General features: G+C 71.7%; 50 protein-coding genes and 1 tRNA gene (2 of these 51 running past the window's edge). 30 read left to right on the forward strand and 21 right to left on the reverse strand.

Annotated elements, in window-relative coordinates:
* Window positions 1-1,868, forward strand: partial view of a penicillin acylase family protein gene (locus OOJ98_RS08750; protein WP_267054056.1) — the 3' portion only. It extends 982 nt beyond the left edge of the window; the window shows 1,868 of its 2,850 coding nt (coding positions 983-2,850); its start codon lies off the left edge, out of view; its stop codon occupies window positions 1,866-1,868.
* A gap of 18 nt (window positions 1,869-1,886) precedes the next feature.
* Here the strand turns inward: OOJ98_RS08750 and OOJ98_RS08755 are convergent, their stop codons facing one another.
* Window positions 1,887-3,200, reverse strand: a complete 1,314-nt coding sequence (locus OOJ98_RS08755; RefSeq protein WP_267054057.1) for a serine-threonine protein kinase — start codon at window positions 3,198-3,200, stop codon at window positions 1,887-1,889.
* 90 nt (window positions 3,201-3,290) lie between these two features.
* Complete coding sequence (locus tag OOJ98_RS08760; protein ID WP_267055567.1) at window positions 3,291-4,367, reverse strand: DUF1343 domain-containing protein; 1,077 nt, start codon at window positions 4,365-4,367, stop codon at window positions 3,291-3,293.
* 637 nt (window positions 4,368-5,004) lie between these two features.
* Between OOJ98_RS08760 and OOJ98_RS08765 the strand changes: the two genes are divergently transcribed.
* The 3 genes from OOJ98_RS08765 (at window position 5,005) to OOJ98_RS08775 (ending at window position 8,114) form a co-directional block, all read left to right on the forward strand.
* Window positions 5,005-5,778 carry an SDR family oxidoreductase gene (locus tag OOJ98_RS08765; protein WP_267054058.1) on the forward strand — a complete coding sequence of 258 codons (774 nt, stop codon included), beginning with the start codon at window positions 5,005-5,007 and terminating at the stop codon, window positions 5,776-5,778.
* On the forward strand, window positions 5,775-7,427 hold the full coding sequence (locus OOJ98_RS08770; RefSeq protein ID WP_267054059.1) for a class I adenylate-forming enzyme family protein: 1,653 nt from the start codon (window positions 5,775-5,777) through the stop codon (window positions 7,425-7,427). Before OOJ98_RS08765 ends, OOJ98_RS08770 begins: the two co-directional genes overlap by 4 nt.
* A gap of 90 nt (window positions 7,428-7,517) precedes the next feature.
* Complete coding sequence (locus OOJ98_RS08775; RefSeq protein WP_100577030.1) at window positions 7,518-8,114, forward strand: TetR/AcrR family transcriptional regulator; 597 nt, start codon at window positions 7,518-7,520, stop codon at window positions 8,112-8,114.
* A gap of 12 nt (window positions 8,115-8,126) precedes the next feature.
* Here the strand turns inward: OOJ98_RS08775 and OOJ98_RS08780 are convergent, their stop codons facing one another.
* The 6 genes from OOJ98_RS08780 to OOJ98_RS08805 form a co-directional block, all read right to left on the reverse strand.
* The gene (locus OOJ98_RS08780; protein WP_267054060.1) at window positions 8,127-9,341 is read right to left on the reverse strand and encodes an acyl-CoA dehydrogenase family protein; all 1,215 of its coding nucleotides are present in this window, start codon (window positions 9,339-9,341) and stop codon (window positions 8,127-8,129) included.
* Window positions 9,342-9,350: 9 nt separating this feature from the next.
* Window positions 9,351-10,373 (reverse strand): phosphotransferase family protein, encoded by a 1,023-nt coding sequence (locus tag OOJ98_RS08785; RefSeq protein ID WP_267054061.1) that lies wholly within the window; start codon window positions 10,371-10,373, stop codon window positions 9,351-9,353.
* A gap of 151 nt (window positions 10,374-10,524) precedes the next feature.
* On the reverse strand, window positions 10,525-10,848 hold the full coding sequence (locus OOJ98_RS08790; protein ID WP_267054062.1) for a DUF202 domain-containing protein: 324 nt from the start codon (window positions 10,846-10,848) through the stop codon (window positions 10,525-10,527).
* On the reverse strand, window positions 10,848-11,240 hold the full coding sequence (locus OOJ98_RS08795) for a YidH family protein (RefSeq protein WP_267054063.1): 393 nt from the start codon (window positions 11,238-11,240) through the stop codon (window positions 10,848-10,850). Before OOJ98_RS08795 ends, OOJ98_RS08790 begins: the two co-directional genes overlap by 1 nt.
* A gap of 25 nt (window positions 11,241-11,265) precedes the next feature.
* Window positions 11,266-11,781: an NUDIX hydrolase gene (locus tag OOJ98_RS08800; protein WP_267054064.1), complete on the reverse strand. Its 516-nt coding sequence runs from the start codon at window positions 11,779-11,781 to the stop codon at window positions 11,266-11,268.
* A 66-nt stretch (window positions 11,782-11,847) separates the two neighbouring features.
* The gene (locus tag OOJ98_RS08805; protein ID WP_267054065.1) at window positions 11,848-12,744 is read right to left on the reverse strand and encodes a DMT family transporter; all 897 of its coding nucleotides are present in this window, start codon (window positions 12,742-12,744) and stop codon (window positions 11,848-11,850) included.
* Between the two features lie 166 nt (window positions 12,745-12,910).
* Between OOJ98_RS08805 and OOJ98_RS08810 the strand changes: the two genes are divergently transcribed.
* The 4 genes from OOJ98_RS08810 (at window position 12,911) to OOJ98_RS08825 (ending at window position 17,730) form a co-directional block, all read left to right on the forward strand.
* Entirely contained in the window at window positions 12,911-14,566 is a 1,656-nt protein-coding gene (locus OOJ98_RS08810; protein ID WP_267055568.1) for an FAD-binding dehydrogenase, read from the forward strand.
* A gap of 128 nt (window positions 14,567-14,694) precedes the next feature.
* Window positions 14,695-16,257 (forward strand): APC family permease, encoded by a 1,563-nt coding sequence (locus tag OOJ98_RS08815; protein ID WP_267054066.1) that lies wholly within the window; start codon window positions 14,695-14,697, stop codon window positions 16,255-16,257.
* Between the two features lie 83 nt (window positions 16,258-16,340).
* Window positions 16,341-17,075 (forward strand): molybdopterin-dependent oxidoreductase, encoded by a 735-nt coding sequence (locus OOJ98_RS08820; protein WP_267054067.1) that lies wholly within the window; start codon window positions 16,341-16,343, stop codon window positions 17,073-17,075.
* The gene (locus tag OOJ98_RS08825; RefSeq protein WP_267054068.1) at window positions 17,014-17,730 is read left to right on the forward strand and encodes a cytochrome b/b6 domain-containing protein; all 717 of its coding nucleotides are present in this window, start codon (window positions 17,014-17,016) and stop codon (window positions 17,728-17,730) included. Before OOJ98_RS08820 ends, OOJ98_RS08825 begins: the two co-directional genes overlap by 62 nt.
* Here OOJ98_RS08825 and OOJ98_RS08830 read toward each other — a convergent pair.
* Both OOJ98_RS08830 and OOJ98_RS08835 read right to left on the reverse strand, forming a co-directional pair.
* Window positions 17,716-19,122: a gluconate:H+ symporter gene (locus OOJ98_RS08830; protein ID WP_267054069.1), complete on the reverse strand. Its 1,407-nt coding sequence runs from the start codon at window positions 19,120-19,122 to the stop codon at window positions 17,716-17,718. The two genes, OOJ98_RS08825 and OOJ98_RS08830, sit on opposite strands and share 15 nt — an antisense overlap.
* A gap of 11 nt (window positions 19,123-19,133) precedes the next feature.
* Window positions 19,134-19,643 carry a gluconokinase gene (locus OOJ98_RS08835; protein WP_267054070.1) on the reverse strand — a complete coding sequence of 170 codons (510 nt, stop codon included), beginning with the start codon at window positions 19,641-19,643 and terminating at the stop codon, window positions 19,134-19,136.
* A 193-nt stretch (window positions 19,644-19,836) separates the two neighbouring features.
* Here OOJ98_RS08835 and OOJ98_RS08840 point away from each other — a divergent pair, with 193 nt between their 5' ends.
* Both OOJ98_RS08840 and OOJ98_RS08845 read left to right on the forward strand, forming a co-directional pair.
* Entirely contained in the window at window positions 19,837-20,538 is a 702-nt protein-coding gene (locus OOJ98_RS08840; protein ID WP_267054071.1) for a FadR/GntR family transcriptional regulator, read from the forward strand.
* 207 nt (window positions 20,539-20,745) lie between these two features.
* Entirely contained in the window at window positions 20,746-22,203 is a 1,458-nt protein-coding gene (locus tag OOJ98_RS08845) for an amino acid permease (protein WP_267054072.1), read from the forward strand.
* A gap of 104 nt (window positions 22,204-22,307) precedes the next feature.
* On the opposite strand, the gene OOJ98_RS08850 is transcribed toward OOJ98_RS08845, so the two are convergent.
* Complete coding sequence (locus OOJ98_RS08850) at window positions 22,308-23,015, reverse strand: TetR/AcrR family transcriptional regulator (protein WP_267054073.1); 708 nt, start codon at window positions 23,013-23,015, stop codon at window positions 22,308-22,310.
* Window positions 23,016-23,133: 118 nt separating this feature from the next.
* On the opposite strand from OOJ98_RS08850, the gene OOJ98_RS08855 reads away from it, so the two are divergent.
* The 4 genes from OOJ98_RS08855 (at window position 23,134) to OOJ98_RS08870 (ending at window position 28,146) form a co-directional block, all read left to right on the forward strand.
* Window positions 23,134-24,636: an APC family permease gene (locus OOJ98_RS08855; RefSeq protein WP_267054074.1), complete on the forward strand. Its 1,503-nt coding sequence runs from the start codon at window positions 23,134-23,136 to the stop codon at window positions 24,634-24,636.
* A 99-nt stretch (window positions 24,637-24,735) separates the two neighbouring features.
* Complete coding sequence (locus OOJ98_RS08860; protein WP_267054075.1) at window positions 24,736-26,379, forward strand: amidohydrolase; 1,644 nt, start codon at window positions 24,736-24,738, stop codon at window positions 26,377-26,379.
* A 46-nt stretch (window positions 26,380-26,425) separates the two neighbouring features.
* Window positions 26,426-27,511 (forward strand): S-(hydroxymethyl)mycothiol dehydrogenase, encoded by a 1,086-nt coding sequence (locus OOJ98_RS08865; RefSeq protein ID WP_267054076.1) that lies wholly within the window; start codon window positions 26,426-26,428, stop codon window positions 27,509-27,511.
* Window positions 27,512-27,516: 5 nt separating this feature from the next.
* The gene (locus tag OOJ98_RS08870) at window positions 27,517-28,146 is read left to right on the forward strand and encodes an MBL fold metallo-hydrolase (protein WP_267055569.1); all 630 of its coding nucleotides are present in this window, start codon (window positions 27,517-27,519) and stop codon (window positions 28,144-28,146) included.
* Here the strand turns inward: OOJ98_RS08870 and OOJ98_RS08875 are convergent.
* Window positions 28,140-29,105: a pseudouridine synthase gene (locus tag OOJ98_RS08875; protein ID WP_267054077.1), complete on the reverse strand. Its 966-nt coding sequence runs from the start codon at window positions 29,103-29,105 to the stop codon at window positions 28,140-28,142. The genes OOJ98_RS08870 and OOJ98_RS08875 overlap by 7 nt on opposite strands.
* A 196-nt stretch (window positions 29,106-29,301) precedes the next feature.
* Between OOJ98_RS08875 and OOJ98_RS08880 the strand changes: the two genes are divergently transcribed.
* Window positions 29,302-30,828, forward strand: coding sequence for a beta-ketoacyl synthase (locus OOJ98_RS08880; protein WP_267054078.1), 1,527 nt, complete (start codon window positions 29,302-29,304; stop codon window positions 30,826-30,828).
* Between the two features lie 103 nt (window positions 30,829-30,931).
* On the opposite strand, the gene OOJ98_RS08885 is transcribed toward OOJ98_RS08880, so the two are convergent.
* The gene (locus OOJ98_RS08885) at window positions 30,932-32,437 is read right to left on the reverse strand and encodes an HNH endonuclease (RefSeq protein ID WP_267054079.1); all 1,506 of its coding nucleotides are present in this window, start codon (window positions 32,435-32,437) and stop codon (window positions 30,932-30,934) included.
* Window positions 32,438-32,828: 391 nt separating this feature from the next.
* On the opposite strand from OOJ98_RS08885, the gene OOJ98_RS08890 reads away from it, so the two are divergent.
* The 4 genes from OOJ98_RS08890 to OOJ98_RS08905 all read left to right on the forward strand — a co-directional run bounded on the left by OOJ98_RS08890 (window position 32,829) and on the right by OOJ98_RS08905 (window position 34,873).
* Window positions 32,829-33,026, forward strand: coding sequence for a hypothetical protein (locus OOJ98_RS08890; RefSeq protein ID WP_267054080.1), 198 nt, complete (start codon window positions 32,829-32,831; stop codon window positions 33,024-33,026).
* Complete coding sequence (locus tag OOJ98_RS08895; RefSeq protein ID WP_267054081.1) at window positions 33,010-33,537, forward strand: DUF6879 family protein; 528 nt, start codon at window positions 33,010-33,012, stop codon at window positions 33,535-33,537. The genes OOJ98_RS08890 and OOJ98_RS08895 overlap by 17 nt, the downstream gene beginning before the upstream one ends.
* Entirely contained in the window at window positions 33,534-34,364 is an 831-nt protein-coding gene (locus OOJ98_RS08900) for a helix-turn-helix transcriptional regulator (protein ID WP_267055570.1), read from the forward strand. The genes OOJ98_RS08895 and OOJ98_RS08900 overlap by 4 nt, the downstream gene beginning before the upstream one ends.
* A 272-nt stretch (window positions 34,365-34,636) precedes the next feature.
* Complete coding sequence (locus tag OOJ98_RS08905) at window positions 34,637-34,873, forward strand: hypothetical protein (protein ID WP_267054082.1); 237 nt, start codon at window positions 34,637-34,639, stop codon at window positions 34,871-34,873.
* An 823-nt stretch (window positions 34,874-35,696) separates the two neighbouring features.
* On the opposite strand, the gene OOJ98_RS08910 is transcribed toward OOJ98_RS08905, so the two are convergent.
* Window positions 35,697-35,781 (reverse strand) — tRNA-Leu (locus OOJ98_RS08910).
* 187 nt (window positions 35,782-35,968) lie between these two features.
* Here OOJ98_RS08910 and OOJ98_RS08915 point away from each other — a divergent pair.
* The 3 genes from OOJ98_RS08915 to OOJ98_RS34820 all read left to right on the forward strand — a co-directional run bounded on the left by OOJ98_RS08915 (window position 35,969) and on the right by OOJ98_RS34820 (window position 38,766).
* Entirely contained in the window at window positions 35,969-37,300 is a 1,332-nt protein-coding gene (locus OOJ98_RS08915) for a M20/M25/M40 family metallo-hydrolase (protein ID WP_267054083.1), read from the forward strand.
* 177 nt (window positions 37,301-37,477) lie between these two features.
* On the forward strand, window positions 37,478-37,711 hold the full coding sequence (chpH, locus tag OOJ98_RS08920; protein WP_267054084.1) for a chaplin ChpH: 234 nt from the start codon (window positions 37,478-37,480) through the stop codon (window positions 37,709-37,711).
* A gap of 137 nt (window positions 37,712-37,848) precedes the next feature.
* Complete coding sequence (locus OOJ98_RS34820; protein ID WP_323177884.1) at window positions 37,849-38,766, forward strand: chaplin; 918 nt, start codon at window positions 37,849-37,851, stop codon at window positions 38,764-38,766.
* Window positions 38,767-38,852: 86 nt separating this feature from the next.
* Here OOJ98_RS34820 and OOJ98_RS08935 read toward each other — a convergent pair whose 3' ends face one another.
* Window positions 38,853-39,041 carry a DUF5703 family protein gene (locus OOJ98_RS08935; protein ID WP_005319466.1) on the reverse strand — a complete coding sequence of 63 codons (189 nt, stop codon included), beginning with the start codon at window positions 39,039-39,041 and terminating at the stop codon, window positions 38,853-38,855.
* A gap of 47 nt (window positions 39,042-39,088) precedes the next feature.
* Between OOJ98_RS08935 and OOJ98_RS08940 the strand changes: the two genes are divergently transcribed.
* Complete coding sequence (locus OOJ98_RS08940; protein WP_267054085.1) at window positions 39,089-39,766, forward strand: hypothetical protein; 678 nt, start codon at window positions 39,089-39,091, stop codon at window positions 39,764-39,766.
* Window positions 39,767-39,829: 63 nt separating this feature from the next.
* Here OOJ98_RS08940 and OOJ98_RS08945 read toward each other — a convergent pair whose 3' ends face one another.
* Both OOJ98_RS08945 and OOJ98_RS08950 read right to left on the reverse strand, forming a co-directional pair.
* Window positions 39,830-42,259, reverse strand: a complete 2,430-nt coding sequence (locus OOJ98_RS08945) for an ATP-dependent RecD-like DNA helicase (RefSeq protein ID WP_267054086.1) — start codon at window positions 42,257-42,259, stop codon at window positions 39,830-39,832.
* A complete protein-coding gene (locus tag OOJ98_RS08950; RefSeq protein ID WP_267054087.1) occupies window positions 42,256-43,239 on the reverse strand; it encodes an aldo/keto reductase in 984 nt (327 codons plus the stop codon). The genes OOJ98_RS08945 and OOJ98_RS08950 overlap by 4 nt, the downstream gene beginning before the upstream one ends.
* Before the next feature lie 168 nt (window positions 43,240-43,407).
* On the opposite strand from OOJ98_RS08950, the gene OOJ98_RS08955 reads away from it, so the two are divergent.
* Window positions 43,408-44,463 carry an LLM class F420-dependent oxidoreductase gene (locus OOJ98_RS08955; RefSeq protein WP_267054088.1) on the forward strand — a complete coding sequence of 352 codons (1,056 nt, stop codon included), beginning with the start codon at window positions 43,408-43,410 and terminating at the stop codon, window positions 44,461-44,463.
* 216 nt (window positions 44,464-44,679) lie between these two features.
* Window positions 44,680-45,468, forward strand: coding sequence for a ferritin-like domain-containing protein (locus OOJ98_RS08960; RefSeq protein ID WP_267054089.1), 789 nt, complete (start codon window positions 44,680-44,682; stop codon window positions 45,466-45,468).
* Between the two features lie 7 nt (window positions 45,469-45,475).
* On the opposite strand, the gene corA is transcribed toward OOJ98_RS08960, so the two are convergent.
* The gene (gene corA / locus OOJ98_RS08965) at window positions 45,476-46,471 is read right to left on the reverse strand and encodes a magnesium/cobalt transporter CorA (RefSeq protein WP_267054090.1); all 996 of its coding nucleotides are present in this window, start codon (window positions 46,469-46,471) and stop codon (window positions 45,476-45,478) included.
* 59 nt (window positions 46,472-46,530) lie between these two features.
* On the opposite strand from corA, the gene OOJ98_RS08970 reads away from it, so the two are divergent.
* The 5 genes from OOJ98_RS08970 (at window position 46,531) to OOJ98_RS08990 (ending at window position 53,186) form a co-directional block, all read left to right on the forward strand.
* On the forward strand, window positions 46,531-47,217 hold the full coding sequence (locus tag OOJ98_RS08970; protein WP_267054091.1) for a histidine phosphatase family protein: 687 nt from the start codon (window positions 46,531-46,533) through the stop codon (window positions 47,215-47,217).
* 68 nt (window positions 47,218-47,285) lie between these two features.
* On the forward strand, window positions 47,286-47,876 hold the full coding sequence (locus OOJ98_RS08975; RefSeq protein WP_053723476.1) for a DUF3090 domain-containing protein: 591 nt from the start codon (window positions 47,286-47,288) through the stop codon (window positions 47,874-47,876).
* Window positions 47,840-48,670, forward strand: a complete 831-nt coding sequence (locus OOJ98_RS08980; protein WP_267054092.1) for an SCO1664 family protein — start codon at window positions 47,840-47,842, stop codon at window positions 48,668-48,670. Before OOJ98_RS08975 ends, OOJ98_RS08980 begins: the two co-directional genes overlap by 37 nt.
* 90 nt (window positions 48,671-48,760) lie before the next feature.
* On the forward strand, window positions 48,761-49,990 hold the full coding sequence (mshC, locus tag OOJ98_RS08985) for a cysteine--1-D-myo-inosityl 2-amino-2-deoxy-alpha-D-glucopyranoside ligase (protein WP_267054093.1): 1,230 nt from the start codon (window positions 48,761-48,763) through the stop codon (window positions 49,988-49,990).
* Between the two features lie 148 nt (window positions 49,991-50,138).
* Window positions 50,139-53,186 carry an NPCBM/NEW2 domain-containing protein gene (locus OOJ98_RS08990; RefSeq protein ID WP_267054094.1) on the forward strand — a complete coding sequence of 1,016 codons (3,048 nt, stop codon included), beginning with the start codon at window positions 50,139-50,141 and terminating at the stop codon, window positions 53,184-53,186.
* 96 nt (window positions 53,187-53,282) lie between these two features.
* Here the strand turns inward: OOJ98_RS08990 and OOJ98_RS08995 are convergent, their stop codons facing one another.
* The 3 genes from OOJ98_RS08995 to OOJ98_RS09005 form a co-directional block, all read right to left on the reverse strand.
* Window positions 53,283-54,689, reverse strand: coding sequence for an NADP-dependent succinic semialdehyde dehydrogenase (locus OOJ98_RS08995; RefSeq protein WP_267054095.1), 1,407 nt, complete (start codon window positions 54,687-54,689; stop codon window positions 53,283-53,285).
* Window positions 54,690-54,793: 104 nt separating this feature from the next.
* Entirely contained in the window at window positions 54,794-55,780 is a 987-nt protein-coding gene (locus tag OOJ98_RS09000) for a PAC2 family protein (protein WP_267054096.1), read from the reverse strand.
* A gap of 168 nt (window positions 55,781-55,948) precedes the next feature.
* On the reverse strand, window positions 55,949-56,236 hold the final stretch of the coding sequence (locus OOJ98_RS09005) for a FadR/GntR family transcriptional regulator (protein ID WP_267054097.1). It continues 384 nt past the right edge of the window; 288 of the gene's 672 nt are visible here — the last part of the coding sequence; its start codon lies beyond the right edge, outside the window; its stop codon occupies window positions 55,949-55,951.

The raw sequence follows: 56,236 nt of genomic DNA on the forward strand, positions 1-56,236 counted from the left end.
ACGGCACCAAGGTCTGGGAGTCCTTCCGCGAGCGCAACGACCCCGAGGCCGCGCTCACCGTCCACGACGGCACCAGCTTCCCGTACGCGGGCAAGCCGGCCGACGCCAAGGGCGCCGCGATGCCCGACCCGGGCTCCGTCGTCCCCGAACAGCTCGTCTACGACCGCACCGGATCGGCGGTCACCGGCGCCAAGGCCGACGTGAAGGTGCCGCAGAAACTGAAGCCGCTCAAGGGCATGTACGACAGCGGGGCGCTGCCCGGCGTCGACCTCGGCAAGCCGCGCGGCATGTCCAACGCCCTGGTGGTCTCCGGCTCGCACACCGCGAGCGGCAACCCCGTCGCGGTGTTCGGACCCCAAACCGGCTATTTCGCGCCACAGTTGCTGATGCTCCAGGAGATCCAGGGGCCCGGCATCAGCGCCCGGGGCGCCTCCTTCGCCGGCGTCGGCATGTACGTCCAGCTCGGCCGCGGCCAGGACTACGCCTGGTCGGCCACGTCGGCGGGCCAGGACATCACCGACACCTACGCCGTGGAGCTCTGCCAGGACGCCACCCACTACCTCTACCGCGGCGTGTGCACGCCCATGGAGAAGATGGAGAAGACCAACTCCTGGAAGCCGACGGTCGCCGACACCACCGCGGCCGGCTCCTACCGGATGCAGGTCTGGCGCACCAACTACGGCATCGTCACCGACCGCGCCACCGTCGGCGGCAAACCCGTCGCCTACACCTCGCTGCGCTCCACCTACCGGCACGACGCCGACTCGATCATCGGGTTCCAGATGATGAACGACCCCACGTTCGTCAAGGACGCCAAGACCTTCCAGCAGGCGGCCCAGTCCGTCGACTACACCTTCAACTGGTTCTACGCGGACTCCCGCACCGCCGCCTACTACAACAGCGGCCTCAACCCGGTGCGCAACCCCTCGGTCGACGCCTCGCTGCCCGTCATGGCCGAGCAGGCCTACGAATGGCAGGGCTTCGACCCCGCGGCCAACACGGCGGCGTACACCCCGCCCGCCCAGCACCCCCAGTCCGTCGGCCAGGACTACTACGTCTCCTGGAACAACAAGCAGGCCAAGGAGTACTCCACGGCCGGCTTCGGCGACGGCTCCGTGCACCGCGTCAACCTGCTCGACGACCGGGTCAAGGCGCTGGTCGCACAGGGCGGTGTCACCCGCTCCTCGCTCACCCGGGCGATGGCCCAGGCCGCCGTCACCGACCTGCGCGGCGAGGACGTCCTGCCCGAGCTGCTCAAGGTGGTGCGCAGCGCGCCCGTCACCGACCCGCAACTCTCCACCGCCGTACAGCAGTTGGAGTCGTGGCAGGCCGACGGCACCCAGCGCCGCGAGACCGCGCAGGGCTCGCACACCTACACCCATCCCGACGCGGTGCGTCTGATGGACGCGTGGTGGCCGCTGCTGGTGGAGGCCGAGTTCCGTCCCGGGCTCGGTGACCCGCTCTACTCCGCCCTCACCGCCAACCTCGGCATCGACGAGGCTCCGTCCGCCGGTCACGGCCCGACCGGCTCGCACGCCGGTTCCGCCTTCCAGTACGGCTGGTGGAGCTATGTCGACAAGGATCTGCGCACCGTGCTCGGGGAGCCGGTGCAGGGGCCGCTGGCCCGCGCCTACTGCGGCAGCGGCCAGGTGGACGCCTGCCGCGAGAGCCTGCTCAGCACTCTGAAGCAGGCCGCCGCCAAGACCCCGGCCCAGGTCTATCCCGGGGACGCCGGCTGCAAGGCCGGTGACCAGTGGTGCGCCGACTCCATCGCGCAGCGCCCGCTCGGCGGCATCACGCAGTCCACGATCAACTGGCAGAACCGGCCGACCTATCAGCAGGTCGTCGAGTTCCCCAGCCACCGCTAGGAGGTGTCCGGCCGCGGGTCAGATCGTCACGATCCGGCCCGCGGCCAGCACCACCCTCGCCAGCTCCGGGTGGCAGATGTCGCTGTGCGCGCCCGTGGGCGGCCCGCCGCTCTTCACCACCGCGGCGGCGTCGACGCTCACGCACCCCGAATCGGGCACGCCGTCGCGCAGCGCCTCGGCCAGGGTCAGCGTGGTGCAGGGGCTCACGGCCTGGATCCCGTCGTGGCCGATCGCCCACCACCGCCGGTCCAGGCCCGGCAGGGCGCTCGCATAGTCGCCGGAGAGTGCGGACGCCAGCGGGTAGATGACGCCGAGCGCGGTGTCGAAGTGCGAGTAGCAGGAGACGACCGGCCCGTCGAGCCGTGCCTGTGCGTCGCTCAGGGCGCCCGCTCCGGTCAGGCCGTCCGGCAGCCGTTCCGCGAAGACGTAGTGCGAGAAGGCCCCTTCGAGCAGGGTCACCGACTTGAGATTGCGCGCCCCCTGCGGCAGCCCCTTCAGCGCGAACGCGACCAGCCGCGCGCCCTGGCTGTGCCCGACGACGTGCACCCGCAACTCCGGCCGTACGCGCGCCAGTTGGCCGATCAATGGCCCGAGGCCGTTCTGCCCCACGGTGCCGGCGCGGTGCTTCATCTCGTAATAGGTCGTCTGGCGCAGCACCTCCTTCGCGCCGTTCCAGAGGTGCTTGAGCGAACCGCCGATCGAGAACGAGGGGCCGGGCGGTCCCGGGCGTACGGCCATGCCGGTCTCGGCCAGCGCCGCCGTGAACCTCCGGCACAGCTCCACCGCGGAGTCCGTCAGGAGTGCGGGCGCGACGCCGGGGGCGTTCTCAAGGGCCAGGTCGCCGCCCGGCCCGGCGGGGCCCGTGGCCGTGACCAGGTTCCGGGTCAACCGCCCGAAGTCCGTGAACGCCGCTTCGGAGTCGGGCTGTTCACGGAGGTAGGACGCGATCGTGTCGAGGGCCGCGTCCTGGCCGGGGAAGAACCCCTTGAGCGCCGAGACGGTCGCGGGGTCGAGGCCGGGGCCGGGGGCGGGCGGGTCCGCGGTGGCGTGCGGGAAGTCGGGGATGGTCTCGTCGGTGAAACGGATCGAGGGCCAGGTCACGCCGCCGTACGCGAGCCGCACCCCGGGCGAGCCGGCGAGGAGCGGGGGGAACGCGGCGAAGAACGCCCGGTACAGGCTCCGTGCGGTGGTGGGGGTGTTGTTCCAGCCGTGCGCGAACAGCACCAGATCCGTGGCGTCCACGCCGGTCAGGGCGGCGCGTTCGGCGGGATCGGCGTCGCCGTCCGCGTCGAAGGTGATCTCCCGGTACGGCTCGACCCCGATGTCCGTCATGACCCGACCTCCGGTCCGCTCGACGATGAGCGTTCCCCATCGTCCTGCGGCTGCACCGGCCTGGCCATATGCGGGACGGCACGGCTTGGCTCAGCGGTACATCAAGTACTTCGCGCGTACGGTACGGAACGCCGCGAGCCCCGGCTGCCAGGCGGCCACGATCTCGTCCGTGTCCGCCCCCGCGTCGATCATCGTCCGCACCAGGGCCGAGCCGGTGAGCTTGTCGATCCAGTGGTCCGCGCGCCAGGCGAAGCCGCTCCACACCCGCTTCGCGGTGACGAGCAGCGCGATGCCGGTGCGTACGGGGTCGAACAACTCCCGCTCATGGACGTGGAGTTGGACGCCGCCGACGGTTTTGCCCGCGAACTTGGAGAACGTCGGCGCGAAGTACGCCTCGCGGAACCGGACGCCGGGCAGCGCCAGTTCGTCGAGCGCGGCTGCCCAGCGGTCGTCGATCCCCTCGGCGCCGAGCAGCTCGAACGGGCGGGTCGTGCCGCGCCCCTCCGACAGGTTGGTGCCCTCGAAGAGGCAGGTGCCGGAGTAGACGAGGGCGGTGTCGGGCGTCGGCATGTTGGGGCTCGGCGGCACCCAGGGCAGGCCGGTGGCGTCGAAGAAGTCCGAGCGCCGCCAGCCGGTCAGGGCGACGGTCGTGAGCCGCACCCTCCCGCCGAGGAACTCGGCGTTGAAGAGCCGGGCCAGTTCGGCGGCGGTCATGCCGTGCGCCTGGGCGATGGGCTGCCGCCCGACGAACGTCGCGAACGCCGGGTCCAGAACCGGGCCGTGTGCCGCGCGGCCCGTCACCGGGTTGGGCCGGTCGAGGACGACGAACCGCTTGCCGGCGAGGGCGGCGGCCTCCATGCAGTCGTACAGGGTCCAGATGTAGGTGTAGAAGCGGGCGCCGACGTCCTGGATGTCGAAGAGGACGGTGTCGACGGCGGAGGCGGTGAAGACGTCCGCGAGGGTCCGGCCGCTCTTGGTGTACGTGTCGTACACGGGCAGCCCCGTCGCCGGGTCGTCGTAGCGGCCCTCGGAGCCGCCGGCCTGGGCCGTGCCGCGGAAGCCGTGCTCGGGGCCGAAGACGGCGGTGAGCTCTACGCGGGGGTCCTGGTGCATGAGGTCCACGACGTGGCGTACGTCGCGGGTCACGCCGGTGGGGTTGGTGACGATGCCGGTCGCCTGGCCGGCGAGGGGTGCGTGGTGGTGCGGGGCGCGGTACGGAGCGCGGTCGTGCCTGCGGCGACGGTTGCGGTTGCCGTGCCGGTCAGCAGGGTGCGTCGGGTGAGGCTCATACGACTCCCTCCGGGGGTTGAAGCCCCCAGCGTGCCAGCCCCACCCCCCTGGGGCTCCGCCCCGAACCCCGTTTCGCCCTCAAACACCGGACGGCCTGAGGCGGCCCATGCCGGCCGGCGCCGAGTAGTCGAGGGGCGCCGCACCCGTAAGCGGGGTTGCCGGGGCTCCGCCCCAGACCCCGTTCGCGCCTGAAGGCCGCTCGTCCTCAATCGCCGGACGGGCTGAAGATGCCTGGACCAGGCGCCCTGCCAAGGTGGACCCACCTGGGGGCGCGGGGAACTGCGCGACCAGCCACGCACGGTCCGCAGACGTAAGCCGGGGTTCCTGGGGCTCCGCCCCAGACCCCGTTCGCGCCTGAAGGGCGCTCGTCCTCAATCGCCGGACGGGCTGGGGTGGCCCGCACTGGGCATGCCGCCGAGATCGACCCCCCTGGGGGCGTGGGGAACGGGGGGTTCCCCCCGTACATACCGACCGGTTAGTCTGCCGGAGGCAATCGCAGAGAGGCGGGTCTGAAATGAGCACGGCACAGACGCAGCACGGCACCGCCGTGGTGGTCACCGGCGCGGGCGGCGGCATCGGCGCGGCCCTCGCACGCAGATTCGCGAGAGAGGGCGCCCGCGTCGTCGTCAACGACCTCGACGCCGACAAGGCCCGCCGCACCGCCGAGGAGATCGGCGCGATCGCCGTCCCCGGCGACGCCTCCACCGTCGTCGCCGCCGCCCGCGACGCCCTCGGCGGCCGCATCGACGTCTACTGCGCCAACGCCGGCCTCGGCTCCGGCGGTTCGGAGGCGGCCCCGGAGGACGTGTGGGCCGCGGCGTGGGACGTCAATGTGATGGCCCACGTCCGCGCGGCCCGCGAACTCCTGCCGGACTGGCTGGAGCGCGGCAGCGGACGCTTCGTCTCCACCGTCTCCGCCGCCGGACTGCTCAGCATGATCGGCGCGGCTCCGTACAGCGTCACCAAGCACGGCGCGCTCGCCTTCGCCGAGTGGCTCTCGCTCACGTACCGGCACCGGGGCGTCCACGTCCACGCGATCTGCCCCCAGGGCGTCCGCACCGACATGCTCGCCGCGACCGGCACCGCGGGCGACCTCGTGCTCAGGCCCACCGCGATCGAGCCGTCCGAGGTCGCCGACGCGCTCTTCGCCGCGATGGCCGATGATCGCTTCCTGGTGCTGCCGCACCCCGAGGTGGCGGACTATTACACCGCCCGCGCCGCCACCCCGGACCGCTGGCTGACCAGCATGAACCACCTCCAGCAGAAGTGGGAGACGGACGCCGGATGACCTCGATCTACGCGGCCAAGCCCTGGCTCGCCCAGCTCAGCGCGGCCCAGCGGGCGGACATCGACCCGCCCGGTACGGTCCTCGACTCCTTCCGCGCCGCCGTCGCCCGTGCCCCCGAACACACCGCGCTCGCCTACTTCGACGGCCGCCTCGGCTATCGGGAGGTGGACGAGCTGTCCGACTCGGTGGCAGGACACCTCGCCGCCCGCGGCCTCCGCCCCGGCGAGCGCGTCGCGCTCATGCTCCAGAACACCCCGCACTTCGTGATCGCCCTGCTCGGCGCGTGGAAGGCCGGCGCCGTCGTCGTGCCGCTCAACCCCATGTACAAGGCGGGCGAGGTCGCCCACGTCCTGCACGACGCCGATGTCGCCGCGCTGGTCTGCTCCGACCGCGCCTGGGCGGAGTACCTGCGCGACACCGCCGCCGACTCCCCGGTCCGCATCGCGCTCACCGCCTGCGAACTCGACCTCCAGACCCGCAACGACCAGCGTGTCCTCGGCTTCGAGCGGCTGCCGGTGCCCGCGGGCGCCGACGACCTCGTCACCGTCGCCCGGATGGGCCTTGCCGCACCGGGGGAGAGCCGGATCGCGGGCGACGACACGGCGTTGATCAGCTACACGTCCGGCACCAGCGGCACCCCCAAGGGGGCGATGAACACCCACCGCGGCATCACCTACAACGCGGAGCGCCAGCGCACCGGGCATCCGGTCGCCGAGGGCTCGGGCTACTTCGCACTCGCGCCGCTCTTCCACATCACCGGCATGGTCTGCGAGCTCGCGACCTGCATCGCCAACGCCGGCACCCTGATCCTCACCTACCGCTTCCACCCGGGCGTCGTCCTCGACGCCTTCGCCGAGCACCGCCCCGCCTACACCGTCGGCCCCTCCACGGCGTTCATGGCGCTCGCCGCCACCCCCGGCGTCACCCGCGACCACTTCGCCTCGTTCGAGCTGATCTCGTCGGGCGGCGCCCCGCTGCCGCCCGCGCTGGTGGAACGGTTCCGCGCGGGGTTCGGTCCGTACATCCGCAACGGCTACGGCCTGACCGAGTGCACCGCCCCCTGCGCCTCCGTGCCGCCCGAGAAGGAAGCGCCGGTCGACCCCGTCTCCGGCACGCTCTCCGTCGGCGTGCCCGGTCCCCAGACGGTCGTACGGATCGTCGACCTCGAAGGCAACGAGGTGCCCTTCGGCGAGCAGGGCGAGATCGTGGTGAGCGGACCCCAGGTGGTGCCCGGTTACTGGCGCCGCCCCGACGCCACCGCCGAGGCGTTCCCCGACGGCGAGCTGCGCACCGGCGACATCGGCTTCATGGACCGCGACGGCTGGCTGTACGTCGTCGACCGCATGAAGGACATGATCAACGCGTCCGGCTTCAAGGTCTGGCCGCGTGAGGTGGAGGACGTCCTCTACACACACCCGGCGGTGCGCGAGGTGGCCGTCGTGGGCATCCCCGACGCCTACCGCGGCGAGAGCGTCAAGGCGTACGTCTCCCTGCGCCCCGGCGCCGAAGCGGACCCGGCGGAACTCGCCGCGTACTGCAAGGAGCGGCTCGCGGCCTACAAGTACCCGCGCGAGGTGGAGATCCTGGCGGAGCTTCCCAAGACGACGAGTGGGAAGATCCTCAGGCGGGAGCTGCGCACCCAGGCGTAACTCCCGGGTGCCGGCAGGTACCGACACAGCAGGACCGGAACAGGGCGGGGGCCCAGGCCCCCGCGCACGTACGACAGAAAGGTGGCGGCGATGGCCAAGGCGACGGACACAAGCGGCACCACCCCCGTCCCCCAGCGGCTGCTCGCCGCCGCCACCCGCCTCTTCGCGGAGAACGGCTACGACCGCACCTCCGTGCAGGAGATCGTGGAGGCGGCGGGGGTCACCAAGGGCGCGCTCTACCACTACTTCGGCTCCAAGGAGGACCTCCTCCAGGAGGTGTACGCCCGGGTGCTGCGCCTCCAGCAGGAGCGGCTCGACGCGTTCGCCGGCGCGGACGCGCCGATCGAGCAGCGGCTGCGCGAGGCGGCCGCCGACGTGGTGGTGACCACCATCGACAACCTCGACGACGCCGCGATCTTCTTCCGCTCGATGCACCAGCTCAGCCCCGAGAAGAACAAGCAGGTCCGCGCCGAGCGGCGGCGCTACCACGAGCGGTTCCGCGCCCTCATCGAGGAGGGCCAGGCCGCCGGGGTGTTCTCGACCGCGACCCCGGCGGACCTGGTGGTCGACTACCACTTCGGCTCGGTCCACCACCTGTCCACCTGGTACCGGCCGGACGGGCCGCTCACCCAGCAGCAGGTCGCCGATCACCTCGCCGACCTGCTGCTGCGCGCGCTGCGGCCCTGAACTCCCGCTCCGCTACAGGTACTTCTTCAGCTCGCGGCGGGCCAGCGAGCGCTGGTGCACCTCGTCGGGGCCGTCCGCGAGCCGCAACGTCCGTGCCGCGGCCCACAGTTCGGCCAGCGGGAAGTCCTGGCTCACCCCGCCCGCGCCGTGCAGCTGGACCGCGTCGTCGATGATGCCGACCACGGTGCGCGGGGTGGCGATCTTGATGGCCTGGATCTCGGTGTGCGCGCCGCGGTTGCCCACGGTGTCCATCAGCCAGGCCGTCTTCAGGACGAGCAGGCGCAGCTGCTCGACCGCGACGCGCGCGTCCGCGATCCACTCCTGCACCACGCCCTGCTGGGCGATCGGCTTGCCGAACGCCGTACGGGACACGGCCCTGCGGCACATCAGCTCGATGGCCCGCTCGGCCATCCCGATCAGCCGCATGCAGTGGTGGATCCGGCCGGGCCCGAGGCGCGCCTGCGCGATGGCGAAGCCGCCGCCCGCCTCGCCGACCAGATTGCCCGCGGGCACCCGGGCGCCGTGGAAGACGACCTCCGCGTGGCCGCCGTGGGAGTGGTCCTCGTAGCCGTACACCTGCATGGCCCGGCGGATCTCCACGCCGGGGGTGTCGCGCGGGACCAGGATCATCGACTGCTGGCGGCGCACATCGGCGTTGCCCGGGTCGGTCTTGCCCATCACGATGAAGATCGCGCAGTCCGGGTTCATCGCGCCGGAGATGTACCACTTGCGGCCGGTGATGACGTAGTCGTCGCCGTCCCGTTCGATCCGCGTCTCGATGTTGGTGGCGTCGGACGAGGCGACCTCGGGCTCGGTCATCGCGAAGGCCGAGCGGATCTCCCCGGCGAGCAGCGGCTCCAGCCACCGCTTCTTCTGCTCGTCCGAGCCGAACTGCGCCAGCACCTCCATGTTGCCGGTGTCGGGGGCCGCGCAGTTGAGGGCGGTCGGCGCCAGGTGCGGGGAGCGGCCGGTGATTTCGGCGAGCGGGGCGTACTGGAGGTTGGTGAGTCCGGCTCCGTGCTCCGCGTCGGGCAGAAAGAGGTTCCACAGGCCCTGGCGGCGCGCCTCGGCCTTGAGGTCGGCCACGATCCCCGGGGTGTCCCACGGCGAGGCGAGCAGGGCGCGCTGTTCGTGCGCGGTGGCCTCGGCGGGATACACGTACTCCTCCATGAAGGCGAGGAGCCCGGTCCGCAGTTCTTCGGTGCGGGCGTCGAATGCGAAGTCCATGGCGGGGGTTCAGCCTTCCTGAAGGGTGGTGAGACCGTGCTCGATGAAGACGGGGACCAGCTCGCCGATGCGGTCGAACCCGGCGCCCACGGTCTGGCCGAGGGTGTAGCGGTAGTGGATGCCTTCGAGGATCACGGCGAGCTTGAACCAGGCGAACGCCGTGTACCAGGAGATGGCCGAGGTGTCGCGGCCGGAGCGGGCCGCGTAGCGCTCGATCAGCTCGGCGGGGGAGGGGTGGCCCGGGGCGCCGGCCGTGGTGGAGACCGGCGAGTGGGGCAGGTCCAGCTTCGCGCTGTACATGACCAGCAGCCCGAGGTCGGTCAGCGGGTCGCCGAGGGTGGACATCTCCCAGTCGAGCACCGCCTCGATGCGGTCGCCCTCGCCGATCAGGACGTTGTCCAGGCGGTAGTCGCCGTGCACGACGGCCGGCGCGGGCGAGGCCGGCAGATCGCGCCCGAGGGCGGTGTGCAGTTCGTCGATGCCGGCGAGTTCGCGATTGCGGGAGGCGTCGAGCTGCTTGCCCCAGCGCCGCAGCTGCCGGTCGAGGAAGCCCTCGGGCCGCCCGAAGTCCCCGAGGCCGACCGCTTCCGGGTCGACGGCGTGCAGCTCGACCAGCGTGTCCACCAGGGAGAGCACGGCGGCCCTGGTCCGCGCGGGGCCGAGCGGGGCGAGCTGCTCGGCGGTGCGGTAGGGCGTGCCGGCCACGTACTCCATGACGTAGAACGGGGAGCCGAGCACCGACTCGTCCTCGCAGAGCAGCACCGGCTCGGGCACCGGGACGGCCGTCGGGTGCAGGGCGCTGATCACCCGGTGCTCGCGCCTCATGTCGTGCGCGGTGGCGAGCACATGGCCGAGCGGCGGGCGGCGTACGACCCACTGGCCTGCGCCGTCGGTGACGACGTAGGTCAGGTTCGACCGGCCGCCCTCGATCAGGCGGGCGCTGAGCGGTCCGCTCACGAGGCCCGGACGCGCGCGGTCCAGATGGGCCCGCAGCCGCTCCGGATCGAGGCCTGGCGGGGGGACTGCGCTCATGTTCGGCACCTCCACGGCGGGGTCGGTCATCGTGTAAGCGAACACGCTACCGACCAGTCGGTATGCCGTCCAGACCGGACCCCCTACGAGTCCGGACCGGACGCCCTCCTGCCGGGCCCCGCATGGCAGGGCCCCCGGACCGGAGCCGTGGTCAGAAGAGCATGGCGACGGCGAAACAGGCCAGGGCCACCGTGCACCCGGCCGCGGCGAGGGCGGCGCGCACCCCGAGCACCCGGAAGCGCGGGGCGCCGCCGCTCAGGGTCTGGATGCGCAGGTGCGCCACGGCGAGGAAACCGAGCCACACCAGGGCGCTGAGCGTCACCGCGATCAGCGCCACCGGTGAACTTCCGCGGTGCACCGCCTGTTTGGCGGCGAGCACCGCGGTCACCGTGCAGGACAGGGTGGTACGCCGCCACGCGAGCCGGGTCCGCTCGGGCTGGAGCCCGGGGTCCCGGTCGGGGAGCCGGGCGGTCATCAGCCGGCCCAGCCGAAGACGACGACCACCACCATCGCCACGGCGACCAGGGCCACGGCGAGGCTCAGGACGGTCGGGAAGCGCGACACCGGAAGGTCCTCGCCGCGCCGCATGGCCCGCTCGCACCGCACCCAGTGGTTGACCGCACGCAGCGCGCAGAGCACCCCCGACGCGAGCAGCGCGAGCGCGAGCGCCACCCGGATGCCCCACCGCAGGTCGGGCAGGAACTGGTCGACCGCGAACCCGCCGCCGACCAGCGCGAGCGAGGTCCTGATCCAGGCCAGGAAGGTGCGCTCGTTGGCGAGCGAGAACCGGTAGTCGGGGGTCTCGCCCTCCTCGCCGATGCGCTGGGGCGCGAACCACAGCCGCAGCGTCTGCACGATCGTGATCACCTGCCGCACCCTACCCGGCGGTCCCTCAGGACAGCACGAGCCCCGAGGAGCGCAGCCGCCGCCAGGCCGCGAGGCCGTCCGGCACCCACTCCCACTGGCCGATGCGCCGCTCCACCTCGTCGAGCGGCAGGAAGTCGTGCCAGGCGACCTCCTCCACCTGCGGTCGCACGGGCAGCTCGCAGCGCACCTCGTAGACCGACGACCACCAGCTCTGCTCGCCGTTCTCGTAGAGGAACTTGAACAGCGGCACCGGCCGCGGCAGCCCCCGCACCCCGAGTTCCTCCTCGGCCTCGCGCAGCGCCGCGTCGTCGTACGACTCGCCCGCACCGACCACGCCGCCGACGAACAGGTCGTACAGGGAGGGGAAGACCAGCTTCTCCGGGGTGCGGCGGTGCACGAAGATCCGGCCCGCCGCGTCCCGGGCCAGGACGAACACACAGCGGTGCCGCAGGTTCCGCGCGTAGGCGTCGGCCCGCCGAGCCTGCCCGGTCACGGTGTCGTGCTCGTCGACGATGTCCAGGATTTCGTCAGCCGGATTCATGGGCCCATGAAACCACCGTCCGGGTGGCGCCCGAGCGGCCCCGCCTCCCGTCACCTGCCCGGCCGCTCAGTGCGGCTGGAGGTCGCGGGTCTCCGCCTGCGACGCCGTGCCCGACGGCATCGCCGGGTGCAGCCCGAGCAGCACGATCCCCGCCACGATCGCCGCGAGCCCCGCCGCCTCCCAGGCGAGCGCGCCCGTGTCGGTACGCAGCCGGTCCCCGAGGAAGCCGACCGCGCAGGCGATCCCGGCGAGCGGCTGCGCCGCCGTCAGCGCGGGCAGCGACATCCGCAGCGGAGCCGTCTCGAAGGCGCTCTGCACCAGGACGAGACCGGTGATGCCGAGCGCGATCACCGCGTACGGCTGCCAACTGGTCATCAGCTCCGGCCAGCCCCCGCGGGACAGGCGCTGGCCGCTGATCCGGGTCAGCGCGTCCTGAAGGCCGTACAGCATGCCCGCCGCGACGGCCAGCAGCACCGGCGCCGCCACGCTGAGCCGGTCGTGCTTGGCGAGCCCCGCGAGCAGCAGCGCGAGGCCGACCACGATGCCCACGATCAGCCAGTGCCGCAGCACACCCGCCACCGCGACACCGCCCTGCGGCTGGCCCGCCACGATGAACGCGGTCACCCCGCCGGCGAGCAGCGCCAGCCCCGCCCAGCCCTGGCGGCCGAGCGGCTGGCGCGTCCACAGCCGGGACAGCCACATCGCGAAGAACAGATTGGTCGCCACCAGCGGCTCGACCAGCGAGACCTCGCCCCAGCCGAGCGCCAGGGCACTGAGCACCATGCCCGCGACCATCAGGCCTATCCCGGCAAGCCAGCGCGGCATCCGCACCAGGTCGAGCAGCAGCCTCGGAGAGAGGAAGTCGCTCAGCGGGGCGTGCTGCGCCGCGTTCTGCTGCAGCACGAAGCCCGAGCCCAGACAACACGCTGCGCTCACGGCGAGGACGAGGACCAGGACCGACACGTCGTACACCTCAAGTACGGCCGGGGGGCGCTGTTTTGGCCGACGATAGCGCTCCGGGGACGCTGCTGCCTCTCGGGTGCCCGCACCCGGGCGGTTGACGCCGGGTGACGGCCCGCCGAAGATCTGACCCACGGGTAACGTGGCGGACGAGCGGAGTGAGCGGCTCATGGCGTACGACGCCGATGTGATCGTGGTCGGGGCGGGGCTCGCGGGCCTGGTGGCCACGGCCGAGCTGGTGGACGCGGGCAGGAAGGTGATCCTGCTCGACCAGGAGCCCGAACAGTCCCTGGGCGGCCAGGCACACTGGTCCTTCGGCGGTCTCTTCCTCGTCGACTCGCCCGAGCAGCGCCGCATGCGGATCAAGGACAGCCGGGCGCTGGCGCTCCAGGACTGGTACGGCACGGCCGGCTTCGACCGGCCCGAGGACCACTGGCCGCGCGCGTGGGCCGAGGCGTACGTCGACTTCGCGGCCGGCGAGAAGCGGGCGTGGCTGCACGCCCAGGGAGTCCGGTTCTTTCCTGTGGTGGGCTGGGCCGAACGAGGCGGTTACGACGCCACCGGCCATGGCAACTCCGTTCCCCGCTTCCACATCACCTGGGGCACCGGGCCCGGCCTCGTCGCCCCCTTCGAACGGAGGGTGCGGGAGGGCGCCGCCCGGGGGCTTGTCCAGTTCGCTTTCCGCCACCGGGTGACGGGGCTCGGGCGCAGTGCCGGGGCCGTCGACACGGTGACCGGCGAGATCCTGGAACCGTCGGACGCCGCGCGCGGGACCGCGTCCACCCGGACCGTCACCGGATCCTTCGAGCTTAAGGCGCAGGCCGTGATCGTGACCAGCGGCGGCATCGGAGGCAACCACGACCTCGTGCGGGCCCAGTGGCCCCAGCGGCTCGGCACCCCGCCCGAGCACATGCTGTCCGGCGTGCCCGCCCACGTCGACGGCCTCATGCTCGGCATCACCGAGGAGGCCGGCGCCCACCACATCAACCGCGACCGGATGTGGCACTACACCGAGGGCATCCAGAACTGGGACCCGATCTGGTCCCGGCACGGCATCCGCATCCTCCCGGGACCCTCCTCGCTCTGGCTGGACGCGCACGGCAGCCGGCTCCCGGTACCGCTCTTCCCGGGCTTCGACACGCTCGGCACGCTCGACCACATCATGAAGACCGGCCACGACTACACGTGGTTCGTCCTCGACCAGAAGATCATCGGCAAGGAGTTCGCCCTGTCGGGCTCCGAGCAGAACCCCGATCTGACGGGCAAGTCCGTGCGCGGTGTCATCGGGCGGGCTCGGGCCGACGTGCCGGGTCCGGTCAAGGCGTTCATGGACCACGGCGCCGACTTCGTCGTCGAGAAGGACCTCGCCTCGCTGGTGCGCGGCATGAACGCGCTGACCAAGGAGCCCCTCATCGACGAGGCGGCGCTGCGCCGCGAGATCGTGGCCCGCGACCGCGAGATCCGCAACCCCTTCACCAAGGACCTCCAGGTCACCGCCATCCGCGGGGCCCGCGCCTACCTCGGCGACAAGCTGATCCGCACCGCGCCCCCGCACCGCATCCTCGACCCGAAGGCCGGCCCCCTGATCGCGGTCAAGCTGCACATCCTGACCCGCAAGTCGCTCGGCGGACTGGAGACCGACCTGTCCTCGCGCGTCCTCACGGCGGGCGGCGAGCCGCTGCCGGGTGTGTACGCGGCGGGGGAGGCCGCCGGGTTCGGCGGCGGCGGCGTCCACGGCTACCGCTCCCTGGAAGGCACCTTCCTCGGCGGCTGCGTCTTCTCCGGCCGCGCGGCGGGCCATGCGGCGGCGCAGGCGGTCGCCTAGGAAGGCCTCTCCGGCGACCACGCGTGTTCGATCACGGTCCGCCGGTCGTTCACACGGGCGGCCTACGGTCGCGGCCGTGCCCCAACTCGGTTGAGCTGGGCGCGTGTTCGAAGGGGTACACATTCCGCATGCGGAGCGAGACCGGCGAGACCAGTGGGACCGGCAGGACGGGCGAGGCCGCCCGGACCGAGGACGGCGGCGCCACCCGGCCGGGCCCGGACGACGGGCGGGACCGGGCGCTGCGGTCCGGCCGCCTCGGCACCCCGGGGCTGCTGCTGTCCGTGCTCGCCGCGAGCGCGCCCCTGATGGTGGTGGCCGGGGTGATGCCCACCGCGTTCGCGGAGATGGGCGTCGTCGGCCAGCCGCTCCTCTTCCTCACCCTCGGCGCGGTGCTCGTCCTGTTCTGCGTCGGGTACGCCGAGATGAGCCGCCATGTGCACCACGCGGGCGCGCTCTACGCCTATATTGCGCGCGGCCTCGGCCCGACCGCGGGCGCGGGGGCGTCCTGGGTGGCGCTGGTGGCCTACAGCGCGCTCCAGGCCGGCATCTACGGCCTGTTCGGGTTCGAGGTCTCGGGGCTGCTCGACACCCACCTCCATGTCGTCATCGACTGGTGGGTGCCGGCCCTGCTCGCGGTGGCGCTGGCCGGCGGCCTCGCCTGGCTGAGGATCGACCTGAACGCCAAGGTGCTCGGCGTGCTGCTCGCCGCGGAGGTCGTCCTCGTCACCGTCTTCGACGCCGCCGCCGTCGCGCATCCCGCCGCCGACCGGCTCTCCCTGCACGCCTTCAACCCGCACGCCCTGAGCAGGGGCAGCGTCGGCGTCGCCCTGTGCTTCTGCCTCGCGGCCTTCACCGGCTTCGAGCAGGCCCCGGTGTACGCCGAGGAGACCCGGCGGCCGCGCGTCGTCGTCCGGCGCGTCATGTTCCTCGCCGTCGGATCCATGGCGCTCTTCTTCGCGTTCAGCTCCTGGGCGCTGACCCTCGCGGCGGGCCCGCGCGACATCGTGGACTCCGCCCAGAAGCAGGGCCCGGGGCTGCTGTTCGCGCTCGCCGACAAGAACTTGGGCGGCACCTTCGCCGAGGTGCTCCACGTCCTGTTCGTGACCGGCATGTTCGCGGCGCTGCTCAGCTTCCACAACGTCGTGGCCCGGTACGCCTTCGCCATGGGCCGCGAGGCCCTGCTGCCCGCCGGCTTCGGCCGCACCAACGCCGACACGGGGGCGCCCGCGGCCGGCTCGCTGCTCCAGACCGCCGTCTCGGTCGCCGTCGTGGCGCTCTTCGCCGTCACCGACCACGGACAGGCCGGCGATCCGACCGCCCCCGTCACCCACCTGTTCACATGGATGGCGGGCGTGGGCGCGCTGGGCGTGGTCCTGCTCATGGCCGCGGTGTCGCTGGCCGTGATCGTCTTCTTCGTCCGCCGGGGAGCGGTCCGGGCGCAGGCCTGGCGGCTGCTCGCGGCCGGCGCCTCCGGCACGGCACTGCTCGGCATCGCCGCGTACACCGTCAGGCAGTTCCCCGCGCTGGTCGGCGCGGGCCCCGACGCCACGCTGAGCCGGCTGCTGCCCGGGATCGTCGCCGTGGCCCTCGGGGTGGGGCTCGCGCGGGGCCTCGTGCTGCGGGCCCGGCGCCGTGCGGCGCCCGCGGACGAGGTGCCCCCGCCGCGCCGGGGGAGCGCCGGTGAGCTGTGAGCCGGCTGCGGGATTTCTGACGGAACGGTGACGTGCGGCCGCGGCCCCTGGCAGGACCGGGCTCAGGGTGTTCGAATCAAGGGGTGACACCAGAACCAACGCCTCCGCCCTCGCGGGGCGCTCCCGTCGGGCGCAGGCTCGTGCTCGGCATGCTCGGACTCGGCGCGGCCGGGGTGGCCTCCGCGCGCTACGTACAGGGCGGCCTCGAATCGTTCCTCGGCGCCGCCGCCGACAAGGACCCCACCGGGCTCACCAGCCTGCTGCCCAACGGCGGCGGCTTCCGCTACTACTCGGTCACCTCGTCGGTGCCGACCAGGACCGCCGCCGACTACCGCCTCACCGTCGACGGCCTGGTCACCAAGCCGGCGACGTACACGCTGGACTCGCTGCGCGCGATGCCGCAGACCCGCCTCGTACGCGATGTGCAGTGCGTGACCGGCTGGCGGGTGCCCGGCACCCCCTTCGCCGGGGTCCAGCTGTCCCGCGTCCTGGACGCGGCGGGCGTGCGCCCCGGCGCCGGCGCGGTCCGCTTCACCTGCTTCGACGGCGCGTACAGCGAGAGCCTCACCCTCGAACAGGCGCGCCGCGACGACGTGCTGATCGCGCTGAGCATGCAGGACAAGCCGGTCAACCACGCCCACGGCGGCCCGGTCCGCCTGTACGTGGCGCCCATGTACTTCTACAAGTCGGCGAAATGGCTCTCCGGGATCACGGTCACGGAGAAGGTCGAGCGAGGATACTGGGAGGAGCGAGGCTATGACACCGACGCCTGGGTCGGCCGGTCCAACGGACGCGAAGACACCCCCACCGCCTCCTGAACTCCCGTACACGGTACGGCGGTTCACCCCGGGTGTGCGGTGGGTGCACCGGGCCACGGCCTGGCTGATGGGCGCCTGCGTGGTCACCGCGGCGATCCTGTACGTCCCGCAGTTCGCCGAGGCGGTGGGGCGGCGGGAACTGGTGGTGCGGGTGCACGAGATCTGCGGGGTGCTGCTGCCCGTGCCGGTCCTGATCGGACTGGTGTCCCGCGCGTTCCGGGCGGACCTGGGCCGGCTCAACCGGTTCCACCCGTACGACCGCACCTGGCTGCGCAGCGCGCTGCGCCGGGTGCGCGAGCCGCGGCCGGCGGGGAAGTTCAACGCCGGTCAGAAGGTGTACGCGGGGTGGATCGCGGGCGCGGCACTGGTGATGCTGGGCACCGGCCTCGTGATGTGGTTCACCCACCTCGCGCCGATCGACGTACGGATCGGATCGACGTTCGTCCACGACTGGCTCTCGCTCGCCATCGGCATCGTCGTCGCCGGCCATGTGTGGATGGCGTTCGGCGACCCGGAGGCACGCCGTGGCATGCGCACCGGGTCGGTCGACCGGCCGTGGGCGGAGCGTGAACACCCCTTGTGGGAGCCGGAGTCGGACGACGTGGCACCGGACGGGGGGCCGGCGCGGCCCGGCGCCCGGCTACACGACGAGTGAAAGGAGCAGCACGAAGCCGAGCGACACCACGGAGATGATCGTCTCCATCACCGACCAGGTCTTGACGGTCTGCCCGACGCTCATTCCGAAGTACTCCTTCACCAGCCAGAACCCGGCGTCGTTGACATGGCTGAAGAAGAGCGAGCCGGCGCCGACGGCGAGCACGAGCAGCGCCGCGTGCGAGGTCGACATGTCGGCGGCGAGCGGTGCCACCAGACCCGCGGCGGAGATCGTCGCCACCGTCGCCGAACCGGTCGCGAGGCGGATCGCCACCGCGATCAGCCAGGCCAGGAGCAGCGAGGGGATGGCCCAGTCCTTGGAGAAGTCCAGGATCATCTGGCCGACGCCCACGTCGATCAGGGTCTGCTTGAAGCCGCCGCCCGCGCCCACGATCAGCAGGACGCCGGCGATCGGGGCGAGCGACTTCTCGACGGTCGTCGAGATGCGTCCCTTGGTGAAGCCGGCGGCCCGGCCCAGCGTGAAGATGGCGACCAGGACCGCCGCGAGCAGCGCGATCAGGGGCGAGCCGATGACGTCGGTGACCCGCTGGAGGTGGTTCTTCGGGTCGTCGATCACGATGTCGACCAGGGCCTTGGCCAGCATCAGGACGACGGGAAGCAGCACGGTGGCGAGGGTCGCGCCGAAGCTGGGCCGCTTCTCCAGGTCCTCGGACGGGCGGGCGGGGACCATCGTGTCCGGCGCGGGGATGTCGACCCAGCGGGCGGCGTACTTCGAGAACACCGGGCCCGCGATGATCACCGTCGGAATGGCGACGACGACACCGAGCGCGAGGGTCACACCCAGGTTGGCGCCGATCGCGTCGATGGCGACGAGCGGCCCCGGGTGCGGGGGGATCAGGCCGTGCATCACCGAGAGACCGGCGAGCGCGGGGATGCCGATCCGCATGAGGGAGTAGTTGCCGCGCTTGGCGACGAGCAGCACCACCGGGATCAGCAGCACGATGCCGACCTCGAAGAAGAGCGGGAGCCCGATGATCGAGGCGATGGCCACCATCGCCCACGGCATCGCGCGCCCGCCGGACTTCCCGGCCTTGGCGAGGATGGTGTCGACGATCTGGTCGGCCCCGCCGGAGTCGGCGAGCAGCTTGCCGAGTATGGCGCCGAGCGCGATCAGCACGCCCACGCCGGCGACCGTGCTGCCGAGCCCGGCGGTGAAGCTGGCGATGGCCTTGTCGAGCGGGGCGCCCGCGAAGGCGCCGAGCGCCAGCGAGCCGATGGTGAGGGCCAGGAAGGCGTGCAGCTTGAACTGGGTGATGAGCAGGACGATGACGGCGATGCCCGCGAGTACGGCGATGCCCAGCTGGGTGTTGCCGGCCGAGGTGATCGGCTGCGTGGCGTCCGCTGCCAGGAACTCGACGCTGAGTCTGGTCACGGTGGGATTCCTTAGATGGTGAGCGTGCGCAGCGCGGCGGCGGCGCGCTCCGCGATGGACTCGGGGGTGCCGGACACGTCGACGGCGACGCCCGCCTCGTCGGGGGCCAGCGGCTGGAGGGTGGCGAACTGGGAGTCGAGCAGCGCGGCCGGCATGAAGTGGCCCTTGCGCTCGGCCATCCGCCGCTCGATGAGCGCGCGGTCTCCGGCCAGGTGGAGGAAGACGACCCCGGGGGCGGCGGCCCGCAGCCGGTCGCGGTAGCTCCGCTTGAGCGCGGAGCTGCTGACCACGCCGCCGAGTCCGGCGCGGCCGTGGGCCCAGGCGCCGATCGCGTCGAGCCAGGGCCCGCGGTCGGCGTCGTCCAGCGGGACGCCCGCGGACATCTTGGCGACGTTGGCCGGGGGGTGGAAGTCGTCGCCCTCGGCGTAGGGGACGCCGAGCCGTGCTGCGACCAGTGGTCCGATGGTGGTCTTGCCGGTCCCGGCAACGCCCATCACCACGATGGTCAGGGGGGAGTTCATGCGGGTGGTGCCTCGCTGTCCTCATCGACATCGATGTCCGTCGCGGCCCACTCAAACCCATTAGGTACGACATATTCAAGAGGTCGTGATGTAAAAGTCATACTTTTGAGGCCGAGGTGTCGAAGGCCCATGCCGAGGGTCCCCGTCCGGCTCCCGCGTGATCGCCGCGAGCCTGCCCCCGTAGGCTTGGCCCATGACGACTGGGGCCCGGGGCCTTCACACGCATGTGCTCGACAGCCTGGGCCTGGCCATCACCGCCGGGGAGTTCCCGCCGGGCAGTGTGCTGCGCACCGACGAGCTGGCCCAGCGCTTCGACGTCTCGCGCACCGTGGTCCGCGAAGTGGTGCGGGTCCTCGAATCCATGTATCTGGTCGAGTCCCGGCGCCGGGTCGGCGTGACCGTACAGCCGGCCGAGCAGTGGAACGTCTACGACCCGCAGGTCATCCGGTGGCGCCTGGCCGGCGCCGACCGCCCGCGCCAGCTGCGCTCCCTGACCGTGCTGCGCTCCGCGGTCGAGCCGGCCGCGGCCGGGCTCGCCGCGCTGCACGCCACCCCCGCGCAGTGCGCGGCCCTCACCGAGGAGGCCCTCGGCATGGTGGCCACCTCGCGCGGCCGGCAGCTGGAGGCGTACCTCGTGCACGACGTCGCCTTCCACCGGATCGTGCTCAACGCCTCCGGCAATGAGATGTTCGCCCGGCTCGGCGACGTGGTCGCCGAGGTCCTCACCGGCCGCACCCACCACCAGGTGATGTTCCCCGACCCCGATCCGGCGGCCGTCACTTTGCATGTGCGGGTGGCGGAGGCGGTCCGTGAACGCGACGCCGCGGAGGCCGAGCGGCTGACCCGGGAGATCGCGCTCGGCGCCCTCCAGGAGCTGGACGTCCTCGCACCGTAGGTACGCTGAGCAACAAAAAAACGCACCGGATACCTTTCGGTTACCTCAGAAACACCTCAAATCTGCCTGTAGGTGACATTGGCCACTGCCAAACTGTGCCGACAGCGGGGACTATGGGCCGCCGGCCCGTGCCAGGGTGACGACCTGCATCACCGACGCGACCGGTCCCGCACGACCGCATGACCCCTCACAAAGGCGAACTACTCCATGAGTGACCGCACCATGCCTGCGGCCGAGCCCCAGAGTGCCCCCGCGGGGGCGACGGCGGGTACCCCCCACATCGACGCCGGTGACGCCGGTTACAGCAAGGACCTCAAGGCCCGCCACATCAACATGATCGCCATCGGCGGCGCGATAGGCACCGGCCTCTTCCTCGGTGCCGGCGGCCGGCTGGCGGGCGCGGGCCCCTCCCTCGCGATCGCCTACGCGGTCTGCGGCGTCTTCGCCTTCTTCGTCGTACGGGCCCTCGGCGAGCTCGTGCTCTACCGCCCCTCCTCCGGCGCCTTCGTCTCCTACGCCCGTGAGTTCATGGGCGAGAAGGGCGCCTACACGGCGGGCTGGCTGTACTTCCTGAACTGGTCGACCACCGCCGTCGCCGACATCACCGCGGCCGCGACCTACGCCCACTTCTGGGCCATGTTCAGCGACGTACCGCAGTGGGTCTGCGCGCTGGTCGCCCTCGCGGTCGTCCTCGCCGCCAACCTCATCTCGGTGAAGTACTTCGGCGAGATGGAGTTCTGGTTCGCGATCATCAAGGTCGTCGCGCTGGTCGCCTTCATGCTCGTCGGCATCTACCTCGTGGTGACCCAGCACGACGTCGACGGCTCCACGCCGGGCTTCTCCAACGTCACCAGCCACGGCGGCATCTTCCCGATGGGCATGCTGCCCATGCTGCTGGTCATCCAGGGCGTCGTCTTCGCGTACGCCTCGGTCGAGCTGTGCGGCGTCGCCGCCGGCGAGACGGAGAACCCGCAGAAGATCCTGCCCAAGGCGATCAACTCGATCATGTGGCGCGTCGGCATCTTCTACGTCGGCTCCGTGGTGCTGCTCGCGCTGCTGCTGCCGTACACGGAGTACTCCGAGAACCAGAGCCCGTTCGTCACCGTCCTCGACAAGATCGGCGTGCCGGGTGCGGCGGGCGTGATGAACCTCGTGGTCCTCACCGCGGCGCTCTCCAGCCTCAACTCCGGCCTGTACTCCACCGGCCGCATCCTGCGCTCGATGTCGCTCGCGGGCTCCGCGCCCAAGTTCGTCGGCGTCATGAACAAGGGCAAGGTGCCCTACGGCGGCGTCCTGTTCACCGCGTTCTTCGGCATCCTCGGCGTCGCCCTCAACGGTGTCGTGCCGGACGACGCCTTCGAGATCGTGCTCAACTTCGCCTCCATCGGCATCCTCGGCACCTGGGCGATGATCATGGTCTGCTCGCTGCTCTTCTGGCGCCGCGCGCAACAGGGCCACCTGGAGCGGCCCTCGTACAAGCTGCCCTGGGCGCCCTACACGCAGATCGTGACGCTGGTCTTCCTCGCGACCGTCGCGTTCCTGATGTGGTACGGCGGGGGAGTGGGCCGCACCACGATCTACTGCCTGCCGATCATCGCGGCGCTGCTCGTCGGCGGCTGGTACGTCGTGCGCAGGCGGGTCGGCGCGATCGCCGCGGGCGAGTAGCCCCGGCAGCCCGTCGCAAGGGCGGCACCCCGGACAGCAGGACACCCGGGGGCCGCCCTTTTTCGCGCCCGCACGCCCTTCACGTCCGTACGTGCGGCGGCGGATCACGCCCGTACGTGCCGCAAGCGGGCCGCCGCCGACGCGAGCATCATCTCCAGGGCCGCCGGATAGGCGCTGCGGGCCATCTCCGCCACCAGCGTCGGCGCGGTGGCCGCCACATGCGGATGGGTGTCCGCTCCGAGCCGCGCGTACCGCTCGCGCCAGGTCCGCTCCTCCAGGGCCCGGGACTCCTTCGTCAGCGTGAGCACCGTGGCGTCGAGCGCCGCGAACGCCAGGGTCTGGTCCACGAACACGTGGTAGATCCGCACCGCTTCGGCGTCCGGGAACCCGGCCCCGCGCAGGATCTCGAGGATCGTCTCCACCGACCGCATCTCGTGCACGCGCCCGGTCACCCGGGTGCAGGTCAGCACCGCCGCCCGCGGATGTGCCTGGTATTCGGCGTGGATCCGCAGCCCCAGCGAACGCAGGTCCGCCCGCCAGTCGCCGGACGGTCGCCACGCGCGCAGGGTGCGCCCGATCAGCTCGTCCGCCACCGCGAGCAGCAGGTCGTCGGTGTCCTGGAAGTAGCGGTAGAGCGCGCTCGGATCCGCGCCGAGCGCCGTGCCGAGACGGCGCACCGTCAGCGCCGCCGCGCCGTGCTCGCCGATCAGCCGCAGCGCCGTCTCCACGATCAGCTCCTCCGACAGGACCGTGCCCCGCTTGGTCGGCCGGCGCCGGCGCCGCTCCCCGTCCGCCACGACTCGCTCGCTCATGCAGCCGCACCCTAATGACCGCCGGACCTTATGACAACGCCGTTGACGCACGGGCTCCATCGGGAGTTCGATGTGCCGCCATCGGGGCCGAAGAGCGCCCCCAGGCGAAGGAGCCAGGATGCGCACTCCCCCCGGCACGGACGGCCCACCCGTCCTGCGCAAGAGCCTCGGCGTCCTCGACGGCGTCGCCATCGCCGCCTCCTCCACGGCGGCCACCACCAGCATCGGCATCGGACTCGGCGTCACGGCCGGCGCCGTCGGCCTGCACCTGCCGATCGTCATGCTGCTCGCGTTCGTCCCGATCCTGGGCATCGCGAGCGCCTACACCCGGCTCAACAGGGTCGAGCCGAACATGGGCAGTGGCTATGTGTGGGTGGGCCGTTCGCTCAGCCCCTGGCTCGGCTTCCTGACCGGCTGGATCGGCATCGTCTCCACTGTCGTCTTCCTCGCCTACACCACCGCCGTCACCGGCTCCGCGCTGCTCCAACTCGCCGGCGAGACCGGGCTGCACACCCTGGGCGGCCTGCGCCTGGACCCCGACTCCACCGCCCAGTCCACCGCGATCGGCATCGTCGTCCTGGTCGCGGTCACCCTCACCGCGGTCATCGGCACCCGCTCGGCAGCCACCCTCCAGAAGTGGCTCCTGGTCTTCGAGTACGCCGTGCTCCTCGGCTTCTGCGGTTACGCGCTCGTGCACGGCCCGCACCCCTTCAGCCTCGACTGGCTGAACCCCTTCACCATCCCCTCGGGCCAGGCCCTCGCCCAGGGGCTGCTGCTCTCCGTCTTCTGCTACTGGGGCTTCGAGTCGACCTTCAGCGTCAACGAGGAGATACGCGATCCGCAGGACGCCTCCAAAGCCGGACTCATCACTCTGTTCACCATGCTCGGCCTCTTCCTGCTCGGCTCCTTCGCCTTCCAACGGGTGCTCTCCGCAGACGAGTTGGTGGGACACGGCGCCCAGGGGCTCACCTTCTTCGGTGACCGCCTCGCCTCCCAGCCGCTCGCCGCCCTCCCCCTGGTCGCCCTCGTCTTCTCGGCGATCGCCTCGCTCCAGTCCGGAGTCATCCCCACCGTGCGCGGCATGTTCGCGATGAGCCGGGACCGCACGCTCGGCCCGCTCTGGCTCAAGGTCAGCCCCCGCTACGGGACTCCGGCGGCGGGCACCGTCGCGATCGGCTGCGTCGCGGCGGCCATCGCCGTCCTCTCGCTGCTCATCCCCAGGATCGGCGACCTGATCCTGGCCTCGGTCAACGCCATCGGGATCGTGGTGTCCCTCTACTACGCGCTGACCGCCCTGGCAGCGGCGAGCCGCTTCCGGGGCGCGCTGCGGGAGGGTGCCGGCGCGGCCGTCCGGGCCGTCGTGATCCCGACGCTGAGCGCCCTCTTCCTGCTCGGGCTGGGCGGCTACCTCGCCTGGACGTTCTACACCTCGGCCGACCACTTCGAGGTCAGCCCCGACAACGGCTGGTTCATGCTGGCCTGCCCCGCGGCGATGCTGCTCAGCGGAGTCGCCGCGGGCGCCTGGGCCAAGTGGGTAAGGAAGTCACCGTACTTCGTCACCGGCCTTTCGGCCGCGCAGGGCGAACCGGCCCCGCTGAGCGCCTCCGCCGAAGCCGTCTGAACCACCCGCACCACGTCTGAACCACCCGCGCCATCAGCCCCTCTTCCTCCACCTCCTCCACCTCCTCGTCCATCTCCTCCTCACGGAACGGATCCCCGCATGCGCCACGACCCCGCCGACCTCGTCTTCACCGGCGGTCCGGTCCTCGCCCTGGACGCCGCCCGCACCCGCGCCACCACCGTGGCCGTCACCGGGGACCGCGTCACCGCCGTCGGCCATGACGAGGTGCGCGACCTGATCGGCCCGGCGACCGAAGTCGTCGACCTGGCGGGCAAGTTGCTGGTCCCCGGCTTCCAGGACGCCCACGTCCACCCCGTCTCGGCCGGCATCGAGCTGGCCCGCTGCGACCTCACGGGCCTGCGCACGGCGGGCGAGACCCTCGCCGCCGTACGCGCCTACGCCGAGGAGAACCCCGGCCAGGAGTGGATCACCGGGGGCGGCTGGTCGATGGAGGCCTTCGAGGGCGGCAGCCCCACCCGCGACCTCCTCGACCGCGCGGTGCCCGACCGCCCCGCCTACCTCCCCAACCGGGACCACCACGGCGCCTGGGTCAACACCCGCGCCCTCGCCCTCGCCGGGATCACCCGGCACACCCCCGACCCCGCCGACGGCCGTATCGAACGCGACGCGGCGGGGGAGCCGACCGGGCTCCTCCAAGAGGGAGCCATGGACCTCGTCGGCCGGTTCACCCCCCGCTCCACCCCCGCCGAACGCCTCGCGGCGCTGCTGCGCGCCCAGGCCCACCTCCACGCGTACGGCATCACCGCCTGGCAGGACGCGATCGTCGGGAGCTACGGCTCCATGGACGACCCCGCCGACGCGTACGTCACCGCCGCCCGCGACGGCTCGCTGACCGCGCGGGTCGCAGGCGCCCTGTGGTGGGACCGTGAGCGCGGCGCCGAGCAGATCCCCGAACTGGTGGAGCGGCGCGGGGAGTTGAGCGGAGGGCGGTTCCGCGCCGGCACGGTGAAGATCATGCAGGACGGTGTCGCCGAGACCGGCACCGCCGCGCTGCTCGGCCCCTACCTCGACGCCTGCGGCTGCGCCACCGCCAACACCGGCACCAGCTTCATCGACCCGGCCCGGCTGCGCTCGTACGTCACCGAGTTGGACGCCCTCGGCTTCCAGGCCCACTTCCACGCGCTCGGCGACCGGGCGGTGCGCGAGGCGCTCGACGCGGTGGAGGCGGCCCGCAAAAAGAACGGGTGGCGTGACACCCGGCCGCACCTCGCGCACCTCCAGATCGTCCACCCCGACGACATCGGACGCTTCCGCACGCTCGGCGCCACCGCCAACATCCAGCCCCTGTGGGCCTCCCACGAACCCCAGATGGACGATCTGACCATCCCGTTCCTCGGCCCCGAGCGGGCGGGGTGGCAGTACCCCTTCGCGGCGCTGCTCGGGGCCGGGGCGACGGTGGCGGCGGGCTCGGACTGGCCGGTCAGCAGCCCCGACCCGATGCAGGGCATCCACACGGCGGTGAACCGGATCGCGCCCGGCGAGGGGGGCCCGGTCTTCCTGCCGGCCCAGCGGATCGGCCTGACCGCCGCGTTCGCCGCGTACACCTCGGGCGCCGCCTACGTGAACCACCTCGACGACACGGGGTCCATCCGCGCGGGCGCCCTCGCCGACCTCGCGGTGCTCGACCGCGACCCGTACGCGGGCCCGTCCGAGGAGATCGGCGCCACGCGGGTGCTCGCGACCTACGTGGGAGGCCGACGCGTGCACCGGCTCACCTCATAGGGTGTGTTCCTGAGACATCCGACGGCGTGGAACAGGGAGTGGCGGCATGGCGCAGCAGGTCCGAGGGGTCATCGCACCGGGGAAGAACCAGCCCGTACGGGTGGAGACCATCGTGGTGCCCGACCCGGGCCCCGGCGAGGCCGTGGTGAAGATCCAGGCCTGCGGGGTCTGCCACACCGACCTGCACTACAAGCAGGGCGGCATCAACGACGACTTCCCGTTCCTGCTGGGCCATGAGGCGTCCGGGGTCGTGGAGTCGGTGGGCGAGGGCGTCACCGATGTCGCACCCGGCGACTTCGTGATCCTCAACTGGCGCGCGGTGTGCGGGAGTTGCCGGGCCTGTCTGCGGGGCCGGCCGCAGTACTGCTTCAACACGCACAACGCGAAGCAGAAGATGACGCTGGTCGACGGGACCGAGCTGTCGCCGGCCCTCGGCATCGGGGCGTTCGCCGAGAAGACCCTCGTCGCGGCCGGCCAGTGCACCAAGGTCGACCCGGCGGTCTCGCCGGCCGTCGCGGGCCTGCTCGGCTGCGGCGTGATGGCGGGCATCGGCGCCGCCATCAACACCGGCGGCGTGGGCCGGGGCGACTCGGTCGCCGTCATCGGCTGCGGCGGCGTCGGCGACGCGGCGATCGTGGGCGCCAAGCTCGCGGGCGCGGCGCGGATCATCGCCGTCGACATCGACGACCGCAAGCTGGAGACGGCGAAGTCGATGGGCGCCACGCACACCGTCAACTCCCGCAACCACGACGTCGTCGAGGCGGTCCGCGAGCTGACCGGGGGCAACGGCGCGGACGTCGTCATCGAGGCCGTGGGCCACCCCGAGACGTACAAGCAGGCGTTCTACGCCCGCGACCTGGCCGGCACGGTCGTCCTGGTCGGCGTGCCGACCCCGGAGATGACCCTGGAACTCCCGCTCCTCGACGTGTTCGGCCGCGGCGGCGCCCTGAAGTCCTCCTGGTACGGCGACTGCCTGCCCTCCCGCGACTTCCCCATGCTCGTCGACCTGCACCAGCAGGGCCGGATCGACCTCGGGGCGTTCGTCACCGAGACCATCGCGCTCGACGAGGTCGAGAAGGCCTTCGAGCGGATGCACGAGGGCGATGTGCTCCGTTCGGTGGTGGAGTTCTGATGAGCCTGCGCGCGCGCATCGACCAGCTGGTCACGTCCGGCACGTTCTCCCTCGACGGGGGCACGTGGGACGTCGACAACAACGTGTGGATCGTCGGGGACGACGAGGAGGCCGTCGTCATCGACGCGGCGCACGACGCGGACGCGATCCTGGCCGCCCTCGGCGGGCGCACCCTGCGGGCGATCCTGTGCACCCACGCCCACAACGACCACATCGACGCGGCACCGGCGCTCGCGGAGGCGACGGGCGCGCCGATCCTCCTCCACGCGGACGACCTCCCGCTGTGGAAGCAGACCCACCCCGACCGGCTCCCCGACGGTGAACTCACCCACGGCGAGGCGGTGTTGGTCTCCGACGTCGTCCTGAGGGTCCTGCACACCCCGGGCCACGCGCCGGGCGCGGTCTGCTTCCACGCCCCGGCCCTCGACACGGTCTTCACCGGCGACACCCTGTTCGCCGGCGGCCCCGGCGCGACGGGCCGCTCGTTCTCCGACTTCCCCACGATCATCGACTCGCTCAGGGAGCGGGTCCTGACGCTGCCGCCGGAGACGGTCGTACGGACGGGACACGGGGACACGACCACGGTGGGCGCCGAGGCGCCGAGCCTGGGGGAGTGGGTGGCGCGGGGTCACTGAGGCCCGGGGCGGAGAGGCCCGGTCGGCTGCGCCGGCCACGCCGCGAGGGAGCGCCCGCTCTCGAAGCGGCGGGGCCGCCCGTCCACCGGGTCGGTGAACTCCAGCACCTTCGCGAGGAGTTGGAGCGGTGAGGCGAAGTCGTCCGGATCCGTCTCCGGGCGCACCACCGGATACAGGGGGTCGTTGAGGATGGGCAGCCCGAGCCCGTTCATATGGACCCGCAGCTGATGGGTGCGCCCCGTGGAGGGCAGCAGCCGGTACCGGCCCAGCGCCCCACGCCGCTCCACCAGCTCCACCCGGCTCTCCGCGTTGACCTCCCCCTCCTCCTCCCGCGCGGCCATCACCCCGCGCTCCTTCACGATCCGGCTCCGCACGGTCGCGGGGAGCACCACCTCGGGGTCGTACGCCGCCACCGCCTCGTACTCCTTGCGCACCCGGCGCCCGCTGAACAGCCCCTGGTACGCGCCCCGGTCCTCGGGCCGCACGACGAACAGGGCGAGCCCCGCGGTCAGCCGGTCGAGCCGGTGGGCGGGCTGGAGGGCGGGCAGCGCGAGGTCCCGCCGCAGCCGGGCCACCGCGGACTCGGTGATGTGCCGGCCGCGCGGCGTCGTCGCGAGGAAGTGCGGCTTGTCCGCGATCACGATCCGCTCGTCGCGGTGGACGACGCCGACCTCGAACGGCACCGGCACCTCGGGCTCGAAGTCCCGGTGGAACCAGACATGGGCCCCGGCCCGGTACGCCTCCGTGCCGTCCAGTGGGCCCTCCGCTCCCACGAACCGCCCCTCGCGCAGCATCGCGGTCACCCGCTCCGCGCCGATCGCGCCCCCGAACCGGCCCACCAGATGGTCGCCGACCGTCGCCCAGGCCCCCTCGGGGTCGGCGGGCAGCCGCACACGCACCGGGTCGATGCCGTTGCGCTGCGCGAGCGGTGCGGCCGGGGGTCCAGATCTGCGTCTCACGGAACCAGAGAACCTCACCTTCCCCGCCGAAAGCAAGAGAACCCCAGGTCAGCGCCGTGCTCACATACGGGGGGCCCGGTCGCGGGCCAGGGACGACACCTCCCTGAACTGCCTTCTGCGCCGCGGGGAGGCATGCTGCGTAGGGGATCGGTACCGAAACATCCTGATTCGTGACGGGACGGAGCAAGGGTCCACGATGAACGAAGAGTCGGTCATGGGCGGCGCCTGCTACCTGCTCACCACGGGCGAACTGGTGCCGGGCGACGTCATCGCGACGGACCCGGACCGGCCCTGGCTCGTGGTGGTCGGCACGGCGCCCGCGACCGAGACCAGGACCCGGCTCTACCTGCGCCCCCTGACCGGCGGCCCGGACCTGGAGCGCGTACTGCCCCGCTACGAGCGCCAAGTCGTCCGCAGCGCCCGCGTCGACCCCGCCGACCTGCCCGACCCCAAACGGCCCGCCGCACCCCCCGCGCGCCGGGTCGTGGTGACCGGCCTCGGCGCCCTCACCCCGCTCGGCGGCGACGCGCCGGAGCTGTGGCAGGGCCTGCTCGACGGCCTCTGCGGCGTCGGCACCGTGGAGGGGCCCGGCTTCGACGGGCTGCCCGTACGCCTCGCCGCCCGCGCCGCCGTCGACCCCGCCGCGCTGCTGCCCCGGCCGGTGGCCCGCCGGATGAACAGGTCCGCGCAGTTCGCCCTGCTCGCCGCCCGCGAGGCCTGGCGCGACGCGGGGCTCGACCCGGCGGGAACCGTGGCGGCCGGGCTGCGGCCGGAGCGTACCGGGGTGCTGATGGGGACGATCATCGGCGGCGCCCCCGTCCTGGTCGAGAGCCGCCTCGCCCTCGACCAGCGCGGGCCGCGCGCGGTCTCCCCGCACACCACGCCCATGATCGTGCCCTCGGCCTCGGCCGCCCAGATATCCAAGGACCTGGACATCCGCGGCCAGTGCAGGACCTTCGTCTCCGCGTGTGCGTCCGGCACGGAGGCGATCGGGCAGGCCATCGACGCCATCCGCGACGACAAGGTCGACCTCGTCGTCGCGGGCGGCACCGAAGCGGTGATCACCCCGGAGATCCTCGCCGCGTTCGCCGCGATGCGAGCCGTATCGACCCGCAACGACCGGCCCGAGCACGCGTCGAGGCCGTTCGACATGGCGCGCGACGGCTTCGTCCTCGGCGAGGGCGCCGGCGTCGTCGTCCTGGAGAGCGAGGAGCACGCCCGCGCCCGCGGCGCCCGCGTCTACTGCGAGGCCGCCGGCTGGGGCCTCTCCGCGGACGCCCACCACATGGCGGCGCCCCAGCCCGAGGGGCGGGGCGTCGAGGCGGCGCTGCGCAAGGCCCTCGCGGACGCCGGGGCCACTCCCGGCGACGTGGCCCACATCAACGCCCACGCCACGGCCACCGTCGAAGGCGACCGGACCGAGGCGCTGGCACTGTGCCGGCTCTTCGGCGGCCAGATCCGGGACATCCCCGTCACCGCGAACAAAGGCGCGCTGGGCCACCTCCAGGGCGGGGCGGGTGCGGTCGAGGCCGTCGCGGCGGTCCTGACCCTGCGCGACGGCCTGATCCCGCCGACCGTCGGCTGCGACGACCCCGAGGACGGCCTCGGCCTGGATGTCGTGCGCGAATCCCCCCGCGCCCTGCCGCCCTGCGGCGACCTGGTCCTCAGCAATTCCTTCGGCTTCGGCGGCCACAACGCGGTGCTGGCTCTCAGGCGGACCTGAGGGGCGGTCGACGCGCGGCTCGACCGCACGGTCGGAACCCGGGGCGTGGCGTTCGCCGCCCGTCAGTACGGGTGCCCGGCCCCGGGACCCGGCCGCCCCACCGTCACTGAGACGCCTTCGGTGGACTCGCCTTCCACGCCCGGTCGAGGGAGTCGTCCCATGTGCCGTCCCTGTCGAAACTCGCGGCCCGGCAGCCGCGGGACATGGGTGCCGCGGTGCTGTGGCGCCACGGAGCATCCCCGATCCGGGCTATGGCGTGGCCGCAGTGCCGGCACGCCGCGTGCCCCATCAACTCGTCGGCCAGCCGCTCGAACTGCGCGGTGCGGTCCGCCACTTCCTCCCTGATGCCCCGCAGCACCTCCTCGGCACTGTCGACTCCCGTGGTGCCCACGATGTCGCGCACGAGGGCGGCTGCTTCCATCGCGATGTCGGCCCTGCGCGCCGCGTTGACCAGGTTCTGCGGACCGTCATGGTCGGGCGACTTACGGGCCGCCCGTTCCGCCAGTTCCACCGAGGGCCGGCTCGACACCGGGGGCCGGCTCGACACCGGGGGCCGGACATCGGCGGTCCCCCGCTCGGCTGCGCCGTCCTTCAAGCGTCTGCGGGCCACTTCGAAGGCCCACGCTTCGGTGGACGCCTTTTTGGCGACGTTGAAGTGCGTGCTGGTCGCCGAGTCCATGACGGTATGGAACTCCTGCATCAGCGCTCCCCAGTGGTGGCCGCCGGCGAAGTCCTCCGGGCACCAGCCGTAGTGACGCACGAGTTCGTCTCGAACCCGGTCGAAGTGGCGCAGGCTCCTGCGCACCGGCCCGCTCGTCTCGATGCGAAGACCGACCCGTTCCGCCTTCGCCACCAACTCCGGCTCCACACCCTGCCACTTCATGTGACCGTCGCGTTCACAGGCGTAGTCGACCCAGGACCAGAACGCCTCGGCGTCTGCGACGTCGGGCGCCTCGCGGTGGTGAGCCGGGCAGAGGAGGGCGAAGTTGCGCACATCGTTGGAGCCGCCGAGCGATTCGGGGACCACATGGGCCCGCTCGACCGGTGCCTGCCAGCAGATCAGGCAGATCGGCTCGTCCAGTCCGAGGTAGTCGGCGATGCTGCGGAGTGGGGGTCTCGACCGGCGCCGGTCGGGATGGTTCTCCCTGCCGCGTATGCCCAACTTGTTGTGGTCGTAGGCGTGTTCACGCTCGGGGTCTCGCACGGTGAGGACGTGAGGAATGTCCTCGCGCTGCGGCTCGGGGTTGCGCACGGTCATGAGCGGAGTGCTGATCTCCGTGAGATACGGTCCGAGAAACCCCAGTAAGAACTCCTGCATGATCTCCATCGCGTCGTCGTCATAGCCTCCCGCGGCGTTCCGGTGCCCCTGGATGTCGAGGTAGATGTGGCGCGGGGCGCCGGGGCTCGCAGCCGCGGCGGCCTTGAGGATCGAGAAGAGCCGGCCGGCGCACTTCGTGAAGTCCTCTTCGACCCGCATGTCGTGATAGAGGGCGATTCCCTTCGGCTCCGCATCGGGTCCCGTGCGCCCGGCGCGGGCAGCGCTCCGGGCGGTGCTCCGGGCGGTGCCGGCGTGGTCCCGCCGTGCCGTCGTATGCCGTTCGTCTTTCATGGGCGCACGCTAACCGTCGCCTCTGACAGCGGGTCTTCACGGCGTCCGGCCGCACCCCGGAAAAGCAGAAGACCCCTGATCAACAGAGGTCTCAGCTGGTGTCCGAGGGGGGCTTGAACTCTCCACTCGGGCACCAGCTCATTCATTGCGTTGACCTGCGGAAACGTAGCTTAGAGCCCCGTGTACCGGCTCTGCGGTTGGTCACCTTCACCTGTCGTTTCTGCCCGTTTCGGGCCCCTGTTGGTCATGGGTTGGTCACGTGACCAACCCCGCAGCCCCGGTCTCGCCCTCGAACCCGGAGGCAGTTTCCAGTAGAGGAAACTCGAACCCCTTGCACCACTCTGAGGGGGCCGCGAACATCGGACCTGACACCTGAAGCGGAGGGGGCACAGTGGCAACGGAACTGACGCGGTTGGTGGGGGACTGTGACGAGGGCGAGTGCCCGACCATCTACGTCACCGACAGGGGGACGCTGGCTTTTCAGGGCACGGAAATAACTGACCACGGGAGGAAGATTCCCGCGCACGAAACCATGGTTGAAATCCCCATCGAGCTCATCCGAAAGGCGATCCGTGACAACCTCATCTAAGTCCCTGGGCGACTGGCTCAAGGACTTTGAACGAGAAGCGTTCCGGCTGGAAACCCTGGACGATTACAGTCAGTCAGGCGGCGTAGACGCCTATCAGGCGTTCCTCGCAGGGAAGCCCCAGCCGGAGGAATACAAGACGGCTGGATGGCTCACGACAGTGGGCGACGCGGTGCAGGCAGGCAAGCGCATTTATCGCGTACACGTGCTGGCACGTCCATTGACGGACTATCTCCGGTTCGAGTTGTCATGGGGCTACATCCGCAACATGACTGCCGGAGAAGAGTTCTTCATTCTGGACACGACCGGCCGGGAAGACCCCATCCCGACTGCACCCGACTTCTGGATGTTCGATGACCGGACGATTGGCGCCATGAAGTATGACGCTCAAGGTGCGTACCTTGGCGTTGACTTTGTCGGTGAAGACAAGCGGTCAGAGTTCCGGCGGTACAGGGATGTGGCTATGGCTTCGGCCGTACCGTTCCCTGAATGGTGGGCGCAGTACGGGGAGTGAATAGATCAAGTCTTGGCTCCGCACTACGGGCACTGCGCGAGTCCTCCGGGATTGAGGCCAAAGCAGTGGCCCGTAGTGCTGCTATGTCCAGATCCAAGCTATCCAAGATCGAGAACGGGAACACCTCTCCCAGCGTCACTGACGTGGACTGCATCCTTACCGCTCTTGCTGTATCGGAAGAGGTCAAGGCCGAGTACATGGCTGTTGCGAGAGCGGCAGCGACGGAAGTCACGGCATGGCGGCTGATTCGACGGCTGGGCTACAACCGAAAACAACAACAGGTGCAGGCCCTGGAATCGCAGACGAGCCTACTGCGGCTGTTCCAGCCTTCCTTGGTCCCTGGCCTCCTGCAAACCCCGGAGTACATCCGTGCTGTATTTGCACGCAGGAACCTTACCGAAGTGCAGCTGGAGCGCACGATAGGTGCGAGGCTGGCTCGACAGACAGTGCTTTACGCCGATGACAAAACATTCCGGTTCATCATCACAGAGTCTGTTCTTCGCTGGCGAATTGTGGCCCCTCTGGTAATGGTCGGCCAGCTCGACAAGCTCATATCCGTGTCGAGGCTTCCCAACGTGGATATTAGAGTGGTTTCATTGGCGACCCCTCAAGTAGACTTCCCGGGGCATTCGTTCTCCATTAAGGACGAGCGTACCGTAACCATTGAGACGATCCATGCGGAAACCGTAGTGACCGACCCTCGGGATATCGCGCTCTACGCATCAAAATTCGAGGGATTTGTTCATGCCGCTGTTTCCGGTGATGAGATGAGGGAATTGGTTGCATCCATCCGGGATGGCTTTTTGCGCGAACAGGAAACTCGCTAGAAGGTGGTCCCCGCAAGGCTGACACTTGTCGAGCACCGAAGACGCCGACGAGAGGAAGCCATGACTACTCCGTTCAAGTATCCGCAGCTGCCAGTGGAGTTGCCCGGGGCGGTGGAGGCCTTTCTGTACAACTGCACTCCGGCCGAAGGCTGTGGAGTCTGCGCGGCACTCGTGAGGGAGGTGGAAGAGGCGAAGAAGGCCAAGCGGTGGAGCGGTGCCTACGACGCTGCGGCGGAGGTGCGCAATCACCCGCACGCGAAGCGGGGCCGTCGATGATGGACATGCAGGAGTGGCGTTCGGCGTGGGATCGCGCCCAGGCCGCCACGGACACGCTCAGAACGGCCCTGAGTGACATGGGGGCCGGAGAAACCCAGGTCATGCATCTGCGGCCGATGGTGAACCGCCGAGGGACGGCGTGGGTGGATGTGGGGCAGATGCCCGCCGATCTGGCCGCGAGGCTGGCGGATGTGATCAGGGTCGGGAGTCTCGACAACATCGGGCCCTCATGAGTCAGGAGGCGGCGTACACGCCGGAGGAGCTGAGTCCTGACGAGACGATGGCCAGCTTGTACCGGCTCGCTCTGAGCATCGCCGCTGAGAACGGCTCGATCATCCCCACAGGTGCTCGGAGATTAGGGCGCTATGCGTTATGGCCGAGTTGCGGCGGCGAGGCGTCGTCGTCCCTGAACCGGCAAGAGCCGTGATCGAGTGGGTTGACCCGCGCTACGCGGACGTCGTGGAGCTCTTCGACAAGGCGTAGATCAGTGGTTCAACGCGCTGTCCGAACTGCTATGGCGTCCGCAACTGCGTGATCATCGACCTCGACGCAGGGGACGCGTGGGGCTACTGGACGTGCCCCTGCATCCCCGACTCCTGTCGCGATCGGCTCCCTTGGTACTCCCGCTCCTTCCATGGTCACGGCGGCGCGACGTGGGGGGAGCGAGCCTAGATCCCCCGACCGGACAACCCCGTGTAGGGGCAGGTCGTGTCCCATACCTGAGAAGAGGCGCGCAGGCTCCCGGCCCGGTCCGCCCCAACGAGGACTTCCGAATGCACGACTGGCGGCACAGCTAGGTCACGAACGATCTGGATGCCGGGGAGAACCCCGTAGAGGTCTCCGCGGACGTTCGGCACCACACGCCGGGCTGCACGATGGCCCGGTACGGGCACTCACGTAAGGACGGAGCGCGCCGACTGGCCGCCTCCGGTGCGGGCCGACTCGGCCTGTCATCCCTGGTCTGACCTGGGGATTCGCTGGGCCGTTGGTCACGTGGTCGGTCACGCCACTGTCCAGAAAAGCAGAAAACCCCACGTGAAGTGGGGTCTCAGCCGGTGTCCGAGGGGGGACTTGAACCCCCACGCCCGATAAAGGGCACTAGCACCTCAAGCTAGCGCGTCTGCCATTCCGCCACCCGGACAAGGTGTCTGTCTCGCGGGCCGTGCCCGTTCCGACGTGGAAAACAATAGCAAACATCCGGGGGTGCTCGATCACCCCCCTGGCCTGCGTGAACTCCGGATGTCGGCGGGAAGCCGCCCTTGGGCGCGGAGGGGGCGCGGGGGCAGGATGGACGGGGACGACACGGAGCGACAGCGGGAGGAACCAGCGTGAGCGAATCGAGCACGACCCGGAACGGCGGCGTGACCGGTGAGGACGAGGTCGTCGACCTCTGCCGCGATCTCATCAGGATCGACACCAGCAACTACGGCGACCACTCGGGGCCCGGTGAGCGCGCGGCGGCGGAGTACGTCGCGGAGAAGCTCGCCGAGGTCGGTCTCGAACCGAAGATCTTCGAGTCGCACAAGGGCCGCGCCTCCACCGTGGCCCGCATCGCCGGCGAGGACCCCTCGCGGCCGGCGCTGCTCATCCACGGCCACACCGACGTCGTGCCCGCCAACGCGGCCGACTGGACCCACGACCCGTTCGGCGGCGAGATCGCCGACGGCTGTGTGTGGGGCCGCGGCGCGGTCGACATGAAGGACATGGACGCGATGACCCTCGCGGTCGTGCGCGACCGGCTGCGCAGCGGCCGCAAGCCCCCGCGCGACATCGTCCTCGCCTTCCTCGCCGACGAGGAGGCCGGCGGCACCTACGGCGCGCGCTTCCTGGTCGACAAGCACCCCGAGCTCTTCGAGGGCTGCACCGAGGCGATCAGCGAGGTCGGCGGCTTCTCGTTCACCGTCAACGAGAACCTCCGGCTCTACCTCATCGAGACGGCCCAGAAGGGCATGCACTGGATGAAGCTGACCGTGGACGGCACCGCCGGCCACGGCTCGATGATCCACAAGGACAACGCCATCACCGAGCTGTCCGAGGCCGTGGCCCGGCTCGGCCGGCACAAGTTCCCGGTGCGGGTCACCAAGACGCTGCGGCACTTCCTCGACGAGCTCGGGGACGCGCTCGGCACCGAACTCGACCCCGAGGACATGGACGGCACGCTCGCCAAGCTCGGCGGCATCGCCAAGCTGATCGGCGCCTCGCTCCAGAACACCGCCAACCCGACGCAGCTGGGCGCCGGCTACAAGGTCAACGTCATCCCCGGACAGGCCACCGCCCACGTCGACGGGCGTTTCCTGCCGGGGTACGAGGCGGAGTTCCTCGCCGACCTCGACCGCATCCTGGGCCCGCGCGTCAAGCGCGAGGACGTCCACGCCGACAAGGCCCTGGAGACCACGTTCGACGGCGCCCTGGTCGACGCCATGCAGAGCGCGCTGCTGGCCGAGGACCCGATCGCCCGCGCCGTGCCGTACATGCTCTCGGCCGGCACGGACGCCAAGTCCTTCGACGACCTCGGCATCCGCGGCTTCGGCTTCGCGCCCCTGAAGCTGCCGCCGGAGCTGGACTTCGCCGGGATGTTCCACGGCGTGGACGAGCGGGTGCCGGTGGACGGCCTGAAGTTCGGCGTACGGGTCCTCGACCGGTTCATCGACGCGTCCTGAGGCCGAGCCCGGCCCGATCCGCCGGCTCACGGGCGTCGCTCGATTAATCGTCTGAGCGTACGTGTCTTACTGAAAAGAGTGAATGCACTCATATGCTCGTAGCCCCATAACTTCCCCCTCGTTACAGGGTGTGCGGTCCGCGGCTGGGATCGCACATATGCCAACAAGGAGGAAGTAATGATCAAGAAGGTCGTCGCTGCTGCGGCTGTCACTGGTGGTCTGGTTCTCGCGGGTGCCGGTATGGCCGTCGCGGATGCGGGTGCCCAGGGTGCCGCTGTGAACTCCCCCGGCGTCGCGTCCGGCAATGTCATCCAGGTCCCCGTGCACGTGCCGGTGAACCTGTGCGGCAACACCGTTTCCGTGATCGGGCTGCTGAACCCCGCCTTCGGCAACACCTGCGTCAACAAGTGACGTTGTGCCTCAACCCGTAAGGGTCTGAGCCGGGCGGCCCCGGAGTGCGTGCCATGCACTCCGGGGCCGCCCGGCGTTTCAGAGCTCGGGCGCAACGGCGCCGCGGGCTGTCCGGAAGGCAGAAGGCAGGGAAAACCATGCGACAGGTCACCCGCAAGTCACTGATCACCATGGCGGCCGCGAGCGGCGTCCTCGCGATGGGCAGCGGTGCCGCGCACGCCGATTCGGCGGCTCGGGGCAGCGCGTCGAACTCGCCGGGCGTGCTGTCCGGCAACGCCGTCCAGGTACCGGTGCACGTGCCGGTCAACGCCTGCGGCAACACCGTCAACGTGATCGGCGCGCTCAATCCGACGTTCGCCAACAGCTGCGCCAACAAGGGCGGCGGCCAGGGCGGCGCCGGTCACCGGGGCGCGGGAGCGTCCGCCGGCGGTCACACCCGGAACTCGCCCGGGGTCGCCTCGGGCAACACCGTCCAGGTGCCCATCGACGTTCCGGTGAACGCCTGCGGCAACAGCGTGAACGTGGTGGGCGTCGGCAACCCGGCGTACGGCAACGACTGCGCCAACGACGAGGGCACCGGCCCCGGCCGGCCCCAGCACCCGGGCCACCCCGGTCAGCCGCAGCACCCGGGACACCCCCAGCACCCGGGTCAGCCCCACCACCCCGGTCACCCGCAGCACCCCGGCGGGCCGCACCACCCCGGTCACCCGGGCCAGCACCAGCCCCCCTGCACCCCGGGCGAGCCGGGTCACCCGGGTCAGCCCGGTCACCCCGGGCAGCCGGGGCAGGGGCACCCCGGGCAGCCCGGGGTGCCGCAGCACCCGGTCGGTCCGATCGCGCACCACCCCGCGGTGCCCGCGCACCCGGCCGGGCCCGGCACGGTCGTCAGCCCGGCCACCCGGACCGTGACCGCCGCCGCGGCGGCGCCGGCCCAGGCTCCGGCCATGCTGGCGCACACCGGCTCCGAGGGCCTCGGTCTCGCCCTCCCCGCCGCCGCGGGCCTGGTGCTCGGCGGAGCGGTCCTCTACCGCCGTGGGCGCGCCGCACAGCAGTAACGCGGCCGTGCCCGGCAGGGCGGTCATGACGGAGCGGGTCCCGCATGCGCGGGGCCCGCTCCGTCGTCATCGCGCGCTCTCCACGCTCACCACGTGGCTCGCACCTGGCGGATGATCCGCCTGCGCAGCCGTACGCGACGGCTGCCGTCCCGGTGCAGACTCAGTCGGTCCAACTCCCAGTGTCCGTACTCGGCATGGTCGGTCAGCAGACGGGTCGCCTCCTTGCGGGACACCCCGCGCGGAACGTACACGTCGACAAATTCGTATTCCGGCATCGCATCTATTGTGCGGGCAGAGCCCCGGTACGGATAGCGTCTGCACTATGTCTGATGCTGCGCAGCCCACCGCTGCCGAGGTACGTGCCGCCGCCGAGGCGGTCAAAGCCGCGCTGGACCGTCACCTCGATGCGGTGGAACGCCGCTCCGGGGACGACGATCCGGCGGTGTACGAGGCCTTCAACGCGCTCGCGGCGGCGGCCGAGGCGTACGACGAGCGGCTCTACGACCGCTACGACGAGGTGACCCCCTTCGAGATCCCCGGCGCCGACGACTCCCTGCCGCCCTACGCGGGCCCCGAGGAACCACACGCCCTCAGTGTTCTCATCCGGCGCGACTACGCCGTGGCCGAGCCCCAGCGGCTGCTCGCCCAGGCTCAGCGGATCACCGATCTCGACCCGGGCGCGGACGAGCCGGACGAGGGCGAGCACACCCTGCCGGTCGTCGGCAGCAGCGTCCATGCCGCGCTCGGTGTGCTGTTCGGCGAGTACGAGCCGGACGAAATCGCCTCGCGGCACAAGGAGTTCGGCCTGGAGGAGGGCGACTCCACGCTGTGGGTCTCGGCCTCCGACGAGCTTCCCGAGCCGGGCGAGTGGCTCAGCACACCGTTCGACCACGCCGACCCGCAGCGCGTGGTGTGCCGCTTCGACGTGAGCGCCGTCTTCGACGAGGAGGAGCTGGAGGACGACCTCGACGAGGAGGACGACCTGCGGGCCACCACCTGACCCGGCCGTCACGGCGGAGGCCGCCACCCCGCTCCTGGGGGTGGCGGCCTCCGCCGTGTGCGGCTACTGCTCCGCCGGCTTCAGGAGGCCGTGCAGCAGCGGCGCGAGCCGGGTCGTGCGGGGCGGCGGAAGGAGCTCCGCCACCGCCCGTGGCAGCGCCTGGTCGACGCCGTGCACGACGGACAGATGCCGCTCGGCCCGGCCGAACGCCGTGTACACCCAGGCCCGGTTGAGCCCCTGCGCCGCGTCTCCCGGCAGCACCACGACCACCGCGGGCCAGCGCATGCCGGCCGCCTGGTGCGCGGTGAGCGCCCAGCCGTGCCGCAGCGCCGACTCGACCCGCTCCTTCGGTACGAGCACGGGCTTGCCGGCGCAGTCGAGCCGCAGGCCCTCCGCGTCCGCCCCGGCCACTGTGCCCGTCACCGTGCGCCCCGGGGACTGCGCGTACGCCACCCGGTCGGCCGGGTCGAAACCGCCGAAGCGGCCGGGGCCGGGGTTGAGGCGCTGCTTGAGGGCCGCGTTGAGGGCGCGGGTGCCCGCCGAGCCGCCGTGGCCGACCGTGATGACCTGGGTCTGCTCGGCGGGGATGCCGATCGCCCGGGGGATCGAGTCGGCGAGGAGCTGGACGGCGCGGTGCACGGCCTCGCCCGCGTCCCGCACCGGGACGATCACGACTTCCTTGCCGGGGGCCTCGACCTGGTTGAGCTCCCCGATCCCGATGCCGGAGACCAGCTCACCGACCGGCCCGGGATCGGGCATCCGTGACGCGACGACGGGGCAGACCCGAGCGGTCAGCACATCGTGGAAGACCAGTCCGGCGCCGGCCGGGCGGAGCACGCCCGGGTCGCCGCTCAGGACGAGGCGGCAGCCGTCGGGCAGCGACTCCACGAGCACGGCCGCGGTCTCCACGTCGAGCTGCGTGGCGTCCTGCACCACCAGGACGTCGAGGGCGAGCGCGCCCTCCGCGTCCCGCCCCGGGCCGTCGCCGGACAGCAGGCCCGCGACGGTGAACGCGGCCAGGGGGCCGGTCAGTTCGGCCAGCCGGCGCTGTCCGTCCGCGGTGTGCGCCGCGCCCGCGGCCCGCAGCCCGGCGGCCGCGGCCGCCGTCACCACGGCGGCCGACTCGGCGCGCGCGGCCTCGCCGCCGGTGTGCGCCACCAATCCGCTGCCCGCGACCGCGCGGACCAGCTCGCCGCCCTCGGGCCACACCGAACCGTCGTCCCGCACCGGCGCGTTGAGCAGCCGGGCGAGGCCGTCGGCCAGACTCTCCTCCGCCAGCGCGTACCGGTCGAGCCCGAGCAGCACCTCGACCGGCTCCGCCTCGCCCTCGCCGGTCTCGTCCGCCTCGTCCGCCTCGTCGGGGGCGGCGGCGTCGTCGAGGCCCGGCTCGTCCGCGATGCCGTCCTGGAAGACCAGCACCACGCCCTCGGCGACGGCCTGGTTCACGGCCTCGTCGGGATCGGGGACGGACCGGGCGGCGAGTGCCGTGCGCACGTCGTCGGCGGGAAGCGCGGTGTGTCCCTGCACGGCGGCCTGTTCCAGGATCCAGCCGACCAGGGCCGCCGCCCTGCGCTCGTCGTCCGGCCGGCACTCGGCGCCGAGCAGCGCGCGGGCGAAGCCGTCGGCCTGCTCGGGGCGGACCCCGGGCACCGCGAGCAGCTGCCAGGGGTCGGCGTCCAGCCGCTCGGCCGCCTGCTCGCCGAGCGCGCCGGTGACCTGCGCGGCCAGCGTCTCGGGGGCGCCGCCCCGGGTGAGCACGGCGCGTACGGCGGCGAGGGCCTCGTCCGACGTGACGGGCGCCTGCGCCGGTTCGGGGGAGCGGGGCCGAGCCGGAGCCGCGTCCTGGGCCGGGCCGGGGGCGGGCCTGCGGGGGGCGGGCGGCGGCCCCGCGAAGAACGCGGCGCCCGACTTCTCGCCCTTCTCCACGGCCCGTACCGCCGCGAGGAGGTCGGCGGCCGTCCCGCTCAGCTTGGTGCCGGCCGGGATCGGCGCCTCCTTCTCCGCCTTGCGCTGCTCGATCCTGGCGCGCAACTTCCGCTGCGCGGCCAGCTCGGCGGCGGCGTCGGACAGCTCCGGGGCCGCGGCCTCGGAGCCCTGGGCGGCTTCGGCGGTCGCGTCACCGGCCGTGTCGTCCGCCGCGTCACCGTCACCGTCACCGGCATCGGAGCCGGAGCCGGAGCTGGGGTCGGGGTCGGAGTCGGCGTCGCCCTCGCCGTCAGCTCCGCCCTCGCCGTCGGGCCGCGGCTCGTCGGACCGTAGGTCGGCGTCGCCGCCCGCACCCCCGTCGGCCTCCGCGCCCGCCAACTCCCCCGCGCCCGCGGCGTCCTCGGCGCTCTCGGCCTCCGCGACGCGCTCGGCGGTCCCGGGGCCCCCGGATTCGGCGGCGGACTGCGGCTCCACGGCGCTCGCGTCACCGCTCCCGCCCTCGCCGGCGGGCTCGGCGGGTTCGTCGGCCGTGGATCCAGGGGCCGAGCCCTGGGGAAGCGCAGTCACAGCGTGCTCCAGTCCTGATCGGGATAGCGGTGCACGGGCGCCGACACGTCGTCGAGCGCCTGGCAGATCTCGTCAGGAAGACTAAGGGCCTCCACTGACAATGCCGCCGCGAGCTGGTGCGCGTTGCGCGCGCCGACGATCGGCGCCACCACTCCCGGACGGTCCCTCACCCATGCGAGCGCCACCTGAAGGGGTGTCGCGTTGAGCCCGTCCGCGGCTATCGAGAGGGCGTCGACGATGCGGCCGGCGGCGTCGTCGAGGTAAGGCTCGACGAACGCGGAGAGCCCCTCCGACGCACCCCGCGAGTCGGCCGGCGTGCCGTGCCGGTACTTGCCGGTCAGGACGCCCCGTCCGAGCGGCGACGAGGGGAGCAGCCCCACGCCCAGGTCGAGCGCGGCGGGCAGCACCTCGCGCTCCACGCCGCGCTGGAGCAGCGAGTACTCCATCTGGGTGCTGGCGAGCCGGGTCCGCACGCCCGGCGCGGCGAGCTGCCAGGTGGCCGCCTTGGCCAGCTGCCAGCCGCTGAAGTTGGAGATGCCGGCATAGCGCGCGCGGCCGCTGCTGACCGCGATGTCGAGCGCCTGGAGGGTCTCCTCCAGCGGGGTCTCGCAGTCGAAGGCGTGGACCTGCCAGAGGTCCACGTGGTCGGTGCCGAGCCGTTGGAGCGAGGCGTCCAGCGCGCTCAGGAGATGGCCGCGCGACCCGTCGAACCGGCGGTCGGGGTCGGGCACGCTGCCCGCCTTGGTCGCCAGGACCAGGTCCCTGCGCGGCACGAGCCGCTCCATCATCCGGCCGAGCAGATACTCCGCGTCCCCACCGCCGTACACGTCGGCCGTATCGATCAGCGTGCCGCCCACCTCCCAGAACGCCTTCAGGAGGTCGGCGGCGTCCTGCTCGCCGACGTCCCGGCCCCAGGTGAGGGTGCCGAGCCCGATCCGGGATACGCGCAGGCCCGTGCGGCCGAGATGCCTCTGCTCCATGGGCGCTGAGATTACTGGCCAGGGGCCCACGGGGAGAGAGCCTGTGGACAACTCGGCCCTGCCGCATCGCGCCCCCGCGCGCTAGAGTCCGGAACACAAGGACGTTACTCATGAGTAAGACATGTGCGTGGACTCGCGTACGGGTCATGACGGGTTAGGGGATCGGCCATGCGGCTCGGCATCAACCTCGGCTACTGGGGCGCGGGAATGGACGGCGACAACCTCGCCGTCGCCAAGGAGGCGGACAAGCTCGGCTACGACGTCTGCTGGGCGGCCGAGGCCTACGGTTCGGACGCGCCGACGGTGCTCACCTGGGTCGCCGCGCACACCGAGCGCATCGACGTCGGCTCCGCGATCCTCCAGATCCCGGCCCGCCAGCCCGCCATGACCGCGATGACGGCCGCCACCCTGGACTCGCTCTCCGGCGGCCGCTTCCGCCTCGGCCTCGGCGTCTCGGGGCCGCAGGTCTCCGAGGGCTGGTACGGCGTCACGTTCGACAAGCCCCTGGCCCGCACCCGGGAGTACGTCGAGATCGTCCGCAAGGCGATGACCCGCGAGCGCCTGACCTACGAAGGCGAGCACTGGACGCTGCCGCTGCCCGGCGGCCCCGGCAAGCCCATCAAGCTGACCGTGCACCCCGAGCGCGAGCACATCCCGCTCTACATCGCCGCGATCGGCCCGAAGAACCTGGAGCAGACCGGCGAGATCGCCGACGGCGCCCTGCTGATCTTCCCGGCCGCCGAGCACATCGAGGCCACCGCGATCTCCCACATCCGGGCGGGCCGCGAGAAGGCCGGCCTGACCATGGACGGCTTCGACGTCTGCCCCACCCTGCCGATCTCGCTCGGCGCCGACGCGGACGTGCCCGCCCTCGCCGACCTGTTCCGTCCCTACACCGCCCTGTACGTCGGCGGCATGGGCAGCCGCAAGCAGAACTTCTACAACCAGCTCGCGCGGCGCATGGGGTACGAGAAGGAGGCCGCCGAGATCCAGGACAAGTACCTGTCCGGCGACAAGGCCGGTGCGGGGGCCGCGGTGCCGCAGCAGCTCATCGACTCGACCACGCTGCTCGGCTCGGTGGAGCGGATCGCCGACCGGATGCAGGCCTACGCCGCCGCCGGCGTCACCACCCTGACGCTGGCCCCCGCGGGCTTCACCCTGGACGAGCGGCTCGCCTCGCTGCGCGCGGGCACCGAGGCGCTGGAGCGCGCGGGTCTCGCGTAAGGGGAGGGTTCTGCGGCCGTGGTGGGGGCTCGGGGGTCTTCCCCGCCACGGCCGTCACGCCTATCAACGCCCGGTGGGGCCGGGCGGTTACGGGGACGGGCGCCCCGCACATTCCTTCGTTCGGCCCAGTGGGGCGCGACCCCTGTTGCCGCGGACGGTATGCCGCATTTGACTCGGTTGCGCAGAGTCCTGCGCGCACCCGGAGGTACGGCAACGATGCTCTCGGCCAAGAGCCTGTTCCAGGAGATCCTCGACCACGACGAGTCGTTCCGGCTCTTCTGCTCCATCGCGGCCGGCGGCGAGGCGCAGGGCGGCTGGGAGAACGGCCGCATCGCCGCCCTCCTGCCCGATCGGTGCCGCGACCTCGCCCCCAAAGTGGCCCGGCACGGCGCCGACGAGGACAAGCACGGCCGGATCTTCCAGGCGCTGATGAAGAAGCGCGGCCTGCGCCCCGTCGACGTCCCCGACGACACCGACTACACGATGCTCCTCGAACGCCGCGGCATCGGGCTCGGCCACGCCAGGCTCCGGCGCGAGGACCCGCTCACCGAGCGGGACGTCATCGTCTACCTCGCGCACAGCCGGGTCACCGAACAGCGCGCCTCCGAACAGATGGAACTGCTGCGCAAGCACTTCGGCGACCACCCCGACCTCGGCCGGGCGGTCCGCATGATCTCCGCCGACGAGGACAACCATCTCGCCTACTGCCACGAGGAGTTGCTGCGCCTGGCGCACGCCGGGCACGGACTCACCATCCACCGGGTGCTGCGCGAGTGCGCCCTCGCCGAGATCCGCGTGTACCGCGATGTCAGCCTCGCCGTCATGGCCCACATGGGCCGGATCCTCGGCTGGCCGCGCCCCAAGGCGGCGGCCCTGGCGGCCGCGATCCACGCCGTGTACGCCTACGAACGGCTCGCGGGATGGCGGCGCATGGTCAGCCTCGCCATGCCGCGGCGGCGCGACCCGCTGGGCGGCCCCGCCGTCACCGCGCCCGGCTTCGCCTAGCCGCCGGTCACAGCCAGCCGCGCCGCTTGAACAGGCGGAACAGGCCGACCTCCAGGAGCACCATCAGGACGAGCAGCGCGGGGTAGCTCCACGCCCAGTGCAGCTCCGGCATGTGGTCGAAGTTCATGCCGTACACGCCGGCCAGCATCGTGGGGACCGCCGCCATCGCCGCCCACGCCGAGATCTTCCGCATGTCGTCGTTCTGGCGGACGCTGACCTGCGCCAGATGGGCCGAGAGGATGTCGGAGAGCAGCCGGTCGAGACCCTCCACCGCCTCGTTGGTGCGCATCAGGTGGTCGTCCACGTCGCGGAAGAACGGCTGCGACGCGGCGTTCACGAACGGCACGCCCGCGCTCGCCAGCCGCTGCACCGGCTGCGCCAGCGGGCCCGTCGCCCGGCGGAACTCCTGGAGCTGCCGCTTGAAGGTGTAGATCCGCGACGCGGTGTCCTTGGTGTCGCGCCCGCCCGACGGCGAGAAGATCTGCGCCTCCAGCTCCTCCAGGTCGTTCTGGAGCTCGGCCGCGACCTCCGTGTAGTGGTCGACGACGGCGTCGCTCACCGCGTACAGGACCGTGGTGGGCCCGTGCTTGAGCAGCTCCGGCTCCGACTCCAGGCGTTGGCGTACCGCCTTGAGCGGCGCACCCTCGCCGTGCCGGACCGTGACCACGAAGCTGTCGCCCACGAAGAGCATCAGCTCGCCCGAGGTCACGGTGTCGCTCCGCGGCTCGTACACGACCGGCTTGAGGACCATGAACAGCGAGTCGTCGTAGACCTCCAGCTTGGGCCGCTGATGGGCCTTGAGGGCGTCCTCCACGGCCAGCTCGTGCAGCCCGAACTCGGTGCTGACCAGCTCGAACTCCTCCTCGGTCGGCTCGTGGAGCCCCACCCAGAGGAAGCTGTCACCGACGGCCCGCGCCTCGCGGAGGGCGTCCGAGAAGTCCTTCGGACCCTCGGTGCGGCGGCCGTCGTGGTAGATGGCACAGTCGACGATCATTGCGCGCATTCTCCCCCGGAAGGGAGCCGCCCGCACCCGAGGGGGACCGGCCGCTTAGGCTGGCGCCCATGGCCACGCTGATCCTCGTACGCCACGGACGTTCCACCGCCAACACGGCGGGGGTGCTGGCCGGCTGGACGCCGGGTGTCGCCCTCGACGAGCGGGGCAACGCCCAGGCCGCCGCCCTGCCCGCCCGGCTCGCCGGAGTGCCGCTCGCCGCCGTCGTCACCAGCCCGCTGCAGCGCTGCCGCGAGACCGTGCAGCCGCTCGTCGACGCCCGCCCCGGCCTGCCGCTGCACCCCGAGGACCTGATCGGCGAGTGTCACTACGGCGACTGGTCGGGCGGCAAGCTCGCCGAGCTGTCCACCGACCCGCTGATGGAGGTCGTGCAGCAGCACCCGTCCAACGCGGCGTTCCCCGGCGGCGAGTCGATGCGCGAGATGCAGGCCCGCGCGGTCGGCGCCGTACGGGACTGGAACGCCCGGATCGAGGCGGAGCACGGTCCCGACGCCGTGTACGCGATGTGTTCGCACGGCGACATCATCAAGTCCGTCGTGGCGGACGCCCTCGGCATGCATCTGGACCTCTTTCAGCGGATCTCGGTGGAACCGTGTTCCCTCACCGTGATCCGCTACACCCGTCTGCGGCCCTATCTCGTACGCCTCGGAGACACCGGGGACCTCGCCTCGCTGATGCCGCGCGAGACCCCCGCGCAGGAACAGGCCGAGGTCGGTGGCGGTGCGGGAGCACCGTGATCGCTGAGAGCAGTAGGGTGGACGCGCCGAAAACCGCTGCTCCAACTCCGAACTAGGGAGACCAGAACGTGTCCCGTCAGGTGTTCTTCTACGACCCGCCGGACCGTTTCGTGGCCGGCACGGTCGGGCTCCCCGGGCGCCGTACGTTCTTCCTCCAGGCGTCCGCGGGCAGTCGCACCACCAGCGTCGCCCTGGAGAAGACCCAGGTCGCCGCGCTCGCCGAACGGATCGACGAGCTGCTCGACGAAGTCGTGCGCAGAACCGGAGGAAACGCTCCTGTTCCCGCCGTCGCCCCGCCCGACGTCACCGACAGCGCCCCTCTCGACTCGCCCGTCGAGGAGGAGTTCCGGGTCGGCACCATGGCACTGGCCTGGGACGGCGACGAACAGCGCATGATCATCGAGGCACAGGCCCTGGTCGAACTCGACGCCGACACCGAGGACGACCTGGCCGAGGCCGAGGAGCGGATGCTCCAGGACGAGGAGAACGGCCCGCCGATGCTGCGGGTGCGCCTGACCGGGGCCCAGGCCAGGGCCTTCGCCAAGCGCGCCCTCGACGTCGTGAACGCGGGCCGGCCGCCGTGCCCGCTGTGCAGCCTGCCGCTCGACCCGGAAGGACACGTATGCCCGCGCCAGAACGGATACCGTCGCGGAGCATGACCTCCGTCGAGCTCCTCACCCGGGGCGAGCTCACCGTCCTGGGCCAGATCCGCGAGGCGTCCAACGCGGTGCTCTACTGCTCCGTCGCGTACGGGGACGAGAGCGCGGAGTGCGTCTACAAGCCCGTCGCGGGGGAGCGGCCCCTGTGGGACTTCCCCGACGGCACGCTCGCCCAGCGCGAGGTCGCGGCGTACGAGGTGTCGCAGGCGACCGGCTGGGACCTCGTGCCGCCCACCGTGCTGCGCGACGGCCCCTACGGCGAGGGCATGGTCCAGCTGTGGGTCGAGCCCGCCGAGCCGGCCGAGGGCGACCCCGGGCTGCTCGCGCTCGTCGAGGACGAGGAGCCGGGCGACGGCTGGAAGCCGGTCGCGCTCGCGGAGGTCGGCGAGGGGCGCACCGCGCTGCTCGTCCACGCGGACGATGCCCGGCTGCGGCGGCTCGCGGTGCTCGACGCGGTGATCAACAACGGGGACCGCAAGGGCGGGCATCTGCTGCCCGCGCCCGACGGGCGGCTGTACGGGATCGACCACGGGGTCACGTTCAACGTGGACGACAAGTTGCGGACGCTGCTGTGGGGGTGGGCGGGGGAGGGGCTCACCCCGGAGGCGGTGGGCGCCCTGAAGGGCCTGGCCGAGGCCCTTCGACCCCTTCAGCCGCTGGCGGTGCGGCTTGCTTCGCTGATCACGGAGGCGGAGCTGGAGGCGACCCGTTCGCGGGTGACCGCCCTCCTCGCCTCGGGCGTCCACCCCACCCCATCGGGCGAGTGGCCCGCCATCCCCTGGCCCCCGGTGTAGGCGCGCCCCCAGGCGGTGGCAAGGGGGTGCATTCGGCCAAGAGCGGGATCCGGTTCGTATCCGGAACGTGCGTCCGGTTACGCTCAAGGCATGCATGCCTGGCCCGCTTCTGAGGTCCCCGCCCTGCCCGGCAAGGGCCGCGACCTCCAGATCCACGACACCGCGACCGGCGGACTCGTCTCCCTCGACCCCGGTCCCGTCGCCCGTATCTACGTCTGCGGCATCACGCCGTACGACGCGACCCACATGGGTCACGCGGCGACCTACAACGCGTTCGACCTCGTTCAGCGCGTGTGGCTCGACACCAAGCGGCAGGTTCACTATGTCCAGAACGTGACGGACGTGGACGACCCCCTCCTTGAGCGAGCCATCCGCGACGGCAAGGACTGGACGGAGCTCGCCGAAGGCGAGACCGCGCTGTTCCGCGAGGACATGACCGCCCTGCGCCTGCTCCCCCCGAAGCACTACATCGGCGCCGTCGAGGCCATACCCGGCATCGTCCCGCTCGTGGAGCGGCTCCGGGACGCGGGCGCGGCGTACGAGCTGGAGGGCGACGTCTACTTCTCGGTCGAGAGCGACCCGCACTTCGGCAACGTCTCGCACTACGACGCCGAGTTCATGCGCGCGCTCTCCGCCGAGCGCGGCGGCGACCCCGAGCGGCCCGGCAAGAAGAACCCGCTCGACCCGATGCTGTGGATGGCCGCCCGCGAGGGCGAGCCGAGCTGGGACGGGGCCTCGCTCGGCCGCGGCCGCCCCGGCTGGCACATCGAGTGCGTCGCCATCGCCCTCGACCACCTCGGCATGGGCTTCGACGTCCAGGGCGGCGGCTCCGACCTGGTCTTCCCGCACCACGAGATGGGCGCGTCGCACGCCCAGGCGCTGACCGGCGAGTACCCCTTCGCCAAGGCGTACGTCCACGCCGGCATGGTCGCCCTGGACGGCGAGAAGATGTCGAAGTCCAAGGGCAACCTGGTCTTCGTCTCGAAGCTGCGCCGCGACGGCACCGACCCGGCCGCCATCCGGCTCGCGCTCCTCGCCCACCACTACCGGGCCGACTGGGAGTGGACCGACCAGGTCCTCCAGGACGCCGTGGAGCGCCTCGCCCGCTGGCGCGCCGCCGTGTCGCGGCCCGACGGGTCGTCCGCCGAGGCCCTGCTGGACGAGGTGCGCGAGGCCCTCGCCAACGACCTCGACGCCCCCGCCGCGCTCGCCGCGGTCGACCGCTGGGCCGCACGTCAGGACGCGGACGGCGGCACGGACGAGACCGCCCCCGGCCTCGTGTCCCGTACCGTCGACGCCCTCCTCGGCGTCGCCCTCTAACCCCCGGACCGCGTCAACACGCAAGCCCCGAGCCGCCCTTGGACTCCTCGTGAGTCCGGGGGCGGTTTTCGTTCGTTCCGGAAACCCGCGCCAGGTTTCCTGCTCCCACCCCATGGTCCAATGCTCGTTTGTGCGCTAAACACGCTCTATGCAATCACCAATACGCACGAGAGTGGCGCTCACGGGTGCGGCCGTGCTCGGTCTGCTCGCGGTGTTCGCCGGGCCCGGCAGCGCACAGGCCGATCCCTCCGCCGACGCCCCGGCCGACACCACCGTCGGCGACGTGACCGGATTCGAGGCCGCCCCCGGCGCCGTCTTCACGCTGCACGCGGGCCCGGCCGAGGCCCGCGTGAGCTTCGTCGCCGCCGACACCTTCCGCATCCAGCTCGCCCCGGACGGCACCTTCACCGACCCGACCGGCTCCGACATCGTCCTGCCGCAGGGCAAGCCGCCGGCCGCCCGCTGGAAGGACAGGGGGGACCGCTACGAGCTGAGCACCGACAAGGTCACCCTGCGCGCCTTCAAGTCCCCGCTCCGCTTCGCCCTCTACAAGGCCGACGGCACCCAGCTGTGGGCCGAGACCAAGCCGCTCAGCTGGACCAAGGACACCACCACCCAGACCCTGTCCCGCGGCGCCACCGAGCAGTTCTACGGCGGCGGCATGCAGAACGGCCGCGGCAACACCTCGCACCGCGACCAGCGGATCGAGGTCGGCGTCGACGACAACTGGAACGACGGCGGACACCCCAACTCCGTGCCGTTCTACCTCTCGACGGCCGGCTACGGCGTCTTCCGCAACACGTACGCCCCCAACACGTACGACTTCGGACAGCCCGTCACCGCCAGCGCCAAGGAACAGCGCTTCGACGCCTACTACTTCGCGGGCGATGCCAAGCAGGTCATCGGCGACTACACCCAGCTCACCGGCAAGCCGTTCCTGCCGCCGGTGTACGGGCTCGAACCCGGCGACTCCGACTGCTACCTGCACAACGCCAACCGCGGTGAGCGCCACACCCTCGACGCGCTCAAGATCGCCGACGCGTACAAGACCAACGACATGCCCAACGGCTGGATGCTGGTCAACGACGGCTACGGCTGCGGCTACGAGAACCTTCCCGAGACCAGTGCCGGCCTCCAGAAGGACTCGATGCACATGGGCCTGTGGACCGAGGACGGCCTCGACAAGCTCGCCGACCAGGTCAAGGCCGGCCAGCGCGTCGCCAAGCTCGACGTGGCCTGGGTCGGCGACGGGTACAAGCACGCGCTCGACGGCTGCAAGGACGCCTACGCGGGCATCGAGGCCAACAGCGACGCGCGCGGCTTCACCTGGGCCCCCGAGAGCTGGTCGGGCGCCCAGCGCTGCGGCGTGCAGTGGTCCGGCGACCAGTCGGGCAGCTGGGACTACATCCGCTGGCAGATCCCGACCTACGCGGGCGCCAGCATGTCCGGGCTCGCCTACACCAGCGGCGACATCGACGGCATCTTCGGCGGCAGCCCCAAGACGTACACCCGCGACCTGGAGTGGAAGTCGTTCCTGCCCGCCGTGATGACCATGGACGGCTGGGCCGCGAGCGACAAGCAGCCCTACCAGTACGGGGAGCCCTACACCTCCATCAACCGCGACTACCTCAAGCTCAAGGAGTCGCTGCTGCCCTACATGTACTCCTACGCCCACGAGGCCACCAAGACCGGCGTGGGCGCGGTCAGGCCGCTGGCGCTCGAATACCCCGACGACCCGAAGGCGGCGACCGACGCCGCGAAGTACGAGTTCCTCTCCGGCGAGGACTTCCTTCTCGCGCCGGTCTACCAGGACACGGCCGTACGCAACGGCATCTACCTGCCGAAGGGCACCTGGATCGACTACTGGAGCGGGCGCACCTACCAGGGCCCGGCCACCGTCGACAACTACAGCGCGCCGCTCGACACGCTGCCCCTGTTCGTGAAGGCCGGCGCCGCCGTCCCGATGTGGCCCGGCATCCGCTCCTACCAGGACCGCACCGCCACCTCGCCGCTCGCCTGGGACATCTACCCCCAGGGCCGCTCGTCCTTCCAGCTGTACGAGGACGACGGCGTGACCCGCGCCAACCGCACCGGCGCCTATGCCACCCAGCGCGCCGACGTCGTCGCCCCGCGGCAGGGCTCCGGCGATGTGACCGTCCAAGTCGGCGCCAGCAAGGGCCGGTTCACGGGCAAGCAGACCACCCGGCCCTACCAGTTCACCGTGCACACCGGCAGCGCGCCCTCCCAGGTGCAGGTCCAGGGCCACCAGCTCGCGCGGCTCGGCTCGAAGGCCGCGTACGACAAGGCGGCCACCGGCTGGTTCTACGACGCCGGCGACCGGGGCGGCGTGGTCCTGGTGAAGACCGCGACCCTGCGCACGGACAAGGCGTTCGAGGTGCAGCTCAAGGGGACCAGCGCCGTGGGCGGCAGGACCCCGGGTGCCGCGGTGACGCTCGCCGCGCCCGCGGGGCAGGAACTCGGCGCCGGAGCGGCCGGCACGGTGGCCGTGGACGTCACCGCCGGAGGCAGGGACGCCCGGAACGTCCGGGTCTCCCTCGCCGCACCGGCCGGGTGGACCGTGACCCCGGCCCCGATGCTCGACCGCGTGCCGGCCGGCACCACCCGGCGCGTCGAGGTGGGGGTCACCCCCGCCGGGGACGCCAAGCCGGGCGATGTCACTCTCACCGCCGACTCCGTTTCCAGCAACGGGAGTTCGCAGCAGCGGATCGGGGTCTCCGTGATGCCGGCGCCGCCCTCCGGTGACACCTGGGCCAGTGACATGGTCTGGCTGACGTCGGCCAACGGATACGGCCCGCCGGAGCGCGACCGCTCCAACGGCGAGTCCGGCGCGGCGGACGGTCACACCCTCGCGCTGGCGGGGACGACGTACGCCAAGGGCATCGGCGGCCACGCCGACTCCGACATCGAGGTCTACACCGGCGGGAAGTGCACCGCCTTCACCGCCGACGCCGGCATCGACGACGAGATCAACGGCTACGGCGAAGTGGCCTTCTCCGTCGAGGCCGACGGCAAGGTGCTGTGGACCTCGCCGAAGGTGACCGGCGCATCGGCGACGGTGCCGGTGAACGTGCCCCTCGGCGGGGCGCGCCACGTCCATCTGAAGATCACCGACACCAACAACTCCAAGTCCGGTGACCACGGGGACTGGGCCGCCGCGAAGTTCAGCTGCGCCTAGGCGTGTCTGCCGTGCCCAGGCGCGGCGGACCCGGCACGGCACGGGGCGCCGGGCGGAATCCTCTCCGCCCGGCGCCCCTCGTGCGAACGCCGGGCCTCAGGAATCCGTCGGCTCCGCGCCGTGCCACACCGTCGTCGCGTTGCAGAACTCGCGGATGCCGTGGCCGGACAGCTCGCGGCCGTACCCCGACCGCTTCACGCCGCCGAACGGCAGGGCCGGGTGCGACGCCGTCATGCCGTTGAAGAACACGCCGCCCGCCCGGAGGTCGCGTACGCAGCGCTCCACCTCGGTGTCGTCGCGGGTCCAGACGTTGGAACTGAGCCCGAACGGCGTGTCGTTGGCGAACGCCAGGGCCTCGTCGAGGTCCCGCACCCGGTAGAGCGTGGCGACCGGGCCGAACGTCTCCTCGTGGTGGATCCGCATGTCGGAGGTGACCCCGGCCAGGACGGTGGGTTCGTAGAACCAGCCCGCGTCGAGGCCCTTGGGGCGGCCCCCGCCGCACAGCGCGGTCGCTCCCTTGCGCACGGCGTCCTCGACCAGCTCCTCCAGGTCGCTGCGGCCCTGCTCGCTGGCGAGCGGGCCGATGTCGGTGCTCTCGTCGAGCGGGTCGCCCACCATCAACTCCCGCATCCCGGCGGTGAATTGCTCCACGAAGGAGTCGTACACCTCGTCGTGGACGATGAAGCGCTTCGCGGCGATGCAGGACTGCCCGTTGTTCTGCGTCCTGGCGGTCACCGCGGTCCGCGCGGCGCGCTCGACGTCGGCGGAGGCGAGCACGACATAGGGGTCGCTGCCGCCGAGTTCGAGCACCGTCTTCTTGATCTCGTCGCCGCAGATCGCCGCGACCGAGCGGCCCGCGGGCTCGCTCCCGGTCAGGGTGGCCGCCGCCACCCGCCGGTCGCGCAGCACCTTCTCGACCCCGTCCGAGCCGATCAGGAGCGTCTGGAAGCAGCCGTCGGGGAAACCCGCCCTGCGGAACAGGTCCTCCAGGTACAGCGCTGTCTGGGGCACGTTCGACGCGTGCTTGAGCAGGGCCACGTTGCCCGCCATCAGGGCGGGCGCCGCGAACCGGACGACCTGCCACAGCGGGAAGTTCCACGGCATCACGGCGAGGACCGCGCCGAGCGGCCGGTAGTGGACCCGGGCCCGCTCGGCGCCGGAGTCGCGGACGTCGTCCTCGGACGGCTCCTCGTCGGCCAGCAGGGCCTCGGCGTGCTCCGCGTACCAGCGCAGCGCCTTCGCGCACTTCGCGGCCTCGGCGCGGGCCGCCCCGACCGGCTTGCCCATCTCCAGGGTCATGGTGCGCGCGATGTCGTCCCGGTCGCCGTCCAGGAGGCCGGCCGCCCGCAGCACGAGCCGGGCCCGTTCCGCGAAGGAGGTCGTGCGGTAGGAGGCGAAGGCGGTCTCGGCCGTCGCGAGCCGCCGCTCGACCTCCTCGGGCCCCATCGCCCCGAAGCTCTTGAGCGTCTCACCGGTAGCCGGATTCACCGTGGCGATGGCCATGTCGTACGACACCTCCTGAAGGCACTGGTCCTTCGACCTTCCCGCGCACGGGCAGGCCACGCAACGCGAACCGGGGCCCCGGCGGGAGGCGCATCGCCCCGGGGCTACTCCTCGGGGGACTCCTCGCCGGGGTCGTCCGTCTTCGGCGGCTTGGGCGGCCGGGTGCGCCCACTGGAGGTGTCCCTCAGATAGGAGCCGTCACCCTCGGTGGCGTGGCTGCCCGCCGCGCCCTGCCCGCCGGGGCCGGGGCCGCCGTCGCGCCGCCTGAGGTACCGCTCGAACTCCCGGGCGATGGCCTCGCCGGACGCCTCGGGGAGGTCCGCGGTGTCCCGCGCCTCCTCCAGGGTCTGTACGTACTCGGCCACCTCGCTGTCCTCGGCGGCCAGTTGGTCGACGCCGAGCTGCCAGGCGCGGGCGTCCTCGGCCAGCTCGCCGAGCGGGATCCTGAGGTCGATCAGGTCCTCCAGGCGGTTGAGCAGCGCGAGCGTGGCCTTGGGGTTGGGGGGCTGCGACACGTAGTGCGGCACCGCCGCCCACAGGCTGACCGCGGGGACGCCGGCGTGCGTGCACGCCTCCTGGAGGATGCCGACGATGCCCGTCGGCCCCTCGTAGCGGGTCTCCTCCAGATCCATGGTCCGCGCCAGGTCCGGGTCGCTGGTCACCCCGCTGACCGGCACCGGACGCGTGTGCGGGGTGTCACCGAGCAGCGCGCCCAGGACCACCACCATCTCGACGCCCAGTTCATGGGCGAAGCCCAGGATCTCGTTGCAGAACGAGCGCCAGCGCATCGACGGCTCGATGCCGCGCACCAGCACCAGGTCACGCGGCTTGTCGCCGCCGACCCGGACGACGGAGAGCCGGGTGGTGGGCCATGTGATCTTGCGGACCCCGCCGTCCAGCCACACGGTGGGCCGGTTGACCTGGAAGTCGTAGTAGTCCTCCGCGTCCAGCGCGGCGAACACCTCCCCCTTCCACACCGTGTCCAGGTGCGCGACCGCGGAGGAGGCGGCGTCACCCGCGTCGTTCCAGCCCTCGAACGCGGCGATCATGACCGGGTCGACCAGCTCGGGAACACCCTCCAGCTCGATCACCCAGTGCCTCCCTCAGAAGTTCCTTGTGTACGTCCCAACCTTACGGCTTCAGACCTACCCCGCCGCAGCCCCCGTGCACGGCTCCATGACCGCGAAAAGCCGGGATCGTCCCTGCCGGGAGGTGCCGGGAGCCGTCCGCGGGGCCCCGTACGGTCCGTGTGCGGAGGGCTACCGCGCCGACCTCAGCCACCGCTCCACTCCCGCGATGTGCACCGTCGCACAGGCCCGCGCCGCCTCCGCGTCCCCGTCCCGCAGAGCGGACAGGATCGACCGGTGCTCACCGAGGGTGCGGCCCACCGCGTCCTCCTCGGCGAGGCCCTGCCAGATCCGCGCGCGGGTGGCGGGACCCGACAGGCCGTCCAGAAGGGAGCACAGCACCGAGTTCCCCGACGCCGCGACGATCCCGCGGTGGAACGCGAGGTCGGCGGCGACGAGGTCCTCCACCGAGGGCTCCGC

The sequence above is a fragment of the Streptomyces sp. NBC_00083 genome, assembly GCF_026343295.1.
Taxonomy (GTDB): Bacteria; Actinomycetota; Actinomycetes; order Streptomycetales; family Streptomycetaceae; genus Streptomyces.

Excerpts from the sequence above, each read along its gene's own strand:
- OOJ98_RS08755 (WP_267054057.1), bottom strand. The coding sequence starts at position 3,200 with ATGACGGACATCGGGGTCGAGCCGTACCGGGAGATCACCTTCGACGCG.
- OOJ98_RS08765 (WP_267054058.1), top strand. The coding sequence starts at position 5,005 with ATGAGCACGGCACAGACGCAGCACGGCACCGCCGTGGTGGTCACCGGC.
- OOJ98_RS08770 (WP_267054059.1), top strand. The coding sequence starts at position 5,775 with ATGACCTCGATCTACGCGGCCAAGCCCTGGCTCGCCCAGCTCAGCGCG.
- OOJ98_RS08775 (WP_100577030.1), top strand. The coding sequence starts at position 7,518 with ATGGCCAAGGCGACGGACACAAGCGGCACCACCCCCGTCCCCCAGCGG.
- OOJ98_RS08780 (WP_267054060.1), bottom strand. The coding sequence starts at position 9,341 with ATGGACTTCGCATTCGACGCCCGCACCGAAGAACTGCGGACCGGGCTC.
- OOJ98_RS08785 (WP_267054061.1), bottom strand. The coding sequence starts at position 10,373 with ATGAGCGCAGTCCCCCCGCCAGGCCTCGATCCGGAGCGGCTGCGGGCC.
- OOJ98_RS08790 (WP_267054062.1), bottom strand. The coding sequence starts at position 10,848 with ATGACCGCCCGGCTCCCCGACCGGGACCCCGGGCTCCAGCCCGAGCGG.
- OOJ98_RS08800 (WP_267054064.1), bottom strand. The coding sequence starts at position 11,781 with ATGAATCCGGCTGACGAAATCCTGGACATCGTCGACGAGCACGACACC.
- OOJ98_RS08810 (WP_267055568.1), top strand. The coding sequence starts at position 12,911 with ATGGCGTACGACGCCGATGTGATCGTGGTCGGGGCGGGGCTCGCGGGC.
- OOJ98_RS08815 (WP_267054066.1), top strand. The coding sequence starts at position 14,695 with ATGCGGAGCGAGACCGGCGAGACCAGTGGGACCGGCAGGACGGGCGAG.
- OOJ98_RS08825 (WP_267054068.1), top strand. The coding sequence starts at position 17,014 with ATGACACCGACGCCTGGGTCGGCCGGTCCAACGGACGCGAAGACACCC.
- OOJ98_RS08835 (WP_267054070.1), bottom strand. The coding sequence starts at position 19,643 with ATGAACTCCCCCCTGACCATCGTGGTGATGGGCGTTGCCGGGACCGGC.
- OOJ98_RS08840 (WP_267054071.1), top strand. The coding sequence starts at position 19,837 with ATGACGACTGGGGCCCGGGGCCTTCACACGCATGTGCTCGACAGCCTG.
- OOJ98_RS08845 (WP_267054072.1), top strand. The coding sequence starts at position 20,746 with ATGAGTGACCGCACCATGCCTGCGGCCGAGCCCCAGAGTGCCCCCGCG.
- OOJ98_RS08850 (WP_267054073.1), bottom strand. The coding sequence starts at position 23,015 with ATGAGCGAGCGAGTCGTGGCGGACGGGGAGCGGCGCCGGCGCCGGCCG.
- OOJ98_RS08855 (WP_267054074.1), top strand. The coding sequence starts at position 23,134 with ATGCGCACTCCCCCCGGCACGGACGGCCCACCCGTCCTGCGCAAGAGC.
- OOJ98_RS08860 (WP_267054075.1), top strand. The coding sequence starts at position 24,736 with ATGCGCCACGACCCCGCCGACCTCGTCTTCACCGGCGGTCCGGTCCTC.
- OOJ98_RS08865 (WP_267054076.1), top strand. The coding sequence starts at position 26,426 with ATGGCGCAGCAGGTCCGAGGGGTCATCGCACCGGGGAAGAACCAGCCC.
- OOJ98_RS08880 (WP_267054078.1), top strand. The coding sequence starts at position 29,302 with ATGAACGAAGAGTCGGTCATGGGCGGCGCCTGCTACCTGCTCACCACG.
- OOJ98_RS08885 (WP_267054079.1), bottom strand. The coding sequence starts at position 32,437 with ATGAAAGACGAACGGCATACGACGGCACGGCGGGACCACGCCGGCACC.
- OOJ98_RS08905 (WP_267054082.1), top strand. The coding sequence starts at position 34,637 with ATGATGGACATGCAGGAGTGGCGTTCGGCGTGGGATCGCGCCCAGGCC.
- chpH (WP_267054084.1), top strand. The coding sequence starts at position 37,478 with ATGATCAAGAAGGTCGTCGCTGCTGCGGCTGTCACTGGTGGTCTGGTT.
- OOJ98_RS34820 (WP_323177884.1), top strand. The coding sequence starts at position 37,849 with ATGCGACAGGTCACCCGCAAGTCACTGATCACCATGGCGGCCGCGAGC.
- OOJ98_RS08935 (WP_005319466.1), bottom strand. The coding sequence starts at position 39,041 with ATGCCGGAATACGAATTTGTCGACGTGTACGTTCCGCGCGGGGTGTCC.
- OOJ98_RS08940 (WP_267054085.1), top strand. The coding sequence starts at position 39,089 with ATGTCTGATGCTGCGCAGCCCACCGCTGCCGAGGTACGTGCCGCCGCC.
- OOJ98_RS08950 (WP_267054087.1), bottom strand. The coding sequence starts at position 43,239 with ATGGAGCAGAGGCATCTCGGCCGCACGGGCCTGCGCGTATCCCGGATC.
- OOJ98_RS08955 (WP_267054088.1), top strand. The coding sequence starts at position 43,408 with ATGCGGCTCGGCATCAACCTCGGCTACTGGGGCGCGGGAATGGACGGC.
- OOJ98_RS08960 (WP_267054089.1), top strand. The coding sequence starts at position 44,680 with ATGCTCTCGGCCAAGAGCCTGTTCCAGGAGATCCTCGACCACGACGAG.
- corA (WP_267054090.1), bottom strand. The coding sequence starts at position 46,471 with ATGCGCGCAATGATCGTCGACTGTGCCATCTACCACGACGGCCGCCGC.
- OOJ98_RS08970 (WP_267054091.1), top strand. The coding sequence starts at position 46,531 with ATGGCCACGCTGATCCTCGTACGCCACGGACGTTCCACCGCCAACACG.
- OOJ98_RS08980 (WP_267054092.1), top strand. The coding sequence starts at position 47,840 with ATGCCCGCGCCAGAACGGATACCGTCGCGGAGCATGACCTCCGTCGAG.
- mshC (WP_267054093.1), top strand. The coding sequence starts at position 48,761 with ATGCATGCCTGGCCCGCTTCTGAGGTCCCCGCCCTGCCCGGCAAGGGC.
- OOJ98_RS08990 (WP_267054094.1), top strand. The coding sequence starts at position 50,139 with ATGCAATCACCAATACGCACGAGAGTGGCGCTCACGGGTGCGGCCGTG.
- OOJ98_RS08995 (WP_267054095.1), bottom strand. The coding sequence starts at position 54,689 with ATGGCCATCGCCACGGTGAATCCGGCTACCGGTGAGACGCTCAAGAGC.